This is a genomic window from Saccharothrix saharensis (genome assembly GCF_006716745.1).
Lineage (GTDB): Bacteria > Actinomycetota > Actinomycetes > Mycobacteriales > Pseudonocardiaceae > Actinosynnema > Actinosynnema saharense.
In genome coordinates this window covers 1,894,238-1,951,908 of record NZ_VFPP01000001.1, presented here as the reverse complement: position 1 = coordinate 1,951,908, position 57,671 = coordinate 1,894,238, and the positions used below count along the sequence as shown (strand labels likewise).

At 71.1% G+C, this 57,671-nt stretch carries 41 protein-coding genes and 2 pseudogenes (2 of these 43 running past the window's edge); 20 read left to right on the top strand and 23 right to left on the bottom strand.

Translation table 11 applies throughout. The annotated features are described in order from the left end of the window. The 4 genes from FHX81_RS07750 to FHX81_RS07735 all read left to right on the top strand — a co-directional run. Positions 1–226, top strand: the end of a protein-coding gene (locus FHX81_RS07750) for a HEAT repeat domain-containing protein (protein ID WP_141976445.1). The gene continues 458 nt to the left of window position 1, outside the view; only the last 226 of its 684 coding nucleotides appear in the window; the start codon falls outside the window, past its left edge; the stop codon is at positions 224–226. After that, positions 220–1,224 carry a MerR family transcriptional regulator gene (locus FHX81_RS07745; RefSeq protein WP_141976443.1) on the top strand — a complete coding sequence of 335 codons (1,005 nt, stop codon included), beginning with the start codon at positions 220–222 and terminating at the stop codon, positions 1,222–1,224. Before FHX81_RS07750 ends, FHX81_RS07745 begins: the two co-directional genes overlap by 7 nt. A gap of 123 nt (positions 1,225–1,347) precedes the next feature. After that, positions 1,348–1,767, top strand: coding sequence for a YciI family protein (locus FHX81_RS07740; protein WP_141976441.1), 420 nt, complete (start codon positions 1,348–1,350; stop codon positions 1,765–1,767). 305 nt (positions 1,768–2,072) lie between these two features. Beyond that, entirely contained in the window at positions 2,073–2,726 is a 654-nt protein-coding gene (locus tag FHX81_RS07735) for a TVP38/TMEM64 family protein (RefSeq protein ID WP_170231969.1), read from the top strand. 7 nt (positions 2,727–2,733) lie between these two features. Here FHX81_RS07735 and FHX81_RS07730 read toward each other — a convergent pair whose 3' ends face one another. From FHX81_RS07730 to FHX81_RS07705, 6 genes are all read right to left on the bottom strand, one after another. Further along, positions 2,734–3,567, bottom strand: a complete 834-nt coding sequence (locus FHX81_RS07730) for a siderophore-interacting protein (RefSeq protein WP_141976437.1) — start codon at positions 3,565–3,567, stop codon at positions 2,734–2,736. A gap of 48 nt (positions 3,568–3,615) precedes the next feature. Further along, positions 3,616–5,439, bottom strand: coding sequence for a glutamine--fructose-6-phosphate transaminase (isomerizing) (gene glmS, locus FHX81_RS07725; RefSeq protein WP_141976435.1), 1,824 nt, complete (start codon positions 5,437–5,439; stop codon positions 3,616–3,618). Positions 5,440–5,453: 14 nt separating this feature from the next. Continuing rightward, positions 5,454–5,735, bottom strand: coding sequence for a hypothetical protein (locus tag FHX81_RS07720; protein ID WP_141976433.1), 282 nt, complete (start codon positions 5,733–5,735; stop codon positions 5,454–5,456). A 359-nt stretch (positions 5,736–6,094) separates the two neighbouring features. Then, on the bottom strand, positions 6,095–9,463 hold the full coding sequence (locus FHX81_RS07715) for a WD40 repeat domain-containing protein (RefSeq protein ID WP_141976431.1): 3,369 nt from the start codon (positions 9,461–9,463) through the stop codon (positions 6,095–6,097). Positions 9,464–9,842: 379 nt separating this feature from the next. Next, positions 9,843–10,127: a hypothetical protein gene (locus FHX81_RS07710; protein ID WP_141976429.1), complete on the bottom strand. Its 285-nt coding sequence runs from the start codon at positions 10,125–10,127 to the stop codon at positions 9,843–9,845. Between the two features lie 623 nt (positions 10,128–10,750). Then, entirely contained in the window at positions 10,751–11,956 is a 1,206-nt protein-coding gene (locus FHX81_RS07705) for a serine/threonine-protein kinase (protein ID WP_170231968.1), read from the bottom strand. 324 nt (positions 11,957–12,280) lie between these two features. Between FHX81_RS07705 and FHX81_RS07700 the strand changes: the two genes are divergently transcribed. Together FHX81_RS07700 and FHX81_RS42970 are read left to right on the top strand one after the other, a co-directional pair. Continuing rightward, positions 12,281–12,562, top strand: a complete 282-nt coding sequence (locus FHX81_RS07700; protein WP_141976425.1) for a hypothetical protein — start codon at positions 12,281–12,283, stop codon at positions 12,560–12,562. A 246-nt stretch (positions 12,563–12,808) separates the two neighbouring features. Then, positions 12,809–12,946, top strand: a pseudogene (locus tag FHX81_RS42970) (response regulator); the annotation flags it as partial. A 63-nt stretch (positions 12,947–13,009) separates the two neighbouring features. On the opposite strand, the gene FHX81_RS07690 reads toward FHX81_RS42970, so the two are convergent. The 5 genes from FHX81_RS07690 to FHX81_RS07670 all read right to left on the bottom strand — a co-directional run bounded on the left by FHX81_RS07690 (position 13,010) and on the right by FHX81_RS07670 (position 17,098). After that, positions 13,010–14,002 carry an SIS domain-containing protein gene (locus tag FHX81_RS07690; RefSeq protein WP_141976423.1) on the bottom strand — a complete coding sequence of 331 codons (993 nt, stop codon included), beginning with the start codon at positions 14,000–14,002 and terminating at the stop codon, positions 13,010–13,012. Then, the gene (locus FHX81_RS07685; protein ID WP_141976421.1) at positions 13,999–14,550 is read right to left on the bottom strand and encodes a GNAT family N-acetyltransferase; all 552 of its coding nucleotides are present in this window, start codon (positions 14,548–14,550) and stop codon (positions 13,999–14,001) included. Before FHX81_RS07685 ends, FHX81_RS07690 begins: the two co-directional genes overlap by 4 nt. Further along, on the bottom strand, positions 14,547–15,593 hold the full coding sequence (locus tag FHX81_RS07680) for a diiron oxygenase (protein WP_211363414.1): 1,047 nt from the start codon (positions 15,591–15,593) through the stop codon (positions 14,547–14,549). The genes FHX81_RS07685 and FHX81_RS07680 overlap by 4 nt, the downstream gene beginning before the upstream one ends. After that, positions 15,590–16,510 carry an O-methyltransferase gene (locus FHX81_RS07675; RefSeq protein WP_141976417.1) on the bottom strand — a complete coding sequence of 307 codons (921 nt, stop codon included), beginning with the start codon at positions 16,508–16,510 and terminating at the stop codon, positions 15,590–15,592. The genes FHX81_RS07680 and FHX81_RS07675 overlap by 4 nt, the downstream gene beginning before the upstream one ends. A gap of 141 nt (positions 16,511–16,651) precedes the next feature. Beyond that, positions 16,652–17,098, bottom strand: coding sequence for a gamma-glutamylcyclotransferase family protein (locus tag FHX81_RS07670; protein WP_211363413.1), 447 nt, complete (start codon positions 17,096–17,098; stop codon positions 16,652–16,654). A gap of 113 nt (positions 17,099–17,211) precedes the next feature. Between FHX81_RS07670 and FHX81_RS07665 the strand changes: the two genes are divergently transcribed. From FHX81_RS07665 to FHX81_RS40355, 5 genes are all read left to right on the top strand, one after another. Continuing rightward, positions 17,212–18,441: an MFS transporter gene (locus FHX81_RS07665; RefSeq protein WP_141976415.1), complete on the top strand. Its 1,230-nt coding sequence runs from the start codon at positions 17,212–17,214 to the stop codon at positions 18,439–18,441. After that, positions 18,438–19,712 (top strand): hypothetical protein, encoded by a 1,275-nt coding sequence (locus FHX81_RS07660; RefSeq protein ID WP_141976413.1) that lies wholly within the window; start codon positions 18,438–18,440, stop codon positions 19,710–19,712. The genes FHX81_RS07665 and FHX81_RS07660 overlap by 4 nt, the downstream gene beginning before the upstream one ends. 314 nt (positions 19,713–20,026) lie before the next feature. Next, positions 20,027–20,851, top strand: coding sequence for a GAF domain-containing protein (locus tag FHX81_RS07655; RefSeq protein WP_211363412.1), 825 nt, complete (start codon positions 20,027–20,029; stop codon positions 20,849–20,851). 629 nt (positions 20,852–21,480) lie between these two features. After that, positions 21,481–22,044, top strand: a complete 564-nt coding sequence (locus tag FHX81_RS07645; protein ID WP_141976411.1) for a DJ-1/PfpI family protein — start codon at positions 21,481–21,483, stop codon at positions 22,042–22,044. Between the two features lie 632 nt (positions 22,045–22,676). Continuing rightward, on the top strand, positions 22,677–22,910 hold the full coding sequence (locus FHX81_RS40355; RefSeq protein ID WP_170231967.1) for a hypothetical protein: 234 nt from the start codon (positions 22,677–22,679) through the stop codon (positions 22,908–22,910). A gap of 47 nt (positions 22,911–22,957) precedes the next feature. Here FHX81_RS40355 and FHX81_RS07635 read toward each other — a convergent pair whose 3' ends face one another. Together FHX81_RS07635 and FHX81_RS41180 are read right to left on the bottom strand one after the other, a co-directional pair. Further along, positions 22,958–23,320: a hypothetical protein gene (locus tag FHX81_RS07635; protein WP_141976406.1), complete on the bottom strand. Its 363-nt coding sequence runs from the start codon at positions 23,318–23,320 to the stop codon at positions 22,958–22,960. Further along, the gene (locus FHX81_RS41180; RefSeq protein ID WP_141976404.1) at positions 23,317–23,559 is read right to left on the bottom strand and encodes a hypothetical protein; all 243 of its coding nucleotides are present in this window, start codon (positions 23,557–23,559) and stop codon (positions 23,317–23,319) included. Before FHX81_RS41180 ends, FHX81_RS07635 begins: the two co-directional genes overlap by 4 nt. A gap of 107 nt (positions 23,560–23,666) precedes the next feature. On the opposite strand from FHX81_RS41180, the gene FHX81_RS07625 reads away from it, so the two are divergent. Continuing rightward, positions 23,667–24,278, top strand: coding sequence for a class I SAM-dependent methyltransferase (locus tag FHX81_RS07625; RefSeq protein WP_141976402.1), 612 nt, complete (start codon positions 23,667–23,669; stop codon positions 24,276–24,278). Between the two features lie 163 nt (positions 24,279–24,441). Further along, the gene (locus tag FHX81_RS07620; RefSeq protein ID WP_141976400.1) at positions 24,442–30,669 is read left to right on the top strand and encodes a HEAT repeat domain-containing protein; all 6,228 of its coding nucleotides are present in this window, start codon (positions 24,442–24,444) and stop codon (positions 30,667–30,669) included. Between the two features lie 18 nt (positions 30,670–30,687). On the opposite strand, the gene FHX81_RS07615 is transcribed toward FHX81_RS07620, so the two are convergent. Together FHX81_RS07615 and FHX81_RS07610 are read right to left on the bottom strand one after the other, a co-directional pair. Further along, positions 30,688–31,206: a hypothetical protein gene (locus tag FHX81_RS07615; RefSeq protein ID WP_141976398.1), complete on the bottom strand. Its 519-nt coding sequence runs from the start codon at positions 31,204–31,206 to the stop codon at positions 30,688–30,690. Between the two features lie 158 nt (positions 31,207–31,364). After that, positions 31,365–33,419, bottom strand: coding sequence for an ATP-binding protein (locus tag FHX81_RS07610; protein WP_211363411.1), 2,055 nt, complete (start codon positions 33,417–33,419; stop codon positions 31,365–31,367). A gap of 215 nt (positions 33,420–33,634) precedes the next feature. On the opposite strand from FHX81_RS07610, the gene FHX81_RS07605 reads away from it, so the two are divergent. Then, positions 33,635–34,201, top strand: a complete 567-nt coding sequence (locus tag FHX81_RS07605; protein WP_141976394.1) for a dihydrofolate reductase family protein — start codon at positions 33,635–33,637, stop codon at positions 34,199–34,201. A 52-nt stretch (positions 34,202–34,253) separates the two neighbouring features. On the opposite strand, the gene FHX81_RS07600 is transcribed toward FHX81_RS07605, so the two are convergent. Beyond that, positions 34,254–34,913: an NAD(P)-dependent alcohol dehydrogenase gene (locus tag FHX81_RS07600; protein ID WP_246107680.1), complete on the bottom strand. Its 660-nt coding sequence runs from the start codon at positions 34,911–34,913 to the stop codon at positions 34,254–34,256. Positions 34,914–35,016: 103 nt separating this feature from the next. Next, positions 35,017–35,121 (bottom strand): annotated as a pseudogene (locus FHX81_RS41880) (hypothetical protein); the annotation flags it as partial. 398 nt (positions 35,122–35,519) lie between these two features. On the opposite strand from FHX81_RS41880, the gene FHX81_RS07595 reads away from it, so the two are divergent. The 3 genes from FHX81_RS07595 (at position 35,520) to fxsT (ending at position 43,255) form a co-directional block, all read left to right on the top strand. After that, positions 35,520–37,457, top strand: coding sequence for an MDR family MFS transporter (locus FHX81_RS07595; protein WP_141983795.1), 1,938 nt, complete (start codon positions 35,520–35,522; stop codon positions 37,455–37,457). Between the two features lie 116 nt (positions 37,458–37,573). Next, complete coding sequence (locus FHX81_RS07590; protein ID WP_141976391.1) at positions 37,574–39,085, top strand: VMAP-C domain-containing protein; 1,512 nt, start codon at positions 37,574–37,576, stop codon at positions 39,083–39,085. A gap of 285 nt (positions 39,086–39,370) precedes the next feature. Beyond that, positions 39,371–43,255, top strand: coding sequence for an FxSxx-COOH system tetratricopeptide repeat protein (fxsT, locus tag FHX81_RS07585; protein WP_141976389.1), 3,885 nt, complete (start codon positions 39,371–39,373; stop codon positions 43,253–43,255). Positions 43,256–43,909: 654 nt separating this feature from the next. On the opposite strand, the gene FHX81_RS07580 is transcribed toward fxsT, so the two are convergent. Beyond that, complete coding sequence (locus FHX81_RS07580; protein WP_141976387.1) at positions 43,910–45,766, bottom strand: HEXXH motif domain-containing protein; 1,857 nt, start codon at positions 45,764–45,766, stop codon at positions 43,910–43,912. A gap of 322 nt (positions 45,767–46,088) precedes the next feature. Continuing rightward, a complete protein-coding gene (locus tag FHX81_RS07575; RefSeq protein WP_141976385.1) occupies positions 46,089–46,976 on the bottom strand; it encodes an effector-associated domain 2-containing protein in 888 nt (295 codons plus the stop codon). Positions 46,977–47,089: 113 nt separating this feature from the next. Here FHX81_RS07575 and FHX81_RS07570 point away from each other — a divergent pair, with 113 nt between their 5' ends. Then, the gene (locus FHX81_RS07570; protein WP_211363410.1) at positions 47,090–48,355 is read left to right on the top strand and encodes a hemolysin family protein; all 1,266 of its coding nucleotides are present in this window, start codon (positions 47,090–47,092) and stop codon (positions 48,353–48,355) included. Between the two features lie 68 nt (positions 48,356–48,423). Then, the gene (locus tag FHX81_RS07565; RefSeq protein WP_141976381.1) at positions 48,424–49,368 is read left to right on the top strand and encodes a phosphotransferase family protein; all 945 of its coding nucleotides are present in this window, start codon (positions 48,424–48,426) and stop codon (positions 49,366–49,368) included. On the opposite strand, the gene FHX81_RS07560 is transcribed toward FHX81_RS07565, so the two are convergent. The 3 genes from FHX81_RS07560 to FHX81_RS07550 form a co-directional block, all read right to left on the bottom strand. Then, positions 49,365–50,780, bottom strand: a complete 1,416-nt coding sequence (locus FHX81_RS07560) for an aminopeptidase P family protein (RefSeq protein WP_141976379.1) — start codon at positions 50,778–50,780, stop codon at positions 49,365–49,367. The two genes, FHX81_RS07565 and FHX81_RS07560, sit on opposite strands and share 4 nt — an antisense overlap. Before the next feature lie 142 nt (positions 50,781–50,922). Next, positions 50,923–51,504, bottom strand: a complete 582-nt coding sequence (locus FHX81_RS07555; RefSeq protein ID WP_141976377.1) for a hypothetical protein — start codon at positions 51,502–51,504, stop codon at positions 50,923–50,925. A gap of 165 nt (positions 51,505–51,669) precedes the next feature. Further along, on the bottom strand, positions 51,670–54,105 hold the full coding sequence (locus FHX81_RS07550) for an ABC transporter substrate-binding protein (protein ID WP_141976375.1): 2,436 nt from the start codon (positions 54,103–54,105) through the stop codon (positions 51,670–51,672). Positions 54,106–54,528: 423 nt separating this feature from the next. Here FHX81_RS07550 and FHX81_RS07545 point away from each other — a divergent pair, with 423 nt between their 5' ends. Continuing rightward, positions 54,529–57,027: a hypothetical protein gene (locus FHX81_RS07545; protein ID WP_141976373.1), complete on the top strand. Its 2,499-nt coding sequence runs from the start codon at positions 54,529–54,531 to the stop codon at positions 57,025–57,027. 3 nt (positions 57,028–57,030) lie between these two features. On the opposite strand, the gene FHX81_RS07540 is transcribed toward FHX81_RS07545, so the two are convergent. Then, positions 57,031–57,671: the 3' portion of an SDR family NAD(P)-dependent oxidoreductase gene (locus tag FHX81_RS07540; RefSeq protein WP_141976371.1), read on the bottom strand. 136 nt of this gene lie beyond the right edge of the window; the window shows 641 of its 777 coding nt (coding positions 137–777); its start codon lies off the right edge, out of view; its stop codon occupies positions 57,031–57,033.

The following is a 57,671-nucleotide window of genomic DNA, read 5'->3' as shown; positions in this document are numbered from 1 at the left end:
CCGGGCCGTGCGGCTGAGCCTCAGCCGGGCGCTCGTCGCGCTGGACGACGTGGTCGAACCGGTCCTGCGGGCGGCACTGGCGAGCGCGGACCCGGTGGTGCGCGCGCACGCGCGTGCCACGGAACGGCTCGTGCTCGACCCGGATGCCGCGTTCGACCCGGACGTGGACGAGGCGATCCGGGTCGTCGCGCTCGGCCCGGCCCCGGCGGACGGACCGGCGTGCTGATCGGCGAGGTGTCCCGGCGGTCGGGGGTCAGCACGCGGATGCTCCGGCACTACGACTCGCTGGGGCTGGTGCGCCCGACGGGGCGCACGGTGGGCGGCTACCGCGAGTACTCCGCCGAGGACATCCGCCGGATCTTCCACGTGGAGAGCCTGCGGTCCCTCGGGTTGTCGTTGCGGGAGATCGGGCGCGCGCTGGAAGACCCGGCGTTCGCGCCGTCCACCCTGGTCGCCGACCTCATCCGCCGGACCGAGGACCGCCTGCGGCGGGAGCGGGAGCTGCTCGAACGGCTGCGCGCCGTCGACGCCTCGTCGCCCTCCGGCTGGCCGGACGTCCTGCGGATCGTGCGGCTGCTGCACGGGCTGGACTCGCCCAGCGCGGCACGCCGGCAGCAGGCCGTGCTGTCGCCGGCCGACGACGTGCCCGTGCCCGCCGAGCTGCTGGCCGAGGCCGTCCTCGCCGAGACCGATCCGAACGTCGCCGGCGCGCTGCGGTGGGCCCTCGCGCGGACGGGGGACGACGGTGTGGCGCACGTGGCGGCCGGCGTGCGCTCGGGGGACGTGGACGTGCGGCGGCGCGCGGTCCTGGCCGTCGCCGAGCTGCCGGGTGACGAGGCGACGGCGGTGCTCGTGGAGGCGCTGGGGGACGCCGCGGCGACGGTGCGCGGACACGCCGCGCTGGCCCTGGGCGCGCGTGGGATGACCGCGGCCGTGCCGGTCCTGGTCGGCATGGTGGTCGAGGGCCTGAACGACGTCGAGGCGGCCGAGGTGCTGGGGTCGCTGTCACGGGACCCCGAGTGCGCGGACCGGGTGGTGGGCGCGCTGGTGGACGAGCTGGCCGCGCACACCGCCGATCCGGGGGTCCGGATCCGCCTGATCCAGGCGCTCGCCGAGCTGCCGGGGACGGCCGCGCACGGCGTCCTGCGCGACCTGGCCGGTGACGGCGACCGGGCCGTCGCGCTCGTCGCCGCAGCGCTCCTCGGCCTGGTCGAAGGCTGTTGAGCTGCGAAGACAACTCACGGGAAAAATCTTGGCGCGAGGTGTCGATCCACGGCCCGTCCCGTTCGACCTAGGGGTGAACAGGGTCCGAGGGGGACCCGGACAGCGGCCAGGGAGATGTCGACCATGAAGTACATGCTGATCATGCGCGCCACGGACGAGGCCTTCGCCAACATGGGCGAGATCGACTTCAACGAGATGCTGGACACGATGGGCAGGTTCAACGACGAGCTGATCCGGGCGGGCGTGCTCGTCGCGGCCGAAGGGCTCGCCGACGCCTCCGAGGGCGTGGTGGTCGACTACTCGTCCGAGCCGCCGGTGGTGACCGACGGGCCGTACGGCGAGACGAAGGAGCTGTTCAACGGCTTCTACATCCTCAACGTGGCGTCGAAGGAGGAGGCCGTCGAGTGGGCCAAGCGCCAGCCGATCACCGGTCCGGGCTTCAAGACCGAGGTCCGGCGGGTGCCGAGCATCGACGAGTTCCCGCAGGACAACGAGTGGATCAAGAAGGAGCGGGCGTGGCGGGAGGCCACCGGCCAGCTCTGACACCGGACGGACGGGGGACCACCCGGGTGTGGTCCCCCGTTCCCTTCCGGACGCCGCCACCCTCGTGGGCGCATACCCCCAAGGGGTGTGTCGACTTTCGGTCACGTGAATCCCGGCCCGAGGCGTTGGTGCTCGCCGCGGCGCGTCGTGTGGCGGAGGACGAGCGGATGGCTGTCGCGAGCCGACGCGCCGGCTCTCCTGCCCGATGCGTACCCCCGGTGGGTATGTGCCGGGCTCGTGTCCGATCGGGGTGCGGGACGGCCGTACGATGGTCGGTAGTCGACTTCCAGCGGTGAGGGGTGGGTGTGCCGGACCGCGTTCGGGTGGGCGTGGTCCGCCTCGGCTTGTTGGTGCTCGTGCTGTTGGTGCTCGTCGTGGGCGTGCTGACCGGCGTCACGCCGGACGTCGCCGAGGTCCAGGGCTGGGTCGGGCACGCCGGCGCGGCGGCGCCGCTCGTGTTCGTGGCGGTGTGCGCGGCCGGGTCGGTGGTGCTGGTGCCCAAGCCGTTGTTGAGCATCGCGGGCGGGGTGGTGTTCGGGCCGGTGGTCGGCGCCTGCGCGGTCGTGGCCGGTGTGACCGTCGGGGCTCTGGCCAGCTTCGCGGTGGCCCGCGGGTTGGGGCGTGACGCGGTTCGGCCCCGGTTCGAGCGGGGCCGGTTCGCACGGGTCGACCGGTTGCTCGAACGCCGGGGCGTGTGGGCCGTGATCGCGCTGCGGTTCCTGCCCGTGGTGCCGTTCGGGCTGGTCAACTACGCCGCCGGGCTCAGCGGTCTGCGGGTCGGCGCGTTCGTCGTCGGCACCGCCGTGGGCGTGGTCCCGGCGACGGTGGTCTACACGACGACCGGTGCTTCGCTGGGGACGATGACGGTGGCCCAGTGGCTCCTGGCCGGTGCCGCGGTCGGCGTGCCCGCGGTGGCCGGTCTCGTGCTGACCCGCCGCGACCGGCGCACCGCGGGGTGAACGCCGGTCACGTCCGGGCCGCGCCGACCTTCCAGTACCCGCTGAACATCACCGACCGCCGGTCCACCCCCCGCTCCTTGACCAGGTGCCTGCGCACCGAGGTGGCCAGGGTCGACTCGCCGCAGACCCAGGCGTAGTCCGGTGCCGGGGAGGGCAGGTCGGTCACCGCGCGGAGCACGTGCGAGCCCGGCGCGTCGTCACCCCGGTGCAGCCACGTGACCGGCGCGTCGACGGCCACCCGGAAGTCCTCGCCGGGCACCTCGGCGAAGATCCGGGTGCCCTCGGGGACACCCGTCTCCAGGATCGCGCACAGCGCGGGCAGCGCGGTCTCGTCGGCGACCAGCAGGACCGTGCCGGTCGACGGCGGGCGGTAACCCGAGTTGCCCGCGCGGAAGCCGACGGACTGGCCCACCGCGGCCCGGGTCGCCCACCGCGTGCCCGGACCCGCGTCACCGTGCAGGACGAAGTCCACGTCGATCTCGCCGGGCTCGGGGCGGTGGGCCCGGACGGTGTACCAGCGCAGGTCCGGCTGGTCCTCGGCGGGCAGGGCGCGGATCGCGGTGCGGACGTTGACGCGGTCCGCGCTGGGCATGGTCAACGGGCGGCCGGGCGGCGCCATCAGCAAGCCGAAGCACTCGTCCGGCCCGGTGACCCGGAACTCGGCGAACTCGGGCGCGCGGAACGTCACCCGGCGCAGGTGCGGCGCGAGGTCGGCGACCGCCGTGACCGTCATGGCGAACTGGTCGAACACGTCGCGCTGGTTGGGCGTGGCCGTGATCAGGCCCGCGGCCTTCGTGAGCACCTTGAGCTGCAACTGGTCCAACGTCGAGTACCGGGGCATGCAGGTAAGGCTAACCTCAGATCGCCTCGGAAGGGCGGGGACGACCGCTCATTCCACGGTCACGCTCTTGGCCAGGTTCCGCGGCCGGTCCACGTCACGGCCCAGCGCGTGCGCGAGGTGGTAGGCGAACAGCTGCAACGGCACCGAGAGCGTGATCGGGGCCAACGCGTCGTGCGCCTTCGGCACCCGGATGACGTCCGTGGCCAGGCCCGGCGGCAGCTCGGCGTCGGTCACCGCGATGACCGGCCCGCCGCGCGCCTTGATCTCCTCGATCGTGGCGGTGTTCTTCGCCAGCAGCTCGTCGTCCGGCACCAGCACCACCGTCGGCATCTCCGGGTTGATCAGCGCCAACGGCCCGTGCTTCAGCTCGGACGCCTGGTAGGCCTCCGCGTGCACGTAGGAGATCTCCTTCAGCTTCTGCGCGCCTTCGCGCGCGGCGGGCCACCCGCGCACCCGGCCGACGAAGAACATGTGCTCCGCCCCGGCGTACTTGCGGGCGACCGCCGCGATGTCGTCCTCCGCCGCGAGGATCCGCGCGATGTGGTGCGGCAGTTCCGACAGGCCGGTGACCAGGCGTCGCCCCTCGGTGATGGACAGGTCGCGCACCCGGCCCAGGTCCAGGGCCAGCATCGCCAGCGCCACCGCCATGGTGGTGAACGACTTCGTCGCCGCCACCGACACCTCCGGGCCGGCGTGCAGGAAGATGCCGTGGCCGCACTCGCGGGCGATCGTGCTGCCGACCGCGTTGACCACGCCGATGACGTGCCCGCCCTTGCGCTTGAGCTCCTGCACGGCCGCGAGCGTGTCCAGCGTTTCACCCGACTGGCTGATCGCGACGTAGAGCGTGTCCGGGTCGACCACGGGGTTGCGGTAGCGGAACTCGGACGCGGGCTCCGCGTCGGCCGGGATCCGGGCCAGCTCCTCGATCAGCTGCGCGCCGAGCTGGCCCGCGTAGTACGCCGAACCGCAGCCGAGCAGCTTGACCCGGCGGATGCGCTGGTAGTCCTGCGGGGACAGGCCGACGCCGTCCAGCCGGGCCGAGGAGAACCGGTGGTCCAGCCGCCCGCGCAGGCAGCGGTCCACCGCGTCGGGCTGCTCGCGCATCTCCTTGTACATGAAGTCCGGGTGCTCACCCAGCTCGTACTCGGCGCTCGCCACGTCGATCGCCGTGGGGGAGCGGGTGGTGCTGGTGGCGCGGGCGTCCATGGTGGACGTGCGGTAGCCGTCGGCGGTCACCGTGGCGATCTCGTCGTCGTCCAGGTAGATCACCTGCTGGGTGAAGCGGACCAGCGCCGTGACGTCGGAGGCGACCAGCATCTCCTGCTCGCCGACGCCCAGCACGACCGGGCTGCCCCGTCGGGCGGCGACCAGCTCACCGGGTCGGTCGGCGTCCATCACGATCACCCCGTACGTGCCCTCCACCTGCGCCAACGCCTCGCGCACGGCGTCTTCGAGGGTGGCCGCGGCACTGCGGGCGACGAGGTGGGCGAGGACTTCGCTGTCGGTGTCCGAGGCGAGCGCGACCCCGTCGGCCCGCAACCGGGCACGCAGCCGGTCGGAGTTCTCGAACACGCCGTTGTGGACGATCGCGACCCGTGCCGCCGCGTCCACGTGCGGGTGCGCGTTGCGGTCGGTCGGCTCACCGTGCGTGGCCCACCGGGTGTGCGCGATGCCCGTGCGGCCCTCGACGTCGTCCGGCACGGCCCTGCGCAGGTCACCGACCCGCCCGGCGGTCTTCACCACCCTGAGCCCGCCACCGTCCGCGACCGCGACCCCCGCCGAGTCGTACCCCCGGTACTCCAGCCGGTGCAGGCCCTCCAGCAGCACCGGGACCGCGTCCCTCGGTCCGACGTACCCGACGATCCCGCACATGCGCGGTGCCTCCTTCAGCCGTAGACGATCCGGCGCAACTGGCGTTCGGACAGCGGCGGCGCGGCCACCGGCCGCACGTCCAACTCCTCCCGCAACAGGGCCCAGATCCTCGCGTTCCCCCACCCGTCCCGCCGCAGCTCGGCGTGCCGCCGCACCACGTACTCCTCCGCCGTCTCGACGAAGTAACCCATCACGTCCGACACGACGCGCCGCGCGAGCGCGGGGGGCAGGCCCGTCGTCCGGACCACGTGCCGGAGCAACTCGTCCGGCACCTCGTCTCCCACGGGCTCCAGCATGGCCACAGCCAACCACCGGTCCAAACGCCGTGCCCGATTCCGGGCACGCTCCGACCAGGGCGCCGGAGGAGCAGCAGTTCGATGTCCTTGGCCGCGGAGGACCGGCAGAGCAGGGCCAGCCATTGCCGAGTCGGGCGAAGATCAGGTACAGCAGTCGTGACGCCACATCTCACGATCGTGCCCTGGTGGTCCAGTGTGCGTGATCGTCGCAGCTCGGCATGCCGGTGCAGCGTTCTGACACCCACAGAGCGGTTCAAAGCTTGGTCTGCTCAATCATCTGCCTGCGAAGCTGTTCTGAACAAATCACTGAAGAGAAGCTGAACTGGGCCGCCGGCGCGAAGTCCCGGGCCGTTCGCGACTCAAGGCATCGACATGTGCCACAGATACACGCGGCGCCCGCCATGCGCCGTGGCCAGCATTCGGCCGTCCGGGCTGAAGGCCAGGTCGTCGATCGGTGTGCGGTGTGTGTCCAGGACGCCTGTGCGTTCGCGGTTTGCGGTGTCCCATAAGGTGATCTCGCCGTCTTCTCCTGCGACGGCGAGGATCCGGCTGTCGGGACTGAACGCCGTCGAGGCGTAGCGCGAGGTGGTGACGGAATGCTTGCCGTCCCTGGTCCACAGGTGGATTCGGCCGTCTTCGTCGGTCGTGGAGACGTGTTCGCCGTCATTACTGACCGCCATGTCGACGACAATCCCGGGGTTCGACTGCGACCAGGCTCGCGGCACGTCAATACCGATCACGCTGATGGAATCGACGTTTGCCACGGCCAACACACGACTGTTGGCGCTGAACGTCATAGCGTACTGTAGCGACGGGCCGACGGTTCTCGCGACCGTGGTCATGGTGGGCGCCGTGAAGTCAAGCTCCACCAGAGAAAGGCTGCCGTGCAATCCAGCCACGGCCAACTTGGCGCCGTCGGGGCTGATGACGACGAAGTCCTCATCTGAGAAGTCTTCGATGAGGGCTTCGAGGCGTCGGCTCTCAGAGGGACCGAGTGCGGGTTCGAGGCACCGCACCCGTTTCACCACACCTTCCCTGTACAGGGTGCACCACTCGCCCTTTTCATCGATCCCCATCCGTCGAGTGCTGTAGTCGGTAACCGGGACTCCGGTTACCGAGCTGCCGGACTCGACTTCCCACGCCCCCCACCCTCCGCTCTCCGCGGAGGCGGACATTCGTTGGCCGTCGGCGCTGAAGAGGAGCGTAGGAGCGTGCCAATACGAGTCGTAGTTGTCCAGGTAGTAGACCCGGTGCAGAGGGGTCTGCGCCTCTACCAAGGTCGTGGCGGCCGTCAGCAGGGCGGCTGCCGCGATGAGCGCGAGCGCGGGGTGCGCGCGGGGGATCCGCAGTGGCGCCGGGCCGGCGATTCGGGTGTCCTGCCAGTGGTCGGCCAGGTAGTCGCGGAGCAGGTTGTGGCGCAGTTGGTAGGCGGGTCCCGTGCTGCGCAGGATTCCCTTGGCGTGAGCGTCGCGCAGGAAGGAAGTCAGGCGCCACGGCAAGTGACCGCGTAGTGCCAGCCACATTCGGGCCGGGACGTAGACAGACCAGGCCGTTCCGGTCCCGAAGACCGCGATTACAGCGGTCAACGAGCCCACCAGCACGGCCCAGAGGAGCATCCCCTCGGGGCTTTCGGCTATGAGCGTCACAACGGCGGTAATCACCAGGCCGCTGCACACGCCTCCGACCGCTCCGGTCAGCAACGTCGCCGTGCGGTCGGCGCGCAGCACGGACAGCGGCGAGGGGGCGATGCGCCAAGGGGCCGGGGCCGCGAGCCACCGCCCGATTGCCAGCGGCACGCCGACGAGCATCGCAGTCGACAGCCAGAACCGCGCGCCGGCATCCATCTCCTGGACGATCCCGCCGAAGATCAGCCATGGTGTGCCGACCAGCAAGCCCGCCATCGACCCCGTCAGCAGCGACTGCAGCAGCCGACGCGCGGTGGGTGCGCCGCGGTGCGGCATACCGGCGCGGCCCGCACCCACGCCGTTGGTCAGAACGGCGATGCCGATCACGATCAGCGCGAGTAGGAGCACGGTGAGCACATTCTTCTCCGACCGCCATGCCGGGATGTCGAAGACGAAATCGCGGATGCCGGCGCTGATCTCGAACGCCACGGGCCGCGCGAACACGAACGCGCCCAGGAGGAGGACCGCGGCCGTCCCGCACAGCATCGCGGTGATGGTCACGATGTCGCGGCCCACTCCACGCGCCGCGACCACGCCGGGGCGGTGCCGGGACGGGAGGTCTGGGGCGTGGGCGGCGCGGGCTGTGTTCAGGCCGGCTAGAAACCCGACCGCCAGGCCGACAACACCACCCCACGCCGCACCGTAGACCGATTCCATGGATTCGGCATTCGGCATCGTCAAGACAGCGCCCACCAGTACGCCCAATAGGGTGACCGCACCGGTGACCATGGCGGTCATCACGGTTCCCGGGACCGCTCTGGCGAGCCGCCACCACTCCAGTTCGGTGCCCCCGATCCGGTCGCGCAGGTGGTGGGCGAGGAAGCTCAACCAGCGTCGAGCCCGAGCACGGTCGCTATCGCGGGGGTAGACGGTGACCAGGAACTGGTCGAGCAGGTGATGCTCGACCTGGCGCCTGGTCCTGAGTCGGGTCAGTTTGCCGGGGTCGTCACCCGGTCGCTGATAGACTCGTCGGGCCAGGCTGATCATCAACGGCGTGGACAACGCCCCGGCCACCGGGCCGCCCGGATCACCGGTCAGGGCCTCGGTCACGCCGCGCCAGCGGTCCGGTCCAAGACCTTCCACCTCGGCCTGGGTGAGATAGGTCCGCACGTCCTCAGGACGCACGGGCTCGATGTCGACCACCGCGGCGCGCGTCAGGGCGCCGACCTCGACGACCGCGGCCTCGAACTCGGCACCGCGGCAGGTGAGCACCATCCGCAGACCTGCTTCCGCCGCGCGTTCCAGCTCCTTCAGCGCCGCGCCGAGGGACTCCGGCGGCATCTCGTCGAGCCCGTCCAGCACCGGCAGCAGCCGCGCCACCGGCACGCCCTCGGCCACCGGCCCGTAGTCCGCGCCCACGCGGCGGGCGATCCAACGCTCGACGCGCTCGCCTGTGCCGGTGGCCGGGTCGTGCGGGTGCCACCCGGACACCGGCAGCAGCACCGGGACCAGGTCGTGGGAGGCGGCGGCCAGGGTGAACAGCAGGGCCAGCGTCGTCTTGCCCGAGCCCGGCTCCCCCAGCACGACCAACTGGTGGTGGGGACCGTCCAGGAACGCGGTCGCCAGGTCGTGCGCCACCGGCCGCAGATCCTCGGGATCCATGGCCAGGCTGCCGACCGGCGGGGCCGGCGCGGAACCGACGCGGGCCCGGCGGCTGGTCGGCCGCCACCGCAACCGCAGGGGTCTCGGCCGCTGCAACCCGCGTGCCGCCGCCTCCGCCCGCCACTGCCCGACCACCTCGGCCCGCAACGCGGTCACGCGCTCCTCCAGCGGCGTGGCGGTGCGACCCGCGCGGAACGACCACCACACCAGCGAGACCGACAGCAGCACGAGCACCACTGCAACCAGTCGGCCGGCGGCTTCGAGGGACAGCACGGCCCACACCGCCAAAGAAACCGACACCAGGCTCAGGGACACGAGCGCGACGATCACCTGCCACGGCGCCTCCGCGCGCGCCGTCCGCGTCGTGACGACGACGTCCCCCTCGATCACACCCGCCATCACTGCCGTGCCGGTCACCGGCCCCTCGATGCGGTTGTGCACCCTCTCAGACATCTGCCGCCATGTCCGACACGTGTTCGCGTCCCACATCCTCGATGTGACCAGCCCAAACACCTATCGTCACGTAGACCGCCCACGTTCACACCGCACAAGGGCGGTCCTGCACAGCGCCACGCACGGAATCCGCCCAGCTCCGCCCGACGGTGTGAATCTGCGGACCGCGTGCAGCCCGAAGGCTGGGATGTGGCCTCGCGTCGTGCGCAGGTGCCCGACTACTTGGCGTCGGCGCGCATCCCGGCTGACCGAGTGCGGGCGTACGTTGAAGCCAACGGGTACTGTTCCCGGGCCCTGAGCGGGTGGTCGCCAAGGCATTCAGGACCGTGCGGGGTGTCAGAAGTCGGCCACATGGTCCGAACTGCGGTTAGGCGGCAGTGGGCTCGTACTCGTTGACCAGGCCGCCGAGTTCGATCAGCGCCACGATGGAGTCGTCGACCGGCGGTCGGCCTGTGCGGTTGGGGTAGGTGTTGTGCAAGGCGAGGGAGCTGACGTCGACGCCAGGACCATTCGGAATCGAGAACTTCCGTTCGTCCTTGCCGTCGAGGTCCGTCGTGTCGTGCCCATCGCCCTCGTAGAGGCGTCCGAAGGCGTGTACGTGCACTACTCCGGCGTTGTAGACCGTGTAGAAGTGGTCGACTTCGACCCGCACCTCGCCGCCGCAGTAGGCGACTGCGGCTCGCTTCTTTGTGCCGTTGTTGCTGGTCCAGGAGAGGTCACTGTGTCGGTGGCGTGGCACACCTTGTCGGGCCGGAAGTCCTCCTGGTCGGTGATTCGAAGCTTGACGACACCGGTGATGTGCGCGATGGCCACTGCGGCCTGCGCGGTGGCGGCCGGTGCTAGGCCGCTCGCAAGGACGATCAGCCCTGCACCGACCAGGAACCGGCGCAATCCGCTGGCGCGCACGTGTTCTCCCCTCAACCCGTGGATAGGCGTCGGTGGGACCAGAGCGTGATCCGACGACGTCACGAAGGCCCCGGACCGGCCGGCCCGGTGGGTACCGGAGGGCCGCGGCGGAACGTCCTTGAAACGACAGTCAGCCGGTTGGATCGGCCCGGCGCACTTCACGACATGACGGACTCGCTCGAACGGGTGGCTTGCTGGACGTGGCACGACTGGCAGAGGTGCCGACCGGGTGCGCGTGCGCTGCAATGCATCTTCACCGGGCCGTGCGGTGATGTGGAGCTGTTGTCCCAGATCGGACACGAAGGAGTTCTTCGGACGTCCGATCGCCGTGCAGCGTCGCCGCTGTTCTGCTCGCCCGCGCGTCGCCGGCTACTTCTTGCCCTTGCCGGGCGGCTGTGGCTTGTCCTTCTGCTTCTTCGCACCCGGTTGCACAGCCGGAACCCGGTCGGCGGCCGGTTGCCGTGCGACCTCCGGGACGGCCGGAGCGCGGGTGGTGTCGTCGACCTGGGCAGCGGGCTGCTCGGCTGGTGTCGTGCTCTGCGCTGGTGAGAGGGAGACCGGGGTCGTGGCGCTGGGGGGCGTGGTGGTCGCGGCACTGCTGGACGTCGGTGCCGAGTTCACCGGTTGAGCGCCAGGGGCCATCGCCCACGCGACGCTGATCGCGCCCAGCAACGCCGCGGCCGAGGCCAGGAGCGCCTTGCGCGGGACTCGCGCCGAGCTCGGCACGGCCACCGCAGCGGTCTTCGCGACGTGAGCCGGAACCCGGACGGTCTCCTCGACCGGGTCGAGCCGCAGAGCGCGGGCGCAGTCGACGGCGGTCGGCCGTTGGTCGGGGGCGGTGGCGGTCATCGAGGACACCAGGCTCGCCAGGTCGGCCGGCAGGTGCCCGGGGATGGCGGGGGAGCGGTGCAGGCGGGCGACGGCCGCCTCGACCTCGCCTCCGGGGTACTCGCGGTGGCCGGTGAGGCATTCCAGCAGGACCAGACCGAGGGCGTAGATGTCGGCGGGGTGGTCGACGTCGGCGCCGCGGACCTGTTCGGGGGCGAGGTAGGCCGCGGTGCCCACCATCTGGTCGGTGCGCGTCAGTCGGGTCGCGCCGGGCAGGTGGGCCAAGCCGAAGTCGGCCAGGTAGGGCTTGTCCCGGTCGTCCAGCAGGATGTTGGACGGCTTGACGTCGCGGTGCACCACCCCCCGGTCGTGCACGTAGGCCAAGGCCTCCGCCAGCTCCGCGCCCAACCGCCGCACCCGCGGCGCGGGCAACGGCCCGTCGGCGATCTCGTCCCGCAGCGTGCGCCCCTCCACCAGCCGCATCACCAGGAACGGCGTGTCACACCCGGTACCGGCGTCGTGGACCGGGACGAGACCGGGGTGCGACAACCCGGCCAGCGTGCGGACCTCCGCCTCGAACCGAGGGCGGGCCGTGGCGTCCCAACCGGGCCGGAACACCTTGACCGCCACCTCACGGCCCAGCACCACGTCCTCCGCGCGGTAGACCTCGGCCATCCCACCGAGACCCACCGACTCCAGCAACCGGTAGCGGCCCGCCAGCAGGCTGCCGTTCACCGTCAGTGACACCGCGACACCTTCCATCACCCGACCGATGCGTCCGGGATGCCCTGCCGCGGAGACGCGAAACAGCCCAGGAGGACCCGCGCTGCGTCGCAACGGACCGAGAGCCGCCCGGACGGAAGGTGTTCCACGGCGAATCGCCAGGTCGGACGGATGAGTGAGTAAGCGGGGCTATTGGACCGCCTGCGGCGACCTCGAGTACAAGTCGGCTCGCCGTGACCGATCCGCTCCTCGGTCCACCACGCCGGCGTCCCGTGCCGGTGAGCACGAGTCACGCCGTGTATCCGGCGCACCGCGCCGGGTGAGGCCTCTTCCGAGTACGGGGGTGCCGTGCCGTGGGAGGTGCGGCGACCGGCGGACGGGGAACCGGTCGTGCGGCAGCGGTGGGGCGTGCGGGCAGGCGGTGTGCTCGTGGTGCTCGGGTCGACAGGCCTGGTTGCGGGGCGTCCCGGCCTGGCGGTGGCGGGTGGGGCGGTGGCGGTCGCCGGGGTGCTGACCGGCGTGTTCGCTTGGGCCGGTGGCCTCGGAGAAGCCGGGGCGACCGGTCACGGGAACGGCCTGCCCGGCGTGCTGCCCGAGCACGCGGTCGTTCCGGACCCGCCGCACCCGTGACCCGGTGCGCCCCTGCCGGGCCGGGGCGTGGGGGTCGGGACGCAGTCGCACTCGCGATCCGGGGTCGCGGAGGACCCGGAACTCCGGTTCGCCGGTGCAGTACCGGCCTTCCGGGCCCGAGGGCCGGCGGCGGCACCGCTGAGAGCAAGTCCTGAGGTCGTTCCATCGACCTCCATTCGGGAGTTCCGATACCACCGTGCTCGTCGCCGAGGACGGAGCCACAGCTCTGGCCTCGGCCCGCGACGGATGCCGGACATCCTTGTCCCGGACGTGATGATGCCCCGGATGACCGGGCTGGACGTCTGCCGGGAGTTGCGGGCGGCCGAGGCGACCGCCGCCACACCGGTGATCCCGTTGACCGCCCGCGCCCGGGAGAGCGACGTCGAGGGTGGTTTCGCCTGGGGTTCGGGAATTCGCGACACGATCAAGCTCGGGCACACTGCCGGTTCACAACTGCACGGCGCGGATCGCGCTTGCCCACGGTTCGGCTTCCAGGTGCGTGAGGTCGGGGTTCGCGTCGAGGCGCACGGCTGCCGCCGACACCAGCCGCTGGAACGGCAGCACGGTCACCAGTGGACGGGCCAAGGGGTGGGTTGCCGCGAACCGCACGTCGCCGTCCTCGGCGACGACCAGCGTCGTGGCGTCCAGTTCATCGAGCAGGCCCTGCAGGTCGGCGGTCCGGTCACCGTCATCCGCGGCGCGGAGGAGGAACGCGGCCGTCGAGGAGGAGAACACCGCGGGGGTGCCGTGCAGCGCGAACTCCGTGTGCAGGCCCTCCGCCCAGCGGTAGGTGCCTTCCTTGAGCTTCAGCGCCACCTCGTCCGCCGTGATCGCGTCGAGTCCGGTGCCGGTGACGATGATCGGGGACGCGGACACGACCGCGTCCACGGCTTCGGTGGGAAGCGGCAGCGCGAGCGTGTCCCTCATCGCCCCAGGCGCCTCGGCGAGCGCCTCGGCCAGTCCGGTGGCGTCGAACGCCCGCGCCACGAGGCGTCCCAGCACGACGAGCGCCGCCGTGTACGACACCGTGTGCGTGCTCGCCCGCTCCTGGGGGCAGGTGCGCACGACCACGTCGGCGACGGGGGTGTGGGCCCCCTCGCCGGTGATCGCGATCGTCGACGCCCCCGCCTCCCGGGCCGCGGCCAGCACCCGGTTCGGGTAGCGCTTGGTGCCCCTGTGGCTGACCACGACGACCTGGTCGTCCGGCTGCACGGATTCGCTCAGCGCGAGGTCGTGCGCGTCGATGGCGGCCGGGCGGACGCGGCCGTCCGTGACGATCCGGGTCCACGCCGCGGCCATTCGGCAGGCGTGCAGCGACGTGCCGATCCCCGTGAACACGACGGGGCGGTCGGGGTCCAGGGCGGGCAGTTCGGCGTCCAGCAGCGCCGCGACCACGTCCGGCTGCTGCAGGACGTGCTGGTCGAAGGCGAAGCCCGTCATGGCGTGGTGTCCTGTTCGTCCTGGTAGCGGGGCAGGTTCTCGGGGAAGACCAGCTGGAAGACCGCGAGGTTCACCAGCCTGCCCAGCTTCACCCCGATGTGCCGGATCAAGCCGGTGCGCACGAACCCGTGCCGCTCGATCATCCGGATCGACGCGATGTTCGTGTCCGTGTTGAAGCTGATGATGGTGCTGTAGCCCTCCTCGCGCGCGAAGTCCACCAGCCACCCGGTCAACGTCCCACCGACGCCCATGCCCTGGGCGTCGGGCGCCACGTAGACCGAGATCTCCGTGCTGGGGAAGTATCCACCTCGCGCCGCGAACGGGCTCAGGGTGCCGTAACCGAGGACGTGGCCGTCCCGCTCGGCGACCACGGCGGCGTTGCGGCCACCGTGCCCGGCCAGCCACGCGGCCATCTGCTCGGCTGTCTTCTCCTCGGTGTCGAGGGTGGCATCGGTGTGCCGCACCGCGTGGTTGTAGATCGCCCTCAGGTCCTCCAGGTCGGCGGTGGTGGCCGCCCGGACGGTGGTGAGGGGTGTGGAGGTGGTCATTCCGGTGGGGCTCCTTCGAGCAGTCCGAGTTCTTCGAAGCGGTCACGCGCCGCAGGGTCGTCGAGCACGCCGACGGACGTGAGGTAGCGCAAGGTGAGCCGCGCGGTGCCCCGGGCGTGCTCACGCACCTTCCGCTCGTCGTACACCTCGGCGAGCACCTGCTCGGAGTCGTCCGCGGACAGGCCGTAGGCGAGCAGTTCCTCCCGCACCGAGGGCAGGTCGGGGTGGAGGAACGCGAGCACCAGATCGGGCAGCAGCGGCGCGAGGTGGCGGCGCACAGGAGGGCTGAGCTGGTGCCACAGGTACTTCAGGAACGACGCGAAGTACGCGTGATGGCGTCCCTCGTCTTGCGCGTGGTCGCGGATCGTGTCGCGCACGGCCGCGTGCACACGAGCGTCGTCCGGGACCTCCGCGAGCGTCGCCGAGATCAACGTCTCCGAGCACACCACGAACAGCAGTTCCGCCAACGGCCTCAGCTCCGGCGCCAGCGACTCCTGCAACCGCCGCAGCCGGGTCATGAAGTACGGCTCGGGCGCGAGCCTGGGCGCGATGCCCGTGCGGGCCCGAACCTGCCGGAGCAGGTCCATCGAGAACACCGCGTGGTACGCCTCGTCGCAGTAGATCTTGTAAGCGTCGAAGACCATCTCCTCGGGCAGGTCCACGCCGAGGGTCCGGTGGGCGATGCCCAGCACCGTGCGGTTCACGACCAGGTGCTCGAGCTTGGTCGTGAAGTCCAGGTACCGGTACAGGTGCTGGGTGAGCACCTGCTCGAACACGTCCCCGGGCAGCGCGCGGACGAGTGCGTGCCCGGCCACCGGGACGAGGTCGGGTGAGAACGAGTGCTTCTCCTCGCCCTCGTCCAGCACGCGCCGGGGCGCCTGCCGCACGCTCGCCCGCTCGAACCAGGTCGCGAACGGGGTGCGGTACTCCGGGGGTACGGCGGGTGGTTCGGCCGCGTGCCCGGTACCGGCTGTGGCGAGCGCGGCCAGCGCCGCCTTCGGGCACGCGGTGAGAGCCGGACACCCGATGAACAGTCCGGTCACCCCGCACACGGTAACCCGTTCCTCCGGTACACGCCGACGCCTTCGGACGTCGCGAACACGCGGTGCACGTCGTAGAACTCCTCCAGGTGCGCCGACCACTTGGCGAACTGGGCCTTGTTGTTGGCGATGCGGCCCGCGAAGTAGGCGTTCCCGGTCAGGTTCTCCAGCAGCACGTTGTGCGCCACGAGCAACCCGCCCGGTGGCAGTGCGTGGCCGACCGCCCGCGTGTGCGGGTAGTAGATGGCCTTGTCCCTCTGATCGGGGTCCGGCGCGTCGAGGGGCCCCTCGGCGTCGAGCACGCACAGGTCCACGTCGCTCAGCGTGCGCGCGTACTCGGAGGCGTCGGCGACCACGAAGTCGACCACGTCGGAGTAGCCGAGCGCGGCGATGTTGCGCTCCGCCAGCGACATCACGCCCTCGTCGATGTCGACGAGCGTCGCCCGCCCGCCCGCGGCCGCGACGGCCGGCAGCGCCCACACCGCCCAGTACCCGTAGTAAGAGCCGAGGAACACCGCGTTGCGCGGTCGCACCTGCTGCGTGAGCGCGAACATCAACCGGGCTTCCTCGGGGAAGATGAAGGTCGTTCGCCCGCCGTGGTCCCATTCTTCCGCCACGCGTCCGGCGAACTCGTGGAACGCGTCGACCGGGTAGTCGGCGCCCGGTACGAGGCCATCTTCCGCGAGTGTGCCGAGCGCGTTCGTCACACACGCGTGGTCGTCCAGCGGAAAACGCGTGGACAGGTTCTGCTTGTCGCGATCCAGTCCAAGTCCGCTCAGCTCGTCGAACCGCGACTCGACCCAGCGTGAGTAATCCGATCGGGTCATCGACCCTTTCTGGAAGTCCCGGTATTCCGCGTGGCCGCGCAATGTCGTGTCGATGACGGCGTACGCCGTCGTCGACCGCACGCTGACAGTCATTCAATCTCCCTATGGAACTCGCGGCGGATTGTCTCAACAGTGCGCCGGGAACTGGACAGGCGAGACGGTGATCGTTCCACTGTCCTGGTGGGGACCGGCGCGCGCCAGTACCCGCCGGGCTTTCCGCACCAGTGCGGCCGATCAGCGCCACACCGGGGCGGTCTGCCGCCATTCGGAGCATCGCCGCAGGTAGGGGGTCAAGTCGAAGGCATCCCTGACCCAGTCGTGGGCGAGCACTCCCCAGTCGGCGTCCGCCTGTGCGCCCGCGACGTAAGCCCAACCGCGGCCGATGTCGAGATCGAGTCGGCGCAGTTCGTAGGAGCGTGCCTCGAACGCGTCGACGATCCGCCATTCGGCTGACGTGAGGTCGGTGAGGAGCACGCCGGCGGCTACTCCCGCACCGGGCACGAGAACGGGGAACGGCCGATTCCGCAATGCCGCAATACGCCAACCGGGTGCTGCGGCCGGTGTGTACGCCGGTACGCGGTCGAGGAGGACTTCGAGCACTTCCGGGAAGGTGAGGCTGCCATATGCGAACAGTGCATCCGGTCGGCTCGCGAGTCGGCCGCGCCCAGTGGGGTCGATCACGTCTGCCACTGTTCCGGAACCCGCTCCGAAGCGGGAAGCAGATCACGGAATCGCGCAAGTGACGTTCCTCACACCGCGTTGTGCGTAAATTGGCCCCGTGTGAATGTGCGTGGGTGGAAAGCGCACGGGGGAGCGGTTTCGGGCTGCTGTGGGCCGGTCAGACGGCCAGCGTGGTCGGGGGCCAGATCGGCGACGTGTCCGTGCGGCTGCTGGCCGCGACCGCGCTCGCCGCGACACCGCTCCAGCTGGGCTTGCTGTCCGCGGCCCAGACCATCGGCTTCCTGCTCATCGCGTTGCCCGCCGGGGTGCTGGCCGACCGGGTGCGCCGGCGTCCCGTGCTGATCACCTCCAACCTGCTGCGCGCGGGTCTGCTCGCACTCGTGCCCCTGCTGTGGTGGCTCGACGTGCTGACGCTCCCGCAACTGCTCGCCGTCGTGGTCCTGGCGGGTCTCGCGCAGGTCGTGTTCGACGTGACCTACCAGTCGTACGTGCCCGCGCTGGTCGGGCGCGCGGGACTGGTGACCGCCAACGGGCGTCTGGAGTCCACCCGCTCGACGGCGGTGGCCGCGGGTCCGGCGCTCGGCGGCGTGCTGTCCCAGGCGCTCGGAGCGGTGAACGCGATCTTCCTGACCTCCGTCGGCTACCTCGCGTCGGCGTTCCTGCTGTCCCGCATACGCGCGGTCGAGGAACGGCCCGCGCGTCCCGAGGCGCGCTCGCTGCGCGGCGAGATCGCCGAAGGCCTGAAGTTCGTGCTGGGCAACAAGCTGCTGCGCGCGACCACGGTGGCGGCCACGGTCTTCAACTTCAGCTACGGCATCACCCAGCCGCTGGTCATCGTGCTGCTGGTGCGCGAGCTGGTGCTCACGGAGGCCGCGGTCGGTGCGATGCTCGCGCTGGCGGGGGCCGGCGGTCTCGTCGGCGCACTGGTGGCGGGCAAGGTCGCCGACAAGATCGGCCGCTCACGCGCCATCTGGGTGTCGGAACTCGCGTGCGTGCCCGCGTTCTTGTTGCTGCCGCTGACGTTTCCGGGTCGAGGCCTGGCCTTCTTCGCCGTCGGCTACTTCCTCATGCACCTGATCCTGTCGGTGTTCAACGTGTCGAACCTCAGTTTCCGCCAGGCGATCTGCCCCGACCGGCTGCTCGGCCGCATGAACGCGAGCGTGCGCTTCCTGATGTGGGGCGCGCTGCCGCTGGGTGGCGTGACGGGGGGCTTCCTGGGCACGGCGCTCGGCACGCGGTGGGCCCTCGTGGCGGCCGGCGCCGGTTTTCTCCTCGCCGCCCTGGTGCTGCTGGTCTCCCCGCTGCGGCGGCTGCGGGACCTCCCCGAGACGGTGGCGGCATGAACCCGGTGACCGCGCGGTACCTCTCGGACCCGGCACTGGTCGACGCGGTCGGTGAGGCGGAGGTGCCTCCCGCCTACCGGCGCTACCGGCAGGGCAACCTGCTGTCCCGCCCGCTCTTCGTGCCGGAGGACGACCTGCTGTCGTGCGCCCGCGACACGATCGCCGTGCTGGACCTGCTGGCATCGTTGCCCTCGCGCGTGTTCGACGGCGACGTCACGCGCTACTGCTCGGCGCTGGGCATCGACCCGGTGACCTCGGGCCTGCTCGCGTCCTACCACGACGGGCCGCCCGTCCAGTACGGCCGCGCGGACTTCTACCGCAACGGCTCCTCGTTCACGATGCTGGAGTTCAACGTCGCCAGCGACCTCGGCGGTCTGGACAACGCCTCGCTGCACCAGGCACTGCTGGGCGTGCCCGCGTTCGCCTCGTTCGCCGCGGAGCACCGGCTGGGGTACGTCGACACGGCCGCCGCGGTCGTCAGGTCGCTGCGCGTGGCGTCGGGGGCACCCGATCCGGTGGTGGCCCTGGTGTGCGCCGACGTCGACCTGCCCGCGTACCGCGACCTGCTCGGTTCGGTGCTGGAGGCGTTGTCCCGGCTCGGTCTGGACGTGGTGCTGGCCGGACTCGGCGAGGTGCGCACCCGTTCCGGACGGCTGTTCGTCGGCCGCGGGCGGGTCGACGTGGTGCTGCGGTACTTCACCGTCGACCACGTCCCGGCGAACGCTCCGGCGGTCGCCCGCATCCTGAGGGCCCACACCGATGGCACGTGCGTGCTCTTCACGCCGATGAACAGCTCGCTGTACTCCAACAAAGGGGCACTCGCGCTGCTGTCCGACGCGCGCTGGACATCCGCCGAGGAACGGGCACTGGTCGATCGCGTGCTGCCGTGGACCAGGCGGATCACCCCCGACCTCGTGGACCAGTGCTTCCAGGAACGCGAACAGCTCATCCTGAAACCGGCGCGGGACTTCGGTGGCCGCGGTGTGGTCGCGGGCTGGGAGACGCCCGAAGAAGCATGGAAGGCGTTGTTGGACGAGGCCGTGCGACGGAGTCACGTGGTGCAACGCCGCGTGGTGCCGGAACCCGAGCCGGTGGTCGACGTGACGACGGGCGAGGTAGGCGGCTGGACGCCGGCCTGGGGCCTGTTCGTGACGCCGGAAGGCTTCGCCGGGACGATGATCCGGGCGGTGCCGCGGGGTGGCGGCGCGGTGGTGAACCTGGGCGCGAACTCGAGGGCTCGGGCGACCGCCGCCTTCACCTACCGCGAGTGATCTCCTTCCTCGCCGGCCGTGCTGCTCGGGCCGGCCTCGCGCTCGCCGCGGCTGTCGTCCGCGCGGTTCGGGCCGCGTGGTGGTACCCGCGGAGCATGCCGCCCGGTCGTCGCCGGCCGGTGGCGCCGGAAGCCGGCCTCGCTGCTTGACCCGAGCCCGTGGATCCGCTTGAGGGTACGAGCCGATCGCCTTCACGGTGCTGTTCCGGCACCGCGCACTACCCACTGCTGTCGCTGGTCAAACGTGGCACGCGGCACGGCCACGAGCCCGCTCGCGGTCCGGACCTGCGGTGATCTTCGGTTATCGTTGCTCGCGTGCCCACCCACACCGACCCCGAGCGTCTGGCGGCGGTCCGTCGCTACCACATCCTGGACGCGCCCGCCGACGGTAATTTCGACAGCGTCGCCCGTGTGGCCGCGCTGGTCTTCGGCACACCGATCGCGACCGTGACGATCGTGGACGTCGACCGCGTGTGGTTCGCGGCCTGCCACGGCCTGTCGGGCGTGACCCAGATCGGCACCGAGCCCGGCCTGTGCGCCTCGGCCGTGTTGCAGGACGAGGCGTACGTGGTGAACGACGGTGCGGTCGACCCCCGCACCCTGGACCACCCGCTGGTGCGCGGCGAGCTGGGCCTGCGCTTCTACGCCGCCGCGCCGATCATCACCGGCGACGGGTACCGGCTGGGCACGGTGAACGTGATCGACCGCGAACCCCGCGAGGTCACCGACGCCCAGGTCGCGACGCTCACCGCGCTGGCCGGGATCGTCGCCGACCAGTTGGAGCTGCGCCTGGCCGCGATCCAGGCGGTGCGTGCCGAACGCGGTCTGGACGAGGCTCCCGGAGCGCACGCCACCGCGTCGGCGAAGTTGGCGGGCCAACTGCGCCACCTCGCGGCCGGCCACCTCGACGGCGAGCACCCCCGGACGTGCCAGCTCGGCTTGTCGAACCCCTGCGACAACCCCGTCGAGGTCAAGGTCGCCGACCCGTGGGGCGACTCGGCCTGGGCCTGCATCCGACACGCCGAACAGGTCATCATCAACGAGCGGTCGACGTTCATCGCCGACCAGAAGCTCAACGGACTGGAGCGCTACCTGCGAGCCGCGAAGCGCCGCGTCGCCGGACCGGTGCGCACCCCTTGACGCACTGACTGCCGCACCAGCAGCCCGTAAGCGGCGCAGGGCGGCGAAGTCGGTCTCGATCCAGTTCAGCCGGCTGGAGCAGGTCGGCAGGAACACCGACTCGGCGTCGTTGTCAGCGACCCACTGGCGGACGTCGGGGTGCCGGTCGGGGAGAAGTTGTCCACGACCGGGTAGAGCCGCTGGTCGAGCCACGGGCGCGCGGGATCTTGAGCAGGTCGAGGAACTCGGCGCGGCGTTTGCGGCACCGGATCCGGTGGTGGATCTTCCCGGTGAGTCGGCTGAAGGCGTGGGGTTGTCGTGCGCCTGTCCGGCACCTCGTCTCTTACGGCCTCCGGCATGACCACAGCCAACCACCGGTCCAAACGCCTTGCCCGATTTCGGGCACGGCGCCGTGCGCCACACGCCGGCAACGCCTCGCCGAGGATCGCGCGCACGTACGGCCGATCGGTCGTCGCTGCTTGTGATCGCGATCGTCGTCGTGCCACGCTGGGCCGGGGATCGCCCACGCCGCCACTTGGTCACGATGCCCACAGCAGGACGCACCGACCGTCCTCCGTCGTGTGTGGACAGTCGCTGCACCGCCTCGACCCGCCGCGACGCCCGCTGCGCCGGTGGAGAAGGGAACGACCATGGCGCGAGCACTGATCCTCACCGGCGACGCCGCCGAGGAGCTCGATTCGATGTACCCGGTCTTCCGCCTGAGGGAAGGCGGCCACGAGGCGGTCGTCACGGCGCCGACGACCCGCGCGGTCAAGCTCGTGGTGCACGACTTCGAACCCGGCTGGGACGCCTACACCGAGAAACCGGGCCACGTGCTGCCCGTCGACCTGGCCTTCGCCGAGGTCGACCCGGAGGACTACGACGCCCTGATCATCCCGGGCGGCCGTGCGCCGGAGTACATCCGCACGGACCCGGACGTGGCTCGCATCGTCACCCACTTCTTCGACCGCGGCCTGCCCGTCGGCACGATCTGCCACGGTCCCCAGGTACCCGCCGCCCTGGGCCTCCTGCGCGGCCGCACCACGGCGGCGTTCCCGCCCCTCAAACGGGACATGGAACTGGCCGGCGCCACCTTCGTCGACGAACCCGACGTCGTGGACGGCCCCATGGTGTCCTGCCGCGGCTGGCCGGACCTCCCCCCGTGGTCCCGCGCGTTCATGCAGGTCCTCGAGAAGTCGACCACTCACCCCTGACCGTTCGCGCCGCCACGCAGCGGAAGCGGTGAGCGCGTTGTCCCGGACGTGTGCCCGGTCGGGGCAGGGCTCGTCGCCGGTCGGGTGATCGTGCGTGATCACGGCCGTGCAGGACTGAGTCCGCTCGGCCCAGCCACGCACCGCCTCCGCCGATGAGTGGGATCGAGCTCCTGCGCCCGGTCGCGTGATGTGCCTCGTTCGCCGGCCAGGTGGCGGCGCGACTGCTCGTGGCGCAGCCGGCAGCCGTCGCCGGACCTCCGCAGCACGCCGCGAGCGTGGGCATCGCGGAGGAAGGTGCCGAGCCGCAGGGGCAGCCGTCCTCGTGCTGCGGTGATGACGCGTCCGATCCAGGCACCGAAGTCGCGACCAGGCAGAGCGCCGCGATCGCCAGGACGACACCGAGGAGAACCCGCCACGCCCCGTCCAGCCCTGCCGCGGCCATCACAGCCCACCAGGTCGCGGGCGGCACCACGATGATCAGGACCACCACGAGCCGGGGGAACCGGGTCGCCATGACGGCTGCCAGCGTTATAACTGTCCACCCCGCCAGGATCTCGACGGACAACAGGACCGCTCCGGCCGCCAGGAAACCCAGGTGCACACAGATCGCCGCTCTCCACGTGACCTTGCCCATGAGTGCTCCCAAGACCACGAAGGCGACGACGGTGATCGCCGAGGAGCCGATCGCGCCGGCGACGGTGGTACCGGCGAGGGTCTTGGCGGCCCAGGCCGCCGACGTCAACGCGATGACGATCGCTGCTCTGACGGCTCCGGTCGACCGCAAGGTCCGAGCCGGTTCGAACCCGAGGTGCTGCGACTCCTCGGCGATCGTGGTCAGCCAGCGACGGGCCTGGCCGACGGTGTAGCGCTGGTGGGAGACCGCCCACGGACGCGGGCCGTACACCGCGGGGAGTTAGGCGCGGAACAGGTGCTCCTCGATCTCGGCGGTCGACTCGAAGGCGGTCAGCCGCACCGGATCGGTCGACGGTTCCCGGTAGGCGGTGCGGGTCAGGTAGGCCATCAGCGGTGTGGTCAGGGATTTCGCCAGCGGACCGTCCGGTTCGCGCTCGACGAGGTCGATCACCGGCCGCCAGCGGTCCCGGGAGGCGCTGTTGGAGTAGAGGTACTCGGCGGCGTCATCCGGGGAGATCGGCCGCATCTCGACCACGGCGGCGAAGCTTAGTCGCTCGCCGAGTTCGCCGAGGACCTCGCCGAACTCGACCGTGCGGCAGGTGACCACACACGCCCGCACCTCACCCATCCACGAGGAGATCACTTCGAGCTTCCTGCGCCGGTGCTCTTCGGGCACCTCGTCCAAGCCGCCCAGCACCGGCAACAGCCACCACGGTCGAACAGGTCGCGCACGACGTGCTCCCGCAGGCGGTGCTGTCGGGCGGCCTCGGCCACCATCCAGTCCTGGAGCGCGTCGGTCTGCCACGCGGCCAGGTTCAACAGCACCGGAACCGGTTCCACGCAGGTGTGGTTGCGCGTCAGCGCCTCGACCAACGTGATCAACCAGCAGAACCACGGCATAGCCCACCGCGATCACACCAACGGCGCCGAGGAGCCAGGTAAGCGCGCTTCGACGCACCAGCACATCACTCACGCCGCGGTCCCACTCCTTGATCGGTGCCGCCTATGGCATGGTTGCGAGCACGATGATCGTTACACCGGACTACACCCGCCATCCCAAGGCCTACGAGATCCTCTCGTCGGCGGCCTTCGTCGGCAGGCGACGGCGGTTGTTCACCGAAGTGCTCAGGATCGCCGACATCCGGCCCGATGACCGGGTGCTCGACCTCGGCTGCGGAACCGGCTACCTCACCGCCCTCGCCGCGAGCGCGGGTGCCCGCGCACTCGGCATCGACGCGTCGGAACCGATGATCGCCGAGGCCCGCCGACTGCACCCCGCGGCCCGGTTCCGGGTCGAGCGGGCGGAGTCCTTCGTCGCGCCTGCCGGGTCGTTCGACGTGGTTGTGTCCAGCCTGCTGTTCCAGACGCTGACCGCCGACTTGAGTGATGCGGTCGCGGCCAACGCCCTCCAGCTGCTCGGACCGGGAGGCCGCATCGTGATCGTCGCCCTCCACCCACCACTGCCCGGTCACCTCGCCGCATCCCCGGACCAGGCCGCGTACGCACTGGCGCTGGCGGAGTTCACCCGTATCCACACCCGGCGGATCGACCCGCTCGTCATCTGCACATCGGCCCGGACGGGCCGTGACGAAGCAGCGTGAGCCTCCGGAGCCTCCAGCCGGGAGCACACCGCACCGAGCCGCACCTTGTAACGTGGTCGTGCTCGACTTCGACCAGGACGAGTATCCGGACCTCCCACCGCGTCATCCGGTGCCTTGAAGGAGCGATGAGCGCAAACCCGCCTGACGGCCGCCCCGAGCCCGCATGAGCGCATTACGCGTCTACGTGTCCTCGACCTACCAGGATCTCAAGCACTGCCGCAGTGCGATCCGGCTCGCCCTCCAGCGGTTGGGTGTCGACGACATCGCCATGGAGACCTACACCGCGGGTGAGGAGCGACCCCTCGACCGCTGCCTGGAGGACGTCCGGACGGCTGACATCTACGTGGGTGTCCTGGCTTGGCGGTACGGCTTCGTGCCGGCGCGGGAGACCGCCTCGATCACCGAACTCGAGTACCGCACCGCCGGTGAGGCGGGGGTGCCGCGGCTGATGTTCGTGCTGGACCCCGACGCCCCGTGGCCCCGCTCGGCCATGGACCGGGACTCCGCGCTGATCGACGCCTTCCGCGATCACGTCCTCGACACCCACGTGTGCGACACCTTCGTCGCCGTGGACGACCTCCGGGCCAAGGTCGCCGAGGCGGTCGGCCGGCACGTGCAGGAGCGGCACCAGGTCGCGGTGGGGTCGGACGTCGCGTGGGATGCCTACTGCACGCGCCTGGTCCAGGAGTACCGGCGCCTCGACCTCGAAGCGCTCACCCCGCCCGACCGCGATGAGCACCTGCAGATCGCGTTGAGGGACGTCTTCGTCGAACCGGATGTCCGGGAGGACATGCCGGACACCGAGCTGCCCAAGGAACTGCTGCGGAAGCTGGCCGAGGAGGCTGCCCCGGCCAGTTCGGAACTGCCTCGCGGCCTGGACCGGGACCTCGTGGAGCAGACCCGCGACTCGTACCGGCGCCAGCCCGCTCGTAGCGCGTTCGACGGGCTCACCTCACCCCTGGCCCGCACGTGCGTGCTGCTCGGGGATCCCGGCGCGGGCAAGTCGACCCTCGCCCGGTACCTGGTCCTGGCGCTGGCCGAACAGCGCACCGAGCCTGCTCTCGCCGCCTTCGAGGGCTGGCGGCCGATCCTCATCGAACTGCGCGACTACGCGCTCAAGTGCGACGACTACGAGACCTTCGGCAGCTACCTCGACTACCGCAAGCGCACCGACGGGCTGGGGATCGAGGAGTCGACGGTCGAGACCTACCTCCGTGAAGACGGGCGCGCCCTGGTCGTCTTCGACGGCTTGGACGAGATCTTCGAGCCGCGGTTGCGCGAGACGGTCTCCCGCCGCATCGCCGGGTTTGCGACGCAGTTCCCCGCCGCCCGGGTGATCGTGACCTCGCGGGTCGTCGGTTACCGGCCGCGGGTCTTCCGGGGCGCCGACTTCGTGCAGTACACCGTGCAGGACCTGGATGCGCAGAAGATCGACGTCTTCCTGCGTCGGTGGTACAAGCTCGCGCTGCATGACCGGTTGGCCGCCATCGAGGTGCGCCGGGAGCGGCTCACCCGGGCGATCAACGACTCCGCGCCCATTCGCGAACTGGCCGGCAACCCCCTGCTGCTCACCATCCTCGCCATCATCGGCAAGCACCAGGAACTGCCCCGGGAGCGCTGGAAGGTCTACGACCACGCGGCCTCGGTGCTCGTCCAGCACTGGGACGTCAACAAGCACCTGGTCGACGAAGACATCGACGCGGACGTCATCCGCGAGGACGACAAGAAGGAGCTGCTGCGCAAGCTGGCCATCCGGATGCAGGTGGGCAGCCACGGGTTCGCCGGCAACAGCCTGCTGGAGAGCGACCTCCTCCAGGACATCGAGGGCTACCTGGTCGAGCGCTTCCGCTACGAACCGGCGAAGGCGGCCGCGATCAGCACGGCGATGGTCAAGCAGCTGCGGGAGCGCAACTTCATCTTCGCCCGGTACGGCTCGGGGGTCTACGGGTTCGTCCACCGCGCCCTGCTGGAGTTCTTCAGCGCCGGTGACGTCGTCAACCGGTTCGAGAAGGCCCAGACCCTGTCCGAGGACGACCTGGTCGACCAGGTCATCCTGCCGCGCAGCGAGGACCCGGCGTGGGCCGAGGTGCTCCGGCTGATCGTCGGCATGGTCGACGCGACGGTGGCCACCCGGCTCGTCGACCGCCTCCTCCGCAGCACGGGCACCCACCGCTCGTCGGCGCTGGACCGGCGGCCGCTCGCCGTGGTCGCGCTGGCCGCGCAGTGCATCGCCGAGATCCGCAACGTCAACGCCGCGGCCAGCGCGGCCGAGGAAACCCTGCGGGCGATCGTGGAGCTGCTCGAGTCACCGACGCGGTCGTTCGGCGACGACGTCCGCGAGTCACACCTCGAGAAGACGGTTCTCCCGGCGCTCAACGCCGTTTCGGCCTGGCCGGGGCGCGCCGCGTTCCGCGACTGGTTCGTGCGGCGTGGCCGGTACGCTAGCACCACCCCGGCCGCGAAGCTCGGCGCGCGGTTCCTGGCCGCGTTGTTCCAGAACGACGACCACGTCCGCGATCTTCTGCACGAAATCGCCCACAGCGGCATCCCGCAGCAGCGTGAAGCCGCGTTCCTGGGCATCGCCCAGTCCTGGAAGACAGCACCGGAGACCATCGCGCTCGTCGCGAAGGGCCTGTCGGACGAGGAGGCGTTCGTCCGCCGCACCTGCCTCGACGTCCTGGTCACCAACTGGCCGGACGACCGGCGGACGCACGACCTGATGCTGCACGCCGCGAAGGACGCGGACGCGGATGTGCGCAGCCGGGCGATCGAAGCACTGGCACAGCACGCGGACGAAGTGCCGGCGGCGTGGCCCACCGTGACCGGCGCGCTGCTGGGCGACGCCAGTCGGACTGTCCGCGACGCGGCCGTCACCGCCTTGGCCGTGGGCGCCGCCGACCCGCGGAACACGATGGCGCTGCTGCTGCGCGCCTGCGGCGACCCGGCGTGGCAGGTGCGGCGGTCGGCGCTGCGCTCGGTAGTGGCGCGCTTCGCCACGGACCCCGCGGTGTTCGCCCGCGTGTGCGCCGCGGCGCGGGACAGCGACCAGGACGTCCGGCAGGCGGCTGTCGAGCTCTTGGCTGGCCGGTGGCCGGACGACGTCGCGTCCGTCGACACCGCCAAGCGGGCGATCCGGGACGCCGACCCGAGCGTGCGGCTCGCCGCGGTCCGAGTCATGGCCCAGCGGTGGCACGACGACCCGGAAGTGGTCGACGTCCTGAAGCACGCCCAGAACGACTACGACGGCGACGTTCGCGTCGCCGCCTTGACCGTGTGGTCCGACCCGATCGGCCACCCAGGGGAGTACGTCGCAATCCTGGAGTCGGTGGTCGCCGAAGACCCGGTCGCCGATGCTCGGCGAGCTGCGCTCGAGACCCTCCTGTCGAACTTCGCCGAGTACGGCGGGCCGGCCCTCGACCTCGGGATCACCGATCCGAGCCCAGAGGTCCGGTCGGCGGCCCTGCGAAGCCTGTCGGGCGTCACACCGGGGCTGTCCGACTTCCTGCCGGCCGTGCTGCGGCTGTGCGAGGACGCCGCTGAGAGCGTTCGCCGGGCAGCCGTCGAAGTCGCGGCGCGGTTCTGGGGCGACCGGCCCGAAACGGTGCGGATCCTGCACCGGGCGGCCCGGAGCCGCTTCTGGAAGCTGCGCCGCTCGGCCCTGGAATCACTGGCTTCACGCTGGCCCGACGAGCCCGAGACGGTCCGCGCCCTGCACGGGGGCCGGCGTGACCCCATCGACCTGGTGCGCTACGCCGCGACGACGATGTCGGCGAGCCTGGCGTCGGGCACCGAAGAGCTCACCGCCGTCATCGACGCCGCCATCTACGATCCCGACACCCGATTGCGGAGCTGGGCGGGAACGCTTGCCCGTGCTGTCGACCCGGAGGCGCTTGACGCGTCCACCCCGGCCGGCCGGACCTCGGCGATCCGCCGGGCCGATCTGTACGCCGCGGCCCGATCCGAGTTCGGCGAAGGCGCCGCAGCCGCGGTCCGGGCCGCGGCGGACGATCCCGATCCGGACGTCCGCCTCGCGGCCGCCGAAGTAGTCGGCGCCCGCCGCGATGCGGTCCCGGATGCGTTGAGCCTGGTCGTCCGGTTCTCCCGGGATGAGGACCCGGACGTTCGCTGGTGCGGCCTGGCCGTGCTCCTCGCGGCTTGGCCCGACCACGACGAGACGAGCAACGCGCGCGGGCGCGGACTCACCGATCCGTTGGGTGAGATTCGCCGGCTGGCGCTCGAGTCGCTGATCCTGACCGAGCCGGATGCACCGGCGGTCCGCCGCGCGGTCACCGCGGCCATGACCGACACCGAGTGGACGGTGCGGAGGCTGGCTACCGACACGCTCTGCCTGCGGTGGCACGACGAGCCGGAGACCCGTTCGAGACTCCAAGCGGCCCTGCGCCACCCGGAGCAGAATGTTCGCCAGGCCGCCGGCGCCGCACTGCGAGGTGCCTATCCGGACGAGGAGTCGACGTTCACCTCGTTGATGGACTGCGCGCGGGATCCCGCGCCCAGTCGGCGTGTGCGGGTCCTGCGCGACCTCGCCACCAGCCGACCGCATGACAGCCGAGTCCGGGACCTGCTGGCGATCGGCCGCCATGACCACGAACCGGCGGTCGCCGTGGCAGCGTGGGAACTGCAGCGCGGGGCGGCGGACGGCAACGCCTTCGAGGAGACCTGCCGGGCCGCGGACCTCCGCCATCCCGACGTTGTCGCCCGTCAGTTGGGCGCGGACCGGCTGGCCCGGCTCCGGTCGATCACCGATGACGACGAGGACCTGTTCCGCATCGGCATCCGCGACACCAGCGACAGCGTCCGGTCGACGGTCCAGTTCGCCTTGACCTCGATCGCGGACGAACATCGGGTGAAGTCCGTCCTGCGGAACGCCGGGCACCACCCGAACTTCCGTGCCCGCGCAGTCGGACTCGAAGTACGTGCGGCGCGGTGTCCTGGTTCGGCTGAATCGGACGAGGCGATCCGGATCGCCTTGGCAGACTTCCACTACTCTGTTCGGTACACTGCCCTCAACCTTCTCGTCGAATCGCGGCCGGTGGCCGCGTCATCGTTCGACACCGTGACGCGTATGCTCGGTGATGGCTTTCAGGCGGTACGGTCATCGGCGATCCGGATCGTTTCCGCATACCATCCTGACGACCCGAAGACGGTGCGAACCCTCAGCTCCGCGTGTCACGACCTCAGTTGGAAGAACCGGCAAGCCGCGTTGGACGCCTTGCTGGTCGGGTGGCCGCGGCATGCATCGACGATCAAAGCCGTCGAGGAGGCGGAGACCGACGTCGTCTGGTCTGTGCGAGAATTCGCCCGCCACGCCCGGATGCGCCTGCGGCCGGAGGTGCTCTCGGCCGCAGCGACGACTGCGAATCCGCGGTCCACCGCCATGGCACGAGTACGCGACTGCGACCTGCGTTTTCCCGACGTGTCGACCTCCAGGCAGGTGGTACTGGATTCGACGGCATCCGCCGATTGGCAGGTGCGCTATGAGGCTCTCCGAGTCCTGGCACGACGATGGCCGGAGTGGCCGGCGACCGAACTGGCGTTCTCCCGGTCGGCAATGGACGAGAACGAGCACGTGCGCGAGGTGGTGACGCGGCGACTGGTGGAAGTGGCCACTGACTCGCGCGCCAGGGTTGCGGTGCTCCGCAGGGCAGTGCTCGGGCCGGGTCTGTGGGAGCGGCACGGCGCACTCGCCCTGCTCGCGCTGTGGCGCACACCAGAGACGCAGGAGCTTCTGCTCGAAGCCGCGCGCGACCGGGAACTCCACGTGCACAACGAGGCCATCCAGCTGCTCCTCGCCTGCTGGCCCGTCGACGACCGGACACGAGACGTTCTCGGCTGGGCCGTGTGTTCGTCGTTCGAGTGGTTGCACCACATGGCTCGCGAACGCTTGAGCAGCAACGAACCCGTCCGGGCGGTATCACTGACCACCGTCCTCGGCAACACGGGTGCCACACCGGAGACCAGGTCTCTGCTGCTCTCGGCCGTGCACGACGTGTGCCCCGCCGTTCGACGGCTCGCGTTCCAGGGCTTGGCCCAGAGGAACGACCCGGCCTGGATCGACAGCGCCATCACCGATCCCGACCCGTACCTCCGCTTCCTCTTGTGCTGCTTGCGCAGCGTCACCGACCCTTCCCCTCGGTTCTCGGCCGAGCTCGTCCAAGCGCTCCACGACGAGCCGGACGACTCCTTCTCCCGCTTGATGTTCCGGATCGCCGCGATCCGCGCTGGCGCCGGTCTGCTCGAACCCGCAGCGCTCGCCGACGCGACGCGAGCAGCGTCCTACCTACCACCCGGTGACCGGGAGTGGCTCGAGTGGCTGGTGCGGGTGACGAGCGGCACCGGGGGTGCGTCAGGCGAGGCCGATGAGGTCTCCTGAGACCGGCTCGAACAGGGGTCAGGCGACCCACAGGTACGGCGACGCGATGCTGCCGCCCACCCAGCCCTGGCCGGTGTTGTACTCGGCGGTGGCCACGGAACGGTAGTAGCCCGCGCCGCACGAGGCCGAACCGCCGTAGTCCAGGATCCGGCCCGGGCCGTACGGTCCGCCGAACTCGCCACTGGACCAGCCGAACGGCCCGTAGGCCCAGTCCGAGCCTCGGCAGAACTGCCAAGCGGAACCGTTCCACACCTGCACGTCCACCCTGGCGCGCCCGTCGCCGGTCGCGCTCCAGTTGCACCCGCCGTTGAGGTCGCGGGCGAGCAGGTAGGCGTTGGCGTAGCCCAGGTTGCCGGAGAAACCACCGGTGAAGGTGTCGATCGCGGCGGACGCCTGCACGCAGTAGGTCAAGCCCCGGTACACGGTCGTGCGTGCTGTACCGGTGCCCGCGGACGCCGTGCCGCTGGCGACCGTCAGCAGAGGCAGCGCCAGCAAGGCGCCCAACGCCAACAGGAACAACGTCCGCAACGACCGCATAGCTCCCCCTCGTGGTCGGCACTCCGGTTCCAGTGTCGTGGGCGTGGCCGAACAGTCAATCGACCGACAAGCCGCGTCACCGGGGCCATCCACCGACGCACGGCCCCGCAACACACCCTCGTTCCGCTACCGCTTCCACGGGGTGCTCGAAAGCGGGCTCACTGGGCGAGCAGTGCGCGGACCCGTTGCGCGGTCGGCCAGTCGTGCAGGTCCTCGGAGATGGCGAGGGCCTCGCGCCAACAGCTCCGGGCGTCCGCGATGGCGCCGGTGGCGTGCAGGGCCGTGCCGAGGCCGGTCAAGCTGCGGGACGCGCTCCAGTGGTCTCCGACTTCGTCGTGGACGGCCATGGCCCGCCGGAACTGGTCGATGGCCGAGGCGAACCGCTCGGTGCCGAGGAGGAGGTAGCCGAGGTTGCTCAGGGCGAAGCCCTCGGCCTGCCTGTGCCCGATGCGGGTGAACAGGTCGAGGGCCTCACCCAGGGCTCGTGCCGCGTCGTCCCACCGGTGCAGGTCGAGGTAGGTCTCGCCGAGGCTGTGGAGCGTCCACGCCCGGCCCCACAGGTCTTCGGTCTGCCGCCACAGGGACAGGGCTTCGTCCAGGTGGACCAGCGCCTGGTCGAGTTCTCCCCGCAGGCGGTGCGCGTACCCCAGGTTGCTCAGCGCTTCCCGGATGCCCCAGTGGTCGCCGATGTCGAGGAAGATGGCGAGCGCCTCCCGCGGGTACTCGGAGACGTCCGACGTCTGGTGCATGCTGAACCGGGTCTCTCTGAGCGAGTGCAGGCTCCATGCCTCTCCGCGGCGGTCGCCGGTCCTCCTGGCCGACGCCAGTCCGATGGTCAGGGCACTGGTCCAGTCCTCCATGTGCTTGTTCAGGAAGAAGAAGCCCCACAACGCGATCGGCAGCCGCCACGCGATCGAGTGCTCACCGCTGTCGGCGGCCTGCCGGATGGCGGCCATCAGGTTGGCGCGTTCGAACTCGCACCACCGCACCGCCTGCCGCTGGTCGGAGAAAAAGTCGTCGGCATCGGCGTGGTCCAGCGCCACGCAGTAGGAGCGGCGGGTCAGCCGGTGGTCAGCGGCGTCGGCCATCCGCAAGTACCACTCCAGCAGGCGCCGCACCGCGGCGATCCGGTCGGACGCCGCCTCCTCCGACTCGGCGCGTTCCACCGCGTACAGGCGCACCAGGTCGTGGAACCGGTAGCGTTCGCGCCCGACTTCCGTGAGCAGGTTGGCACCCACCAGTGTGCCCAGCACCCGTCGGGCCTCCGGTTCGGGCAGATCGGCCAGCGCGGCGGCGGCCGCGACCCCGAACTCCGGACCGGCGTGCCAGCCCACCCTGCGGAACACGCCCGCCGCGAGCGCGGGCAGCTTCCGGTAGGACCAGGAGAAGGCCGCCCGGACGACGTCGACCTGGTCGTCGACACCCGCGAGCAGGTCCAGCCGGTCCTGCTCGGCGGCGAGCTGGTCGACCAGGTCGGTGAGGGTGTGGTGCCGGCTGCCCGCCACCCGTTCCCCGGCGATCCTCAGCGCCAGCGGCAAACCCGCGCACAGCCGTGCCAACTCGCCGGCCGCCTCCGGCTCGGCGTCCAGCCGGTCGACGCCCACGGCGGCCGTCAGCAGCGCCACCGAGTCGACCGGGGACAACCCCTCCAGGACCACCCGCCGCGCACCCGTGCCCGCGACCAGCCCGGCCAGGCGGTTGCGGCTCGTGATGACGACCGCGCAGGTGGCGGAGCCGGGCAGCAGGGGGCCGACCTGGTCGACGTCGACCGCGTTGTCGAGCACGACCAACACCCGGCGGGTCGCCAGCAGGGACCGGTACAGCGCGGCCAGCTCGTCCACCCGCGTGGGGATCCGTTCGGGCGCGACGTCGAAGGCCCGGACGAACGCGTCGAGCGCCTCGTGCGCGGTCATCGGATCGGTCGTGCCGAAGCCGCGCAGGTTCACGTACAGCTGGCCGTCGGGGAACCGGTCGCTCACCCGGTAGGCCCAGCGGACGGCCACCGCCGTCTTCCCGACCCCGGGCGCGCCCGAGACCAGCGTGATCGCCACCGTCCCGTCCCCGGTGACGGACCCGTCCAGCCGCCGCAGCTCCTCGACGCGACCGGTGAAATCGGGGACGTCGAACGGGAGCTGCCGGGGTACCGGCAGGCCCGACCCCCGCGACGGGCGGACGTGCACACCACCGTGCACGACACCGGCCTGGACCACCACACCGGCATCGCCCGAAAACGAGTTCCCCACATCCGCCCCCTGCACCCAACCCATCTTCGAGGCCGTGAGCACCGCCCGGGAAGGGGGTGGACATTCGCTCCCGCCACCGACCGCGTGTTCTGCCTGAGATCCGAGGCGTCATTCGCACAAGTGATCGAAGGGGTGCCGGCGTGGCGGCGGGAAGGCGGGCTCGGGTTCCGGCAGTCTGTGGCGCCATGGGAACGCTGACCTACGGCATGAACATCTCGCTGGACGGCTACACCGCCGACACCAACGGTGACCTCGACTGGAGCACGCCGGACGAGGAGCTGCACCAGTACTGGAACGACCGCACCGGGCAGGTCGCGCTGTCGCTGTACGGGCGCAAGCTGTACGAGCTGATGTCGGCGCACTGGCCGACCGCCGGTCAGGCGCCCGACGTGTCGCCGGTGGAGGCCGAGTACGCCCGGTTGTGGCTCGCGATGCCGAAGGTGGTCTTCTCCCGGACGCTGGAGTCGGTGGCGTGGAACTCCAGGCTGGAACGGGGTGACGTGGTCGAGGCCGCCAAGAGGCTCAAGGCCGAGACCGACGGCATGATGGAGGTCGGCGGTGCCGCGCTCGCCGCGCCCCTGATCCGGGCCGGGCTCGTGGACGAGTTCCACGTGCTCGTCACGCCGGTCCTGATCGGTGGCGGCACGCCGTTCTTCCCGTCGCTGGACTCGTGGTCGAAGCTGGAGCTGGTGGAGAACCGCACGTTCCGCTCGGGTGCGGTTCTCCTGCGCTACAAGACCGTTCGCGACTAGCGGACGCCTTCGACGGGAGTCCGGATCGAGCCCCGGGTGCGAGGCGGTCGGGTCAGCCCGGTTGGGCGACGGTGATGACGACCTTGGCGCGGGCGTGCTCCAGCTCCAGGTAGCCGATGGCTTCGGGCGCTTCCGAGAGCGGGTAGGTGCGGTCGACCACGGGAACGACCGCGCCGGACTCGGCGAGCCCGCGCAGGGTGGCCAGGTGCTCGCGGCTGGTCTTCGCGTTCAGCTGCACGAACCGCTGGCGGACCAGCGGGGCCGGCAGTCGCGCCCGGACGCCCAGCCCCATCGGACCGATCAGGCTGCCGCCGTCGGACACGCCGCCGCCGCTGAGCACCAGCGTCCCGTCCGGTGCCAGCACGCGCCGCAGGTCGGCCGGCGAACGGTTGCCCACGAGGTCGAACACGACGTGGTGGCGCGACCCGGACGCGGTGAAGTCCTGGGCCTCGTGGTCGACCACGCGGTCCGCGCCGAGTGACCGCACCAGCTCCACGTCCCTGGTGCCGCACACCGCCGTCACCTCCGCGCCGAACGCCTTCGCGATCTGCACCGCGAACGTCCCCACCCCGCCCGACGCACCGTTGACCAGCACCTTCTGCCCCTCGGCGACCCGGCCCGCGTCCCGCACCCCCAGCAACGCCGTGACACCGGCCAACGGCATGGCCGCCGCCTGCTCGAACGTCAGCCCCGCGGGCTTGTGCTCGACCACGTCTCGGCCGCGCAGGCGTACTCGGCGAACGCCCGTCGGCGAAGCCGAGGTCGCCGAACACCTCGTCACCGACCCGGAACCGGGTCACCCGCGCCCCGACCGCCTTGACCCGCCCGGCGACGTCCCGGCCGCGGATCCGCCGGCGCGGGCCCGACCAGCCGAACGCCGACGGCATCGCCGGCCGCGCCACGCGCGGGTCGCCGCGCATGATGTGCCAGTCGGCGGCGTTGACCGAGGCCGCGTGCACCCGCACCAGCACCTCGTCCTCGGCGGGCGCGGGGCGGTCCACCTCCGCCAGCCGCAACAGGTCGGACGAGCCGTAGCGGTCCTGGACGATCGCCTTCATCGGTGCCTCCGCGCAACGTGGGTGCGGGACCGGCCGGCCTACCGGGAGCGTCGGCGTCAGCCGTGACGGTAGGCCCGTGACCTGCACTCGGACATCAGGGACCAGCCCTGGGGGCGCCACGGGTTCTCCGCGTGATCACCCGGCCGTGGTCGTGGGCGGGCGGTGCGTCGGCCCCCGTCCTAGGGTCGGGCCGGGAGGTCGACGTGGTCGAACGGGTCGAGGTCGGGCGCGGCGCGCGCAACGCCGTCGTCTCGGTGATCATGCTCGGGATGCTGCTGGCCGCGCTCGACCAGACGATCGTGGCGACCGCGCTGCCGACCATCGTCAGCGACCTCGGCGGCGGCGGGCACCTGTCCTGGGTGGTCACGTCCTACCTGCTCGCCGAGACCATCATGACCGCGCTGATCGGCAAGTTCGGTGACCTGTTCGGCCGCAAGCGCGCGTTCCTGACCAGCGTCGCGCTGTTCCTCGTCGGCTCGTTCCTGTGCGGCTGGGCAGACTCGATGACGTGGCTCATCCTGGCCCGCGCGGTGCAGGGGCTCGGCGCGGGCGGGCTCATGGTCACCTCGGCCGCCGTCATCGCCGACGTCGTGCCGCTGTCCGAGCGCGGCAAGTACCAGGGCCTCATCGGCGCGGTGTTCGGCGTGGCCACGGTCGTCGGACCGCTGCTCGGCGGGCTGTTCGTGGACCACCTGAGCTGGCGCTGGGCGTTCTACGTGAACCTGCCGCTCGGCGTGGTGGTGCTGGCCGTCGGCGCGTTCGCGCTGCCCGGTGCGCGTGGCACTGCCCGGCCGAAGATCGACTACCTGGGCATCCTGCTCATCGGCCTGGCCGCGACCGGCCTGACGCTGGTCACGAGCTGGGGCGGTGTCGAGTACCCGTGGGGGTCGCCGACGATCATCTGGATGGCCGTCGGGTCGGTGGTCACGCTCGCCCTGTTCGTGTTCGTCGAGACGCGTGCCGCCGAGCCGATGCTGCCCATGCGCCTGTTCCGCAGGCGCGTGTTCACCGTGTGCACGGTGCTCAGCTTCGTGGTCGGGTTCGCCATGCTCGGCGGCGTCACGTTCCTGCCGACCTACCTGCAGTACGTGCACGGCGCGTCCGCGACCCAGTCGGGTCTGGAGATGCTGCCGCTGGTCGTCGGCCTGCTCATCGCCTCGGTCACGACCGGCAACGTGATCAGCAAGACCGGCCGCTACCGGGTGTTCCCGCTGGTCGGCAGCCTGCTCATGGTCGGCGGGCTGTTCCTGCTGTCCCGGTTGCACCCGGAGACGTCGTTCTGGCAGGCATCGACGTACATGCTGGTGCTCGGCCTGGGCGTCGGCATGTGCATGCCGGTGGCGATGGTGGTCGTGCAGAGCACCAGCAGCTACGAGGACCTGGGCGTGGCCACGTCCGGGGTGAGCTTCCTGCGCACGCTGGGCAGCTCGTTCGGCGTGGCCGTGTTCGGCACGGTGTACGCGAGCACCCTGCCCGGCAACCTCGCCGCCGCCATCCCGCCGGGCGTCGACCCGGCCGCCGCGGTCAACGTGCAGGCGCTGCACGCGCTGCCCGACCCGGTCAAGGCCCCGATCATCGCCGCCTACGCGGACACCCTGCACACCGTGTTCCTGTCCGCCGCGCCGGTCGCCGCGGTCGCGTTCCTGGTGGCGCTGTTCCTCAAGGAGGTGCCGCTGCGCGACACCGCGCGTGCGGCGGCGACCGAGGTGGGCGACAACTTCGCCGCGCCGCACACGGCGGACTCCGAGCACGAGCTGGAGAAGCTGGTCGCCCTGATCGTCAACCGCGAGCGCCGCGACCCCACGCCGGACGTGCTGCGCGAGTCGGGCGTCCCGCTCACGCACGCGCAGGCCTGGCTGGTGGTGCAGGTGTTCCGGCAGAGTGTCGACCGCGGTGACGCCACCCTGGAACGCCTGGCCGAGGCCACGAAGGTGCCGGCGGGCGTGTTCGAGCCCGTGGCGCGCCAGCTCCAGACCCGCGGCTACCTGACCGAATCCGACGGCCGCTACCGCTTCACGCCGCAGGGCACCGAGGTGTTCACCGACCTGGTCGCCGCCTGGCGGCGCTGGCTGCTGGTCAAGCTCACCGACTGGAACTGCGTCGACGTCGAGTTCACCGACGCGGTGGAGCGCGTGGCCACCGAGCTGACCACCAGCGGCCGAGCCCTCACCACCGGTCGCCACGCCGCCGTGATGTGACCGCATTTTGCGGAAAATGCCCACACCGGCTGTGTAACAGTGGCGCTGGGAGTCACGGTTCTCTCAGGTCGGCGCTTGTCCGCTGTGGCGCGCTGACAGCGGAGGGGGATGATCACATGGTCGCCGATGAAGGGGTGAACACCGCCCAACTGCGGTTACAGGGCGAGATCGTCAGCTTGTTGGAGCGTTGCGAGGGCTTGCGCTCCGAGCGGGGGCGCACCATGTTGGTGAGCCTGCTGTCCGACGTCCTCGGGGAGCAGGTGTCGTTGGACGGTTCCGAGGCACACCTCCAGTTGCTCGGGCTCGTCCGCTGGTGCTGTCGCCACGCTGGTGGCTTGCGCGCCCTGGTCGACTGCCTCAGGTTGCTCGACCCGCACACGCCGGAGATCGACGAGCTGGTGGAACTGGGTGACGAGTGGGTCGCGTTCCGCGCCTTGCCGACGGGGGACTGGGACCGGTTGGCGAAGGCACTGCGGTCGGTGCGGTTGTCCGACGACCCGTTCGACGAGCGACGTGAGTTGCGCCGCCTGGCCGACGTGGCCACCGAGGGGCGTTGCGACGACCTGCCCGCGCGGTGCCGCTCGGTGTGGTTGCTGTTCCTGCACCTCGCCGACCACAACGCCGGTCCGGGTGCCCTGCTGCCCGCCATGGTTCTGGTGGACTGCCTCGCCGGACGCCTCGGGGACGGCGCCCTGGCGGCGGAGCTGCGCCGCTGCAACTGGAGGTTGGCGGAGAAGTTCGAGGTGACCGATCTGGTCGAGGAAGCCCGCTGGCGCAACGAAATCAAGGCCGACGGCGATGACCCCGATGTGGTGCACCTCGTTTTCGAGGTCGATCCGGACCCTGTCGACCAGGCGAAGGTGGTGCTCTCGCACTGGTTGAACTGGGAGGGTTCCGGTTGGCACGGCCGTCGTCGCGGTGACGCGGCGATCCGGCGGGACGACTTGGAGGCGGAGGTCGACCGGGTGATCGCGGAGTTGGAGGCCGAGTTGGGCGTGACGCCGGCGGCCGAGCACGTGAGTGCCATCGTGGTGGAGTTCGCGCTGCCCTGGGAGATGATCAACACCGCGGTCGAGTTCTGGCCGAAGGCTTCCCCGGCCGACGTCAGCGTGCCGTTGGCGGTGGACCACCCGGTGGTGGTGCGGAGCCTGGAGCGGACGCGGGCGCAGCGGTACTGGCTGGTGTGGAAGCAGCGGTGGAACGCCATTTCGGCCGAGGCGGCGCGCCCGTACTGGAGTCGGACCAACGGGGGGTGGGACCTCACCGGCATGGCGGTGGACCTGAACGACACCTCGATCGTGTCGCTGGTGCTCAGCGAGCCGCCAGGTGATCGTCGGGGTAGGGCGTGGCACGAGGCGGCGATGGCGTTCCGGGCCGGTATCCCGATCATCATCTGGGATCGTGAGGACTGTTCGACCAGTCACTTCCATGAGGCTGTGACGCGGTTGTTCGCCGAGGGGGAGGTGCGCCGGTTGCCGGACCGGTTGGCCCGGTTGCGCCGGGAAGCGCTGCGCACGAATGAGTCGGATGGGCCGCACGCGGGCCGGAGTCTTGCCGTATTGTGGGACGACGCGGAGCGTCTACCGGAACCTCTGGCCTCTGGGTGGGGTTCGCAGGGAGGTATCTGATGCCCAGTCGGCGTACCCCCGATACCAGACGCACAGCGGTTACCAATTCACCTGTTAGGCGTAGTAGTTGGTTCACTCGAAATGGTGAGAGAGTAGTCGACTCTCCGACATCCGAACGATTATGGGCTCTGTTCGGAATCGATCCACTTCGTCAACGCGCACTGGTGCCGCGCCGGGACGCTAAGGTGGTGCCCGGGTCATGGTTCCCTGATTCCGGGCGCACTGGCATGAATCGGCTTCTCGATCCGAATCCGGGTGTCGTGCCCGCACCGGAAGGATGTGACGGTGCGCGTCGACTCTGAGGACGTTGCCGCGGGTGTGACCGCAGGTCCGGACGCCCACGAGTGGGCGGCGGACGCGCTGCGGGAGGTGCTCGCGCCGCTCGTCGGCCAGCACCGCGACCTCGTGGTCGCCGTCGACGACGGTCCGGCGATGTCGATCTGGGCATCGACGGTCGAATCGTTCACCCGTGCGCTCGTCGAATCCGGGGTCTTCGGTGAGGTCACCGTGTGTGCCCTCGGCATCGACGACGGCGGTCGGGCCGTGCTGCGCGGTTCCGGCGGGGGGAGCCCGCCGGACCTGGTCGGTTCCGAACGGCGTCTCCTGCTCGCGCTGACCGACGCCGTCGACCCGGCCTGGCGGTCGGGCGGGGCCTGGACGGCGCTGCGCGAGCTGGGCGCCGCGCACTCGGTGGCCGTGGTCAGCCCACTGCCGTGGTGGACGGCCTGCCGCACCGGCCTCGACCTGCACCGACTGCGTTTGCGGGCGTCCGAGCCGGGTGCGCCGAACCACTTCTACGAGTGGGAGCCGCAGGTCGACGTGCCCGGCCTGTACGACGACCTCGGCGACGTGGTCCCGGTGTCGTTCGTCGAACTGGCCCCGGCGGGTCTGCGCGAGTGGGCCACCCTCGTCGCGGCGGCCGGGTGGGCGAACCTGGGCGCGGCCCTCGTGCCCGTCGGGTCGGACCCGGCGGCCGAGGCGGCGCTGCGCCGATCGGGTGATGTGACCTTCAGCGCCGCGGGACTCGTCGCCGCGTACCGCTCGACCGCCTCGAAGGTCGTGTTCGACCTCGCCGTCCACTGGGCCGTCGCGCCCTTGGAACTGCCCCTGCTCGTTCGCATCCTCGAACTGCTTCACCCGGAAGCGGGCCGGGCGGCCCTGTCGGAATTCCTCGGGGGCCCGCTGGTGGCGATCGAGCCGAACGGGTCCGACGACGGCGGAAATCGAGTGGTCTTCAGGTTCGTGCGAGAGGGTATTCGGGAGGAACTGCTCGCGCACGGCCGTCGTATCGACACCGAGCGGGTTCGCAAGGTGGTTCGCCATTACCTGGATGAACACCGGCCGGTGGTGGCGGGGTTCGAATGGTCGCTGGACGACGAGCCGGTAACGGCCGCTTCGCCCATTGTCGCGTCGCCGCATGTGGCCGAAGCCGAGCGAGCGGTGCTGCGAGCCTGGTCAGGGGTTCACCTCCGCCGCTATTCCACGCCGCAAGAGCACCCCGGAGTGGAGGCTTCGTCGACCGTCCGGAATGATGAGGCGGGCGCGTATATACACGCTGACGGGCATGACCGAACACGTGTTCGTGAGGACACGGTCGACGTCGATCGAAATGCGGGAGGATTAGAGGTGACTGCCGTCGAGCAGGAAGAAAGGAGAAGGACTCTCGCATCGCCCGTCTTCGGCGGAGTGCCACCGAGGAACGTCAACTTCACCGGGCGGGCGGACCTCCTCCAAGAGCTCGAACGGCGTCTGGTCCGGGGCGGGACCGCGGCCGTGCTGCCCGAAACGCTGCACGGCATGGGCGGTGTGGGCAAGTCGCACCTGGCCATCGAGTACGCCTACCGCAACCGCGCGAACTTCGACCTGATCTGGTGGGTGCCCGCCGAGCGGTCGGTCAAGATCGTCAACTCGCTGGTGGAGCTGGGACAGCGCCTGGGCCTCGAAGGCGGCGCCGAATCCAACGTGGCGGTCCAGCAGGTGCTCGACGCCCTGCGCAGCGGCAACCACGCCAAGGTCCCGACCAACTGGCTGCTCATCTTCGACAACGCCGACAGCCCCGACGCCGTGCAGGAGTACCTGCCCACCGGCGGCACGGGCCGCATCCTGGTCACGTCGCGCAACTCCCAGTGGTTGAGCGTCGCCCGCCCGCTCGAGGTCAACGTCTTCCAGCGCGCCGAGAGCGTTCAGCTGTTGCGCCGCCGTGACCCCGATCTCAGCGAGGAGGACGCCGGTCGCCTGGCCGAGGCGTTGGGCGACCTGCCGCTCGCCATCGCGCAGGCGGCGGCGTGGCGCGTGGAGACGGGCATGCCCGCCGACGAGTACCTGGAACTGCTGGCCGAGAAGCAGTTGGAACTGCTCAACGTCACCACGACCCTCGACTACCCCGAGTCGGTGGCGGCCATGTGGGACCTGTCGCTCAGCGAGCTCAAGCGCAAGAACCCGTCGGCGCTGCGGTTGCTCCAGGTGTGCGCTTTCCTGTCGCCGGAGCCCATCAACCGCACGATGTTCAGCTACAGCCGCAACATCACCGGTGTGCCGCCCGAGCTGTCCCGGGTCCTGCGCGACCGCTTGCGGCTCAACGAGGCCATTCGCGACATCAACCGCTTCGCGTTGGTGCGCGTCGACCACCGCACGAACTCCATCGAGCTGCACCGCCTCGTCCAAGCCGTGCTCATCAGCCAGATGAACGAGGGCGACCGCGCGGTCATGCGCAACGCGGCGCACCTGATCCTGGGCGAGAACGACCCGGAGGCGCCGGAAGAGCCCGACAACTGGCCGACCTACGTCGACCTGAGCGCGCACCTGGCCGCCTCGAACGCCTACGAGAGCGATGCCGAGTCGGTCCGGTCGCTGCTCCACAACCAGGTCCAGTTCCTCTACCGGTGGGGCGAGCACAAGCGCAGCGCCGAGCTGTCCGAGCGGATGTACAAGAACTGGGTGGACCGGTTGGGGGAGGACCACCCGGAGACCCTGAGGATGGGCCGTTGGTACGGCTTCATGCTCTGGGTGGAAGGCCGGTATGCCGAGGCGACCCCGCTCAACCTGGAGCTGCTGGACCGGCACCGCCGCACCTACGGCGAGGAGCACGAGGCGACCATCGTGGCGATGGGCCAGGTCGCGGCGGACAAGCGGGCGGAGGGCGACTTCGTCGGCGCGCTGGAGCTGTCGAAGCGCAGCTACGACATCTGCGTGCGCTATCTCGGCGACGAGGATCCGGTGACCCATGACGCGGCGCACAACCTCGGCGTGAACCTCCGCCTCGTCGGTGACTTCGCCTCCGCCGTCACGCTCGACGCCGACACCTGGGACCGCAGGGTGCAGATCTACGGCCAGGAGCACGAGGTTCCGCTCTACACCCAGGTCGGCCTCACCATCGACAAGAGGGAACTCGGCCACTACCGGGACGCCTGCGCCGAGCAGGAAGAGGTCGTGCGCATCTACGAACGGCTCAGTGAGGGGCGACCGCTCAACCCGACATGGCTGCGCGCCGTGCGGCACTTGGCCGTGATGCGCAGCAAGGCGGGTGACCACGAGGGCGCGATGCGGGCGGCGGAGACGGCGTTCGAGGGCTTGCGGCGGCGGTACAACCTCGACCACCCCGACGTGCTCGCCGCCGCGCTGGCCCGTTCCGTTGAGCTGAGGCACCTGGGTCGCCACGAAACGGCCGCCCACCTCGCGCAGGACACGCTGACCCGCTATGCCAAGACGTTGGGGGCCGATCACCCCCACACCCTGTCCGCAGCGGTGAACGTGGCGATCCTCCGCCGCTTGAAGGGCGACTTCGAAGGTGCCCGGGACCTCAACCAGGCGACTTTGGCTGGCTTCCACACCCGACTGGGTGACGACCACCCCTCCACTCTGATCACCGGGATCAACCTGGCCAGCGACCTGCACGCGTTGGGCGATGTGCAAGGCGCCCACAACGCCGATGTCGAGATCCTGCGTCGGGTGACAGCGGTCTTCGACGCCGACCATCCCACCACGTTGGCTTGCCAGGTGAACCTCGCGCAGGACTTGCGCTCGCTCGGGCGCACCGACGAGGCGGACCAACTCCACCTCCGAGCGGTGGCGGCCCTGCGTGAACGGCTCGGTCAGCGCCATCCCGCGGTGGCCGAGTTGAGCGACCCTCAGGTGCGGGCCAACTGCGACATCGATCCGATGCCCCTCTAGGACCGGTGTCGAGCTCGGCTGCCGTGGCTCGACCTGCCGAGGGCGTGCTGTCGGGCAGGTCGGTGGCCGGAAGTGGGCGAGGTCTCCAGTAGGACGGTTCGTCGACCAAGGGGAACCGGACTCGCCGGGGACCCCGCGCACGACCGACCTCACGGGGGCCGGGCGGTCAGACCTGACCGACGTGCAGTGGGCGACGCTCCGGCTGTTGCTGCGGTACGGGGTGAGACGGGCATGCCCGCCGTCAGGCTTGTCGGCAACACGTGAGCTGACAGGCAGCTCGCCTCGTGACGAGGTGATCGACGGAGGTGTGGGATTGGCCCAAAAACGTCACGACGAGGATGACGAACCGGGGAGGGAACGCAAGCCTGGTCGGAGTTGGAGCTCCGACCAGACCAGCGTCCTTCTGGGTGTTCTTGTGCAGGTCGCGGTGTTGATCGGGCAGATCATCGACCTGTTCAAGTGACACGCCCGGGTGGCGTACCGCGAGGTGCGCCACCCGGCACCCCGGAGGATGCTCGACGGTTGAGCAGCCACAACCTTACCAACGTGGTCGCCGAGTGGCCTGAACCTCACCACCGCCCTCTGGGACGACGACCAGACCGGCCGACCCGTCATGCGGCCACTGACCGCTGCGATCACCAGCCGCACGTCGGGCTAGCGCCGGTCAGGGCACGATCCGTCCGCTCCCAGCCACGCGGCGAGGCGTTCCACGTCGGGTGCCTCGCCGGCGAGTGCCACCTCGTCCCGCACGGCGCGGACGAGGTGCGGGCGTTCCAACAACGCCCGCGATGCCGGACCCGGCGACAGCTCGCGCACCGCGATCCCGAAGCCGGACCACGCGCCGGGCCGGTTCGAGCCCTCGCTGAGTTCCGTCGAGTACAGGGCGTGCGCCCGTTCGTGGTTTCCCGCGACGAGGGCGAAATCCGCCTCGGTCAGGTCTTCGCTGATCTTGTGGACGTGGTCGGGAGGTCCTGACCGCACCACGTCGAACTCCGCTCGGCCCGCCAGGAGTACGCGGGTGAGGATGGCCTTGGCATCCAGCTTCGGAGGCGTGGCGGCGGCCGCCACGGGGGAGCGGGTTCCAGGGGGAGGCGCGGGCTCTCCCGCGTGCCATCGCTCGGCGCACTCAAGCACCTGTGCGCGCGCCGGGTGGAGGTGCGTGGCACGCCACGCCGTGCGGTGGTCCAGCGCTGCTGCCTCTGCAGCTGAGAGCAGTTCAGCGGGCACCGCGGCCTCGGCCAGGGTCTCCAGCCGCTCCGCCAGGCGAGCGGCGAACCTCCGTCCGAGATCGGTCAACGATGGGTGCCGGCGTAGCGCGTGGAGCGCTTCGGTCACCTGCACGCGGACGAGGGCGAACTCGAAGTGCGCCAGAGCGGCGGATGAACCGCTCAGGTGCTCGCGTTGCCTCCCCCAGAACTCCGCGACGGCGAGGAAGGCGTTCACCCCTTGGTACAGACCGGACACCGGACGTGGGTCGTCGCGCCACGGCGCGTAGCAGGTGGCGGACGGGTCCTCGTGGACCAGCGGTGCGAGGTGGCTGATCGCGTTCAGCTTGCTGTGCTGGTACTCGTGCACCATCGTCACGGCCAGCTGTGCCGCGTCGTGCGGTTCGGAGATGATCGCGGCGCCGTAGCCTTCGCCGACCGACCCGCTGTACGGTCGGAAGCGGTAGGCCGCGGGCCGCGGTGTGATCACCGACAGGCCGCTGGAGAGTTCCCGTGCGCGGTGCGGGTGGTTCCGCTCCAAAATCGTCCACGCGTCGGCGAAGACCTTGTTCCACCGCGTCGCCGACGATTTCGACAACGGGTCGGGGCGCTCCGGGACCTCTAATCCCCGGTACGGTCCGGTGTCGTCCAGGTGGATGCGCGGCGCGACGGAACCCGCCTCGTCCCCAAGAAGGTGAATCGGCTCATATTCGACCGGATGGGCCGTGCCGTCGCTGGTTTCCAGCGTCAACCCCGACGCATCCGCGAGCAACGTGGCATGGCCCCATTCGGTCGCATCGAGCACTCGCACGGCACCTAGTCCGGGAAGCACGCCGATTCCATCCCATAGCGGAATCGGCATCGTGAATCGCAATTTTGCGGACAAGCCCGCCGCAGCGGCCAACAGGTGTAGTTGGCCGATGTGGAACCACACCGGCGCGGTGTCGGTGAGCTTGTTCCGGAGGCGACGCAGGACGTGCGCCGACCACATGCCGACCTGGGGGCGTGACAGCAGGGCGGCCACCGCTTTCGGGTCGGCGCGCTCGGCGGCGATCAGGAGTTCCCACGCCTCGTCCACCGGCGGCAACGGACTTCCCGCGGTGTCGTGGTAGCGGGCGTGGCGCAACACCAGGCGCAAGGCGAGCAGCCGTCGCGTCTGCTCGACGTGGTGCAGCAACGCGGAGGCGTCGTCATCGGTTCGCTCGGACGCCAAGGCGTCCAACTGGTTCAGGGACATCCCGTGGTTGGGCAGTGACATCCCGTGCGCGGAGTTCCAGCCTGCCACCTCGTGGTCGCCCCTCGTCATCGGTGCCGGGTCCGTCGGTCAAGAGTGGCCGCCTACGCTGCCGCTGGCGTGGTCCACCTGTCTGAGCAAACGGTCCGTCGACGCCGCGAGGATCTCGTCGTCGAATGTGTCCAACGCTTCGAGGGAAACGTTCGTCAAGTCGACCAGGCCGGAGTCGATCCGCATTGCCGATTCATCCACTAGCGGGCCTCCCGAGTTGGCCACCGGGCAGCGGCGCCCTCCGCGCGGTGAGGATTCACCTTCGATGGCATGACCCAGTGTAATGTCCTGGAAACAGAGCGGAAGTGGTGCGTATGGCGGTATTCGGCGCCGCACGGCGCAACTAAACGCCACTGACCCGTTCGGCCAACAGGGTGTCGAGTTCGGCCATTTCGGTGGAACCGGCGGCGTAGAAGCGGATCGCGGCGAGCAGTGCTTCGAGGCCACCCGGGTAGTGGGCGCACGCCCGGACGATGCTGACGGTGTCCTGGCGGTCGGCGTTGTGACGGGTGATGGAGGCCGCGAAGGGCACCTCGCGCAGCACCAGGTCGCGCCCCTCACGGGTGTCGAAGCCGGGGGTGCGCAGCATGACCTCGACGATGGGCTTCAACTCCGCCAGCGACAGGGCTCGTCGAGGTGCGGGGCCGCCGAGCGAGTGGCCGTCCACGAGGCGGACCCAGACCTGGGCGTGCACCTCCTTGACGTCCGCGGTGACCGGGCGGTACGCGTCCGGGCGCGTGGCGGGCTGGTGCCGCACCACCGCCTGGTAGAAGGGGTCCGAGGCGATCAGCACCAGCGTGGCCGTCGACTCGCGCAGCGCGCGCTTGGCCTCGGCGGTGTCCAGGATGCGGTAGGTGAAGATCATCTCGGCGCTGGTCTTGCCGTGCTCGTCGTAGTGCACCTCGCCCGAGTGCACGGCCATCCGCAGGCGCAGGCGTGCTCCGGCCGAGTGGACGTGGTTGTGCTCGCGCAGCGCGGCGACCAGCCGCTCGGGCAGTCGGTCGACCAGGACGCCCTTCGGGGTGTCGGCGGGCAGCAGCACCATCACGCTGTCGCCCACGTCGTCCACCGCCTTGTCGTCCCACGGCAGGTCGCAGGCGGCGAACGCGGCCATCAGCACCTGGTACAGGCCGTCGCGCACCGCCGTCCGGTGCCGCGACGTGCGTGCCTGGTCGCCGTAGCCCTCCACGTCCACGACGACGAACGACCGGTGCACCGCAGCCGACCCCATGTGACCTCCCCACGCCTGTTGTAGCCCAGACGGGGCCCACAAGGGCAGCCGCTCCACTCGAAATGACCAACCCCGCGGTTGCGGATCGGGCCGGTTCGGGTATGGAGTCGGGTGTGGACGGATACGGGTGGACGCTCGCGCTGGTCGCCGTGCTCGTGGCGCTGAACGCGCTGTTCGCGGGCAGCGAGATGGCGTTGATCAGCTTGCGCGAGGGCCAGTTGCGGGCGTTGGAGCGCGACGGCAAGGCGTCCGCGAAGACGCTGGTGCGGCTGGCGCGCGACCCGAACCGGTTCCTCGCCACCATCCAGATCGGCATCACCCTGGCCGGGTTCCTGGCCTCGGCGACGGCGGCCGTGTCGTTGGCCGCACCGCTGGTGCCCGTGCTGTCGTTCCTCGGCGACGCGGCGAGCGCGGTGGCGATCGCGCTGGTCACGATCGTGCTGACGTTCGTGACCCTGGTGTTCGGCGAGCTGGCGCCCAAGCGGCTGGCGATGCAGTACGCGATGCGGTGGGCGTTGCTGGTGGCGCGCCCGCTGCACGTGCTGTCGACCGCCTCGCGGCCCGCGGTCTGGGCGTTGAGCGCGTCCACGAACGTGGTCGTGCGCCTGCTGGGCGGCAAACCGGACGCCGAGTCCGAGCAGATGTCGGCCGAGGAGCTGCGCGAGCTGGTGTCCGCCCAACGCGGTCTCAACGCCGAGCAGCGCATGATCATCACCGGTGCGCTGGAGATCACCGAGCGGCGGCTGCGCGAGGTCCTGGTGCCGCGCCGGTCGGTGGTCACGCTGGACGCCGGCACCGACGTGGCGTCCGCGCGCGCCGAGCTCGCCGCCTCCGGCCACTCCCGGGCCCCGGTCGCGCGCGGTGGGCACCTGGACGACGTCGTGGGCGTCGTGCACCTGCGCGACCTGCTGCGGGACGGCACGAAGCTGGTCGACGTGGCCCGCGAGCCGCTGGTCTTCCCCGACTCGGTGCGGGTGTCCGACGCGCTGCGCCGGTTCAAGGCCGAACGCGAGCAGCTCGGCCTGGTGGTGGACGAGCACGGCGCGGTCGCGGGCATCGTCACGCTCGAGGACCTGCTGGAGGAGGTCGTCGGCGAGATCCTGGACGAGACCGACCGGGACGTGATGGCCGTTCGCAACGGCCCGGACGGCTCGCTCGTGCTGCCCGGCACGTTCCCCGTCCACGACCTGGACGACCTGGGCGTGGAGCTGCCCGACGCGCCCGAGGGCGACTACGCCACCATCGCGGGTCTCGTGCTGGCGGTGCTCGGCCGCATCCCCGAGGCGCCCGGCGACCGCGTCACGGTCTCCGGCTGGACCGCCGAGGTGCTGAAGGTCGAGCACCACGCCATCACGTCCGTGCGGCTGCGCAAGCGCTGATCCGGTGCCGCGCACCGGCCCACCCACCCGGTGATCGACCCGGCGGGTGGGCCGGGTGTACTGCCGCCATGGTCGAACACCGCCGACGCCACACCGACGAGTGGCTCGCACACTTCGCCCGGCGTGGCCACCGCGACCCGCGTCCCCTCGCGGCCGGTGTCGAGGGGGCCGTCTACCGCCTGGGCGAAGGCCTCGTCGCCAAGGTCTGGAGCGGGCGGCCGCGGGCCGATCTCGGCCTCCTGCACCGGGTCTGCGCCGACATCGCCCGCCACCCGCTGCCCTTCGCGACGCCGGAGGTCCTCGACACCGAGGTCCACGACGGCGTCACGGTCACCTACGAGCGCGAGCTGACCGGCTCGCCCTTCCGCGCCGCACCCGCGACCACCGCCGCCGAACGCGACCTGTCCGCCGCCGAGACCGCCGCGCTGCTGACGGTCCTGCGCGCCCTCGCCACCGTCCCGGGTACCGAGGCCATGCGCGCCCTCACCGTCCAGGGCGACGACCGCCCCCTCTGGCGGGGCCACACGCGCTTCCCCGACGCGCTCGCCGCCCTGGTGCGCCGTGCCGCCCGCCGGCACGGCGACGTCCTCGCCGCCCACGTCCCGGACCTCGCCGCCGCGGTGGAACGGGTCGTCGCCGCCCTCACGGCCCTGCCCGACCGACCGGTCACCGCCGTGCACGGAGACCTCGTCCCGCCCAACGTCCACGTGGACGACACCGGCCGCCCCACCGCCGTCCTCGACTTCGGCTTCTTCACCACCGCGGGCGACCCCGCGTTCGAGGCCGCCGTCACCGCCGCCGTGTGGGACATGTACGGACCGCACGCCGAACACCACGCCGCCGCCCTCACCGACCTGTTCGCCGGGGAACTCGGCCACCCGGCCGAGACCCTCGCGCTCTACCAGGCCGTCTACGCCCTCACCACCTACGACCTGTTCACCCCGGACGGCAGCGACGGCCATTTCCACTGGTGCGCCGCCCTGCTGCGGCGGAACCGGGCGGCGCGCGCCTAGCGACCGGCCGCCGCGACCCACGCCTCCAGGCCCGCCACGTCGTGCGGCAGCGCCGACGACAGCACGCGGTTGCCGCCCTCGGTCACCACGACGTCCTCCTCGAGCCGCACGCCGATGCCCCGCAGCTCCGGCGGCACGGTCTCGTCGTTCGGGTGGAAGTACAGGCCCGGCTCCACGGCCAGCGTCATGCCGACCTCCAGCGTGCCGTCGTGGTAGGCCTCGGCGCGCGAGTTGGCGCAGTCGTGGACGTCCAGCCCGAGGAAGTGCCCGACGCCGCACGTGATGTAGCGGCGGTGGTGCTGGCCGTCCGGGTCCAGCGACTCCTGGACCGACACGGGCAGCAGGCCCCAGTCGTGCAGGCCCTCGGCGAGCACCCGCATGGCCTCCCGGTGGAAGTCCCGGTACGCCGCCCCCGGCCGCACCACCGCGAGCGCCGCCACCGAGGCGCGCTCGACCAGCTCGTGCACCTGCCGCTGCGCCGGGCTGAACGCGCCGGACACGGGCAACGTGCGGGTGATGTCGGCGGTGTAGAGCGTGTCCAGCTCCACGCCCGCGTCCAGCAGCAGCACGGCGTCCTCGGGCACGGGGCCGTCGTTGCGGACCCAGTGCAGCACCGGCGCGTGCGGCCCGGCGGCCACGATCGACGCGTACCCCGGCCCGTTGCCGGCCGTGCGGGCCCGCCGGTCGAACGTGCCCTGCAACCACCGCTCCCCACCGCCCTTGACGGCGGCCTGCAGCTCGGCGGCGACGTCGGCGAAACCGAGGATCGTGGCGTCCACGGCGGCCTGGAGCTGGCCGACCTCCCAGTCGTCCTTGACGCGGCGCAGCTCGGCCAGCGCGGTGCGCAGCTCGGCGGTGTGGTCCGCGCCGGTCAGCGCGTCCAGCAGCGGGTCGACGCCGTGGGTGGAGTGCACGGCGGGCAGCCTGCCGCGCAACGCCGACGGCAGCTCGTGCAGCGGGCGGCAGTGCACGCCCAGCGCCTCGGACCACTCGGCCAGCCCGGGCACCGGCCCGATCCACAGCTCGCCGTCGCGGGCGTTGGCGAAGAAGTCCGGCTCGTCCGACCCGGCGGGCGGCCGCAGGAACAGCTCGGCGTCGTGCCCACCGGCCACGGGCCGCATGACCAGCACCGCGCCTTCCGCGGCGCACCCCGTCAGCCAGGAGAAGTCGCTGTCGGGTCGGAAGCCGTAGTCGGTGTCGTTGGACCGGACCGGCGCCCAGCCCGCCGCCACCGCGATGCGCGCCCCGGGCAACGCCGCGCTGAGCCGGTCGCGGTGCGCCGCGGCCGCCCGCGCCGCGCCGGGCGCGACGCGGGCGGCCCGGTCCGCCGGCCCCCAGCCGTGCTGGACGAAGTCGCGGAAGCCGGAGGCGTCGACGAGCCGGCTCGGGTCGCGGCGTGCGGGTTTGGTCACCGTGGGCAGCCTTTCGGTAGTGGCCGTGAGCACGCCCGCTCGCGATCGGCGACCGGGCGTCCCACGATGTTCTCACCCGGCCCGCCACCACCCACCACCGCACTCGGCACCCCCGAGGGCGGCGGTCGGCCGTGAGGTGGGATCAGCCGTGGTTCTCCGGGAAGTACTGGAAGAAGGTGAACCACCACATCCCGTTGTTGTCGCCGACGTTGGTGTCGTTGACACCGAACAGCAGGCGCACGGGCGGGCCGTGCCACACCGTGCACCGGCCGAAGGGGTGCACGGCGGTGGGGTGGCCGACCCAGCCGGTCGGGTCGTTGTTGAACCGCAGGACCGCCGAGTACTGGTTCAGACCGGGGAAGGGCCACCCGACCGGGGCGGCGAGGCCGTTCCCGGTCGGTCCGTAGCTGCCGTCCCACGGCAGGGGCCCTACCTGGACGCGCGGGTAGGCGCTCTCGCCGCCCAGGATCAGGAAGACGTCACCGTCGAGGAGGATGTTCGACGGGTTCGAGCCGGCGGGGACGCTGCCACCCGAGTTCCCGTGCACCTCCACGTGCTGGACGAAGTCCGCGCTGCCGCTGTTCTCGCACGCCGCCAACGCCTCGGCGGTGCCGGCGGCCGCGACAGGCGGCGTGACGACCGCGCCGGCCGTCGCGAGGACGAGCAGCACCAGGCACCGCACGGCCGTGCGTGCGTGCCGGGCTCCGGCGGGGGTTCTCGGCATGGTCGCCTCCGTGGGCTGGTCCGCGGTCGGGACGGCGCCCTGTCACGAAACGCGTGCCGGCAGGCCGCACGTCGGCACCGGCCCTGATTCTCGCGGCCGGCCCGACGGCGGAGAACGCAGTCGTGCGGTCGCCCTCCCGGTGCGGCGGTGAAGCCGTGCCCGCTCTCAGCCCACCGCGGGCTCGATGATGTGCACCCGGCCGTCACCGACACCGGGGACGTTGGGCTTGAGGCCGTCGTAGTCGAACTCCGGGTCCCGCAGGCAGGCCAGGACCTGGGAGACGTCCCAGACCGGTACCTGGGTGGTGTCGTGGTGGGCGTCGGCGATCGCCTGGGCTGCCATGCCGAAGGAGTTGGCGCCGGCGACCCACTCGCTCCGCTCGGCCGTGCCGGCCAGGCCCGTCACCCAGACCTTCGCCCAGGGGTAGTCGGCCAGGACGCCCGATCCCGCCACCACGATGCCACCCGGACCCGAGATGATCCGGATCGGCCGGTCCGCGCGGTCCTTGCACGCCTTCACGTCCGCACCGATGGACAGCAGCTTCAGCAGCTGGTCACCCCGGCTGGCGATGACCGGCACGACGGTGTCGGCCTCGGCGCACAGCCGTTCGACGTCCTGCCTCTTCAACGTGGGCTCGGCGATGCCGTTGCCGGAGGGCACCTCCCGGGCGACGACGTCCTTGTCGTCCGAGCCGATGTCGCGGCTGCGCAGGTCGGCTTGCAGTTCCTTGCTGAAGTAGGTGTCGTCGGGGTCGTGGACGACCGAGGCGCCCCGGACGCCGGGCTGTGCCCGCACCCACTTGGCGATCTCCTCGGCGAACGCCGCGTTGAACGGCGACGAGAGGAACATGTTCGGGTTGGCCGTCATGCCGCTGCCGTACATCGCGGCCCCGATCACCGGGATGCCGCTGAGTGAGCCGACCGCCTCCAGCGCCTGCGGCCTGCTCTGGGAGATGCCGATGACGGCCGCCAGCTCGCCGCGCCCGGCCCGCTCGCGCTCCGCGATCCGCTGGGCGACCCACTTCCCGTCGGCGAACCGGTCCCCGCTGTTGGCCAGGACCAGCTTCACCGGCACCTTGCCGTCATCGCTGTCCGCGAGCTGGTTGTGCTCCTCCTGCTTGTTCACCACGCCCTGCAACTGCCAGATCGCGTTCGGTGGTGCCGTGCTCTCGGCTTGGTCGGCCCGGGTCAGCGGGCCGAAGAAGATGACCGTGCGGTAGTAGCGCGGGTTGCCCTGCCGGTCCTTGAGCCTGTCCACGGCCTTGTTGTTCTCGGCGGCCTGCCGTTCGAGGGTCGCGAGGGCGGGCACGCGCGGGTTGTCGACGGCCTTGCCGCTGACGAAGCTGCACCCGCTCTCGATCACGCCGACGCGCTCACCGGAGAGGTTGATCTTCGTGTCGGAGCAGCCGCCCAGCAGGTACTGGTGGGCGGCGAACCCGCTCGCGCCGGCCAGCAGGGCGACCACGACGGCGAGTGGTGCCACCGCCGACAGGCCGGGCACCCGCGGTGCGACGTGGCGGTGCGAGTCGATCCACGTCCGGACGGCCGGGTTGTGCTCCGCGGCCCGTTCGCCGTCCACGGGCAACCGGACCGCCAGGTACGGCGGCTCGGGCAGCACCGACCGGTCGCCGTCGACGAACCGGTTCACCGCGTCGGCGGCATCGGGCACGGTGCGCGCGCCCGCGGCCACGTGCTCCGCGTGCTGGGGGTCCAGCGCACCGACGACCAGCACAGGGGCCGGGTCGAGGAGCTTCACCTGCGCGCCGAACTCGTCGAGCAGGTCGGCGACGCGGGGCTGCGCACCGTCCAGCAGCAGGACCGGCGTCCAGCGGCGACGGCGGCGGCGCGGTGAGAGCCGGCCCGGCCGCACCAGGTCGGACAGGTCCATCAGGAGCGCCTTGACCAGGACCTGGCGGTGCAGCTTGTCGCGGCGTTCGGCGTCCAGGCCCCCGCTGGCGAGCAGCCACAGCGCCTGGGACGCGAAGTCGCCCGGTTCGCCGACCCTGCTCCGCACCGCGTCGCTGAACCACCGCGTCGCGCGGCTGGTGAGCCTCCGGGTGTGCGACCACTTGAGCGGGCCGCTCAGGACCGCGGTGAGCAACGCGCCGATCAGGGGCACCGGGAACTCGTTCCGGTTCATCCTCCGCAGCCAGGCGACCAGCGGGTTGCGAGTCGCCCACCGCTCGTACAGCTGCGTGAGGAGCATGGCCCTGCGCGTGTCCTGGCGTGCCGCGCCGATCTTCCCGTCGACGTCGAGGACGTCCAGGACCAGCCGGCACCGACGGGCTTTCCAGTTCCGCCCGGCACCGTGCGGGATGCGGAGCTGCAGCCGCTGCACGATCTCGTCGAGCAGCGCCGCGCAGGGCAGCAGCTCCCTCTCGGCCGCCGAGTCGACCAGCGCCTTGTCGGCGTGGGCGTGCGGCACCAGGACGCTGTCGCCCGAGCCGGACAACCGGGCGGTGAGGGCGGCGAGGAACTCGGTGCTCCGCGCCGGGTCGGGCGACGTCGCCACGACCACCAAGGGTGGCAACCTCGGCTTGTCGCCCGTCACGTCGTCGAGGAGGGAGACCAGCCGGTCCATGCCGTCGACCGGTTGGAGCACGGGAACCTCCGCCGGGCGCGCGGGTTGTGCTGTATCGATCATGAATACGCCTGTGTCCTTGCACTCCGCTGTAGCAGAAAATGCGACTCCGCATTTGTGCGGCCAGTTCGCCGCCAGGGTTGTCGCTCGGGGGGTGCCTTATTCTCACCGGCGGCCCGTCGTCCGATAGCTGTTGTTCTCATTCCGTTACGCGTTGCGCAGGTGAAGGTCTATCGCCTTCTTCGAGTGGTGAGTGCACATCGATTGACGATGTATTCGAGTGACTCGCGTTGCCATTCCGGTGCGTTTCGCCGACGTTCGGGCGGGTGGCGGAGCGCCCGGGGTGGCGTGCGGGCCGATCAGGGCGAGTTCCGCTGAAACGGGTCACCGCGCGTGGGCGATCCGGTAGGTAACACCTCACGGCGACCTACGGCAGGTGAGTGCATGCGTCCCGAGGACGTGGTCGAACTGCGGGTGCACGGAGTCTCGGGCACGCCGCCGGAGGACATGCTCGGTGATCCGTTCCCCACGGCGGTGGCCGGGGACGACGTCGCCCGGTTCCTGCGCGCCGGCAAGCCGGTGCGCGCGGTGGGCACCGGGCGGGAGCGGATGGTGGAGGCGTTCCACTGGGGGCGGTTCACGTCGGGTGGGGCCAGTCGCGCGTTGTGGTTGGTGCTGATCCCCTTCGCGATCTTGAACCTGGCCCGTTACACGTTGCTGGGCGCGGGGCGGTTCGCGGAGGCGGTGCTGCGGCTGTTGGCGCTGGTGTTGACGTGCATGTTGGTGACGGCGACGGCGTACGTGTCGTTGGAGTTGTTGGTGCGCCAGTGCGCGGGCACGGCGGCGTGCCGGGTGGAGCACCTGGGTTTCTTCGACGGGTGGCCGTTCGGGGCCATGTTGCTGGTGGGCATGGTTCCACCGGGACTGGTCATCACCGTGTTGTGGTGGTTCGGGCGGCAGACGTTCTTGTACGAGCCCAAGGGCACCCACCACGTGTGGGAGACGCGTACGGGCAGCTTGGGGGACTACGCGTTCTGGCACACGTCGCCGCGTACGCCGGTGTTGCGGGACGCGCACGTGGCTGCGGCCTGTGCGGTGGTGGGGGTGTTGTACGCGGGGGCGTTGCGGACGGCGCAGCCGGATCGGCCGTCGGACGTGTTGTCGTGGACGGTGGTCGGGCTGGGCGCGCTGGTGCTGGCGTGGGCGGTCGGGTGCGTGGTGATGTCGCCGGATCGGCGGGAGGTGGACTCGAGGGCCCTCAAGTGGGCATCGGTGCTGTACCTGCTGCTGGCGGCGGGGCTGGCGACGGCGTTCCTGTGGCGGGTGCCGACCGGGTCGTCGGGGGCGGTGACGCCGCTGGCCGGGTTCGAGGCGGTGACGAACGTGCTGTCGGCGTTGGCGATGCTGTTGTTGTTGGTGCTGCTCGGGGCGTGCGTGCGGATGCGGCACTCCGCGCGCGGGGTCGAGCTGGTGGTGGCGGACAAGCGGTTCCGGCCTCTGTGGCACGGGTACGCGGCGGTGGTGATCGCGGCGCTGGCGACGACGTTGGCGGTCGGGTTCAGCGGTGGGTTGGCGTACCGGGTGGTGGACTGGGTCGGCGAGCCGGTGCCCGAGGCCGGTCGCGCCGGGTTGGTGCTGAGCACGAGTTACCTGGTGGGCGCGGGGTTGTGGGGTGTGCTGGCGATCGCGTTCCCGTTGCTGCTGGCGCCGGTCGTGGCGGCGATGGTGCGGCAGGTGTCCAGCGCGGTGCTGTTCGCGGCCGGGTCGGTGGCGGCGGCGGTGGCGGTGGGGTTGCGGTGGGCGCACGAGGGGTGGGGGTTCTGGGCTGCCGTGGTGGTGGCGGGGGCCCTGTACGCGGTGGGCGCGGTGTCCTGCATGCGACACGCGATCGGCGTGGCGGTTCGGGAAGGGGTCGTCGCCGATTACCCGGGACGCCCGGATCGGCCGGGGATCGGGAAGGTGGCGCTCACGCAGCGGGTGGCCGCGGCGAAGTACCGGTACCACTGGTTGCTGGGGGCGCTGGCGTTGCTGGGGGGCGTGCTGGTGCTGGCGGGTGGCGGGCTCGCGCTGGCGAGGCTCGCGCACCCGCAGTGGCGGGCCGCGCCGCCGGCGGGGTTGGCCGACTGGCTGTCGACGGTCCCCGCGCGGGAGCTCGGCGCGTTGGGCAGCCTCGTGGTGTCCGGTGTAGTGCTGGTCTTGTTGTTGTTGGGCGTGCGGACCTGGCAGAGCCCGAAGATGCGCACGGTGGTCGGGATCGTGTGGGACCTGGTGGCGTTCTGGCCGCGCCTGGCGCACCCGATCTGCCCGCCGCCCTACGGCGGGCGCGCCACCATCGAGCTGACCTCCCGCGCGGTCCGGTTGGCCGGGCACCACGACGTGGGCGCGGTCGTGCTGTCCGGGCACAGCCAGGGCAGCGTGGTGTGCTTCGCCGCGTTGTCGTTGCTGCGCCGCGAGGCCGAGCGGCCCGACCCGGCCGACGGCGAGCGGTACATCAGGCAGGCGGACGCGGTCGCCGCGTTGCGCCGGGTCGGCCTGGTCACCTACGGGTCGCAGTTGCAGTGGGCGTACTCGCGCCTGTTCCCGCACTACCTCGGCCACGCCGAGCTGGCCCGACTGCACGACGAGCTCGGCGACCGGTGGTGGAACGTGCACCGCGCGACCGACCCGTTGGGCGGCCCGGTGCAGGTGTGGCCGGAGACGGCCGAGGAGCGGGTGCACGCCGGCGCGAAGCTGTGGGGCGTGCGGTGCGGCAACGACGTGCGGCTGCGCGACCCGGAGTTCCTCGACCCCGACCCGGACATGGTCGCCTCGCCGTTGCGCGGGCACAGCTACTACTACGACGACCCGGTGTTCGACGAGGTGGTGGCACGGGTCGCGGACGCGGTGGCGGCACCGCGCACGACCGTGGTGCTCGGCGACCTGACCCTGTCGGGCGGTGCGTGAGGCTCAGGGCTGGAGCACGGTCCGCGTCACGCGTTCGGCGATCGCGGCCACCATCCGGCGCGGGCGGCGCGGGACGAGGTGGGCGCTGAGGGCGTTGCGCAGGCCGGGCGTGACGTAGGCGCGGTCGCGGTCCAGCCCGTCGAGGGCCGCGCGCACGACGGCCTCGGCGCTCATCATCCGGCCGCCGATCGCGGCACGCGGGGTGACCCGGTCGAAGAAGCTGGTCTCGGTCGGGCCGGGGCACAGCGCGAGCACCTTGATGCCCCGGCCCCGGTACTCCCGGCGCAGCGCGAGGCTGAAGTTCAGCACGAACGTCTTGCCCGCGCTGTAGGTGGCGAAGTACGGCGAGGGCTGGAACCCGGCGGTCGAGCCGACGTTGACCACGGCCCCGGAGCCGGCGTCGAGCATGCCGGGCACGAGCGCGCGGGTGAGGCCGACCAGCGACACCACGTTGACCATCAGCTGTTCCCGGTCGTGGCCGGCGGGGATGTCCTCGAACCGGCCGGCGGTGCCGAAGCCCGCGTTGTTCACCAAGGTGTGGACGGGGCCGCGCAACCGTGACACGACCGAGTCGACCGCGTCCGGCGCGGACAGGTCCTGCGGCACGACGTCGACCTCCACCCCGTGGTCGTGGCGCAGCCGGT

Coding starts and splice junctions, on each gene's coding strand:
- FHX81_RS07575 (WP_141976385.1), bottom strand. CDS start 46,976: ATGGGGTCGGCTGCGGTGCACCGGTCGTTCGTCGTCGTGGACGTGGAG.
- FHX81_RS07660 (WP_141976413.1), top strand. CDS start 18,438: ATGAACCCGGTGACCGCGCGGTACCTCTCGGACCCGGCACTGGTCGAC.
- FHX81_RS07740 (WP_141976441.1), top strand. CDS start 1,348: ATGAAGTACATGCTGATCATGCGCGCCACGGACGAGGCCTTCGCCAAC.
- FHX81_RS07690 (WP_141976423.1), bottom strand. CDS start 14,002: ATGACGGGCTTCGCCTTCGACCAGCACGTCCTGCAGCAGCCGGACGTG.
- FHX81_RS07620 (WP_141976400.1), top strand. CDS start 24,442: ATGAGCGCATTACGCGTCTACGTGTCCTCGACCTACCAGGATCTCAAG.
- glmS (WP_141976435.1), bottom strand. CDS start 5,439: ATGTGCGGGATCGTCGGGTACGTCGGACCGAGGGACGCGGTCCCGGTG.
- FHX81_RS07685 (WP_141976421.1), bottom strand. CDS start 14,550: ATGACCACCTCCACACCCCTCACCACCGTCCGGGCGGCCACCACCGCC.
- FHX81_RS07645 (WP_141976411.1), top strand. CDS start 21,481: ATGGCGCGAGCACTGATCCTCACCGGCGACGCCGCCGAGGAGCTCGAT.
- FHX81_RS07605 (WP_141976394.1), top strand. CDS start 33,635: ATGGGAACGCTGACCTACGGCATGAACATCTCGCTGGACGGCTACACC.
- FHX81_RS07590 (WP_141976391.1), top strand. CDS start 37,574: ATGGTCGCCGATGAAGGGGTGAACACCGCCCAACTGCGGTTACAGGGC.
- FHX81_RS40355 (WP_170231967.1), top strand. CDS start 22,677: ATGAGTGCTCCCAAGACCACGAAGGCGACGACGGTGATCGCCGAGGAG.
- FHX81_RS07730 (WP_141976437.1), bottom strand. CDS start 3,567: ATGCCCCGGTACTCGACGTTGGACCAGTTGCAGCTCAAGGTGCTCACG.
- FHX81_RS07555 (WP_141976377.1), bottom strand. CDS start 51,504: ATGCCGAGAACCCCCGCCGGAGCCCGGCACGCACGCACGGCCGTGCGG.
- FHX81_RS07675 (WP_141976417.1), bottom strand. CDS start 16,510: ATGACTGTCAGCGTGCGGTCGACGACGGCGTACGCCGTCATCGACACG.
- FHX81_RS07545 (WP_141976373.1), top strand. CDS start 54,529: ATGCGTCCCGAGGACGTGGTCGAACTGCGGGTGCACGGAGTCTCGGGC.
- FHX81_RS07595 (WP_141983795.1), top strand. CDS start 35,520: ATGCTCGGGATGCTGCTGGCCGCGCTCGACCAGACGATCGTGGCGACC.
- FHX81_RS07565 (WP_141976381.1), top strand. CDS start 48,424: ATGGTCGAACACCGCCGACGCCACACCGACGAGTGGCTCGCACACTTC.
- FHX81_RS07580 (WP_141976387.1), bottom strand. CDS start 45,766: ATGACGAGGGGCGACCACGAGGTGGCAGGCTGGAACTCCGCGCACGGG.
- FHX81_RS07720 (WP_141976433.1), bottom strand. CDS start 5,735: ATGCTGGAGCCCGTGGGAGACGAGGTGCCGGACGAGTTGCTCCGGCAC.
- FHX81_RS07615 (WP_141976398.1), bottom strand. CDS start 31,206: ATGCGGTCGTTGCGGACGTTGTTCCTGTTGGCGTTGGGCGCCTTGCTG.